Annotated in this window: 53 protein-coding genes and 1 pseudogene (2 of these 54 running past the window's edge); 31 read left to right on the top strand and 23 right to left on the bottom strand. The window is 73.7% G+C overall.

Annotated features, from left to right (window positions below):
* Both ACFY7H_RS13865 and ACFY7H_RS13870 read left to right on the top strand, forming a co-directional pair.
* Window positions 1-1,017, top strand: the 3' portion of a protein-coding gene (locus ACFY7H_RS13865) for an NAD(P)-binding domain-containing protein (RefSeq protein WP_388937677.1). It extends 360 nt beyond the left edge of the window; 1,017 of the gene's 1,377 nt are visible here — the last part of the coding sequence; the start codon falls outside the window, past its left edge; the stop codon is at window positions 1,015-1,017.
* A 6-nt stretch (window positions 1,018-1,023) separates the two neighbouring features.
* Window positions 1,024-1,534: pseudogene (locus tag ACFY7H_RS13870) on the top strand (MFS transporter); the annotation flags it as partial.
* 24 nt (window positions 1,535-1,558) lie between these two features.
* Here ACFY7H_RS13870 and ACFY7H_RS13875 read toward each other — a convergent pair.
* Window positions 1,559-2,089, bottom strand: coding sequence for a hypothetical protein (locus ACFY7H_RS13875; protein ID WP_388937679.1), 531 nt, complete (start codon window positions 2,087-2,089; stop codon window positions 1,559-1,561).
* A 202-nt stretch (window positions 2,090-2,291) separates the two neighbouring features.
* Between ACFY7H_RS13875 and ACFY7H_RS13880 the strand changes: the two genes are divergently transcribed.
* Window positions 2,292-2,708 carry a hypothetical protein gene (locus tag ACFY7H_RS13880; protein WP_388937681.1) on the top strand — a complete coding sequence of 139 codons (417 nt, stop codon included), beginning with the start codon at window positions 2,292-2,294 and terminating at the stop codon, window positions 2,706-2,708.
* Between the two features lie 290 nt (window positions 2,709-2,998).
* Here ACFY7H_RS13880 and ACFY7H_RS13885 read toward each other — a convergent pair whose 3' ends face one another.
* Window positions 2,999-3,535, bottom strand: coding sequence for a hypothetical protein (locus ACFY7H_RS13885; RefSeq protein WP_388937683.1), 537 nt, complete (start codon window positions 3,533-3,535; stop codon window positions 2,999-3,001).
* A gap of 5 nt (window positions 3,536-3,540) precedes the next feature.
* Window positions 3,541-4,053, bottom strand: coding sequence for a hypothetical protein (locus ACFY7H_RS13890; RefSeq protein WP_388937685.1), 513 nt, complete (start codon window positions 4,051-4,053; stop codon window positions 3,541-3,543).
* A gap of 1,009 nt (window positions 4,054-5,062) precedes the next feature.
* On the opposite strand from ACFY7H_RS13890, the gene ACFY7H_RS13895 reads away from it, so the two are divergent.
* The gene (locus tag ACFY7H_RS13895) at window positions 5,063-6,433 is read left to right on the top strand and encodes a DUF5685 family protein (protein WP_388937687.1); all 1,371 of its coding nucleotides are present in this window, start codon (window positions 5,063-5,065) and stop codon (window positions 6,431-6,433) included.
* Between the two features lie 211 nt (window positions 6,434-6,644).
* Complete coding sequence (locus ACFY7H_RS13900) at window positions 6,645-8,159, top strand: DHA2 family efflux MFS transporter permease subunit (protein ID WP_388937689.1); 1,515 nt, start codon at window positions 6,645-6,647, stop codon at window positions 8,157-8,159.
* Between the two features lie 121 nt (window positions 8,160-8,280).
* Here ACFY7H_RS13900 and ACFY7H_RS13905 read toward each other — a convergent pair whose 3' ends face one another.
* The gene (locus ACFY7H_RS13905) at window positions 8,281-9,726 is read right to left on the bottom strand and encodes a collagenase (protein ID WP_388937692.1); all 1,446 of its coding nucleotides are present in this window, start codon (window positions 9,724-9,726) and stop codon (window positions 8,281-8,283) included.
* Between the two features lie 270 nt (window positions 9,727-9,996).
* Between ACFY7H_RS13905 and ACFY7H_RS13910 the strand changes: the two genes are divergently transcribed.
* On the top strand, window positions 9,997-10,878 hold the full coding sequence (locus ACFY7H_RS13910; protein WP_388937694.1) for a S1 family peptidase: 882 nt from the start codon (window positions 9,997-9,999) through the stop codon (window positions 10,876-10,878).
* 144 nt (window positions 10,879-11,022) lie between these two features.
* Here ACFY7H_RS13910 and ACFY7H_RS13915 read toward each other — a convergent pair whose 3' ends face one another.
* Together ACFY7H_RS13915 and ACFY7H_RS13920 are read right to left on the bottom strand one after the other, a co-directional pair.
* Window positions 11,023-12,276: a cation:proton antiporter gene (locus ACFY7H_RS13915; protein ID WP_388938124.1), complete on the bottom strand. Its 1,254-nt coding sequence runs from the start codon at window positions 12,274-12,276 to the stop codon at window positions 11,023-11,025.
* 5 nt (window positions 12,277-12,281) lie between these two features.
* The gene (locus ACFY7H_RS13920; protein ID WP_388937696.1) at window positions 12,282-12,767 is read right to left on the bottom strand and encodes a cation:proton antiporter regulatory subunit; all 486 of its coding nucleotides are present in this window, start codon (window positions 12,765-12,767) and stop codon (window positions 12,282-12,284) included.
* 244 nt (window positions 12,768-13,011) lie between these two features.
* Here ACFY7H_RS13920 and ACFY7H_RS13925 point away from each other — a divergent pair, with 244 nt between their 5' ends.
* The 7 genes from ACFY7H_RS13925 to ACFY7H_RS13955 all read left to right on the top strand — a co-directional run bounded on the left by ACFY7H_RS13925 (window position 13,012) and on the right by ACFY7H_RS13955 (window position 22,395).
* A complete protein-coding gene (locus ACFY7H_RS13925) occupies window positions 13,012-14,514 on the top strand; it encodes an ABC transporter substrate-binding protein (RefSeq protein WP_388937698.1) in 1,503 nt (500 codons plus the stop codon).
* Between the two features lie 116 nt (window positions 14,515-14,630).
* The gene (locus tag ACFY7H_RS13930) at window positions 14,631-16,442 is read left to right on the top strand and encodes an ABC transporter permease subunit (RefSeq protein WP_388937699.1); all 1,812 of its coding nucleotides are present in this window, start codon (window positions 14,631-14,633) and stop codon (window positions 16,440-16,442) included.
* Window positions 16,443-16,452: 10 nt separating this feature from the next.
* A complete protein-coding gene (locus ACFY7H_RS13935; protein ID WP_388937701.1) occupies window positions 16,453-17,748 on the top strand; it encodes an MDR family MFS transporter in 1,296 nt (431 codons plus the stop codon).
* 100 nt (window positions 17,749-17,848) lie between these two features.
* Complete coding sequence (locus ACFY7H_RS13940) at window positions 17,849-18,736, top strand: DUF72 domain-containing protein (protein ID WP_388937703.1); 888 nt, start codon at window positions 17,849-17,851, stop codon at window positions 18,734-18,736.
* Between the two features lie 28 nt (window positions 18,737-18,764).
* Window positions 18,765-20,528, top strand: a complete 1,764-nt coding sequence (locus ACFY7H_RS13945) for a diacylglycerol kinase family protein (protein WP_388937706.1) — start codon at window positions 18,765-18,767, stop codon at window positions 20,526-20,528.
* A gap of 5 nt (window positions 20,529-20,533) precedes the next feature.
* Window positions 20,534-21,514 (top strand): YihY/virulence factor BrkB family protein, encoded by a 981-nt coding sequence (locus ACFY7H_RS13950; protein WP_388937708.1) that lies wholly within the window; start codon window positions 20,534-20,536, stop codon window positions 21,512-21,514.
* A gap of 77 nt (window positions 21,515-21,591) precedes the next feature.
* Window positions 21,592-22,395: a phosphatase PAP2 family protein gene (locus ACFY7H_RS13955; RefSeq protein WP_388937710.1), complete on the top strand. Its 804-nt coding sequence runs from the start codon at window positions 21,592-21,594 to the stop codon at window positions 22,393-22,395.
* Window positions 22,396-22,423: 28 nt separating this feature from the next.
* Here the strand turns inward: ACFY7H_RS13955 and ACFY7H_RS13960 are convergent, their stop codons facing one another.
* Together ACFY7H_RS13960 and ACFY7H_RS13965 are read right to left on the bottom strand one after the other, a co-directional pair.
* Complete coding sequence (locus tag ACFY7H_RS13960; protein WP_388937712.1) at window positions 22,424-24,151, bottom strand: thiamine pyrophosphate-dependent enzyme; 1,728 nt, start codon at window positions 24,149-24,151, stop codon at window positions 22,424-22,426.
* 464 nt (window positions 24,152-24,615) lie between these two features.
* Window positions 24,616-25,002, bottom strand: a complete 387-nt coding sequence (locus ACFY7H_RS13965) for a hypothetical protein (protein ID WP_388937714.1) — start codon at window positions 25,000-25,002, stop codon at window positions 24,616-24,618.
* A 583-nt stretch (window positions 25,003-25,585) separates the two neighbouring features.
* Here ACFY7H_RS13965 and ACFY7H_RS13970 point away from each other — a divergent pair.
* From ACFY7H_RS13970 to ACFY7H_RS13980, 3 genes are all read left to right on the top strand, one after another.
* A complete protein-coding gene (locus ACFY7H_RS13970) occupies window positions 25,586-26,641 on the top strand; it encodes an NAD-dependent epimerase/dehydratase family protein (protein ID WP_388937716.1) in 1,056 nt (351 codons plus the stop codon).
* Window positions 26,635-27,942 carry a DegT/DnrJ/EryC1/StrS family aminotransferase gene (locus tag ACFY7H_RS13975; RefSeq protein WP_388937718.1) on the top strand — a complete coding sequence of 436 codons (1,308 nt, stop codon included), beginning with the start codon at window positions 26,635-26,637 and terminating at the stop codon, window positions 27,940-27,942. The genes ACFY7H_RS13970 and ACFY7H_RS13975 overlap by 7 nt, the downstream gene beginning before the upstream one ends.
* Before the next feature lie 188 nt (window positions 27,943-28,130).
* Window positions 28,131-29,255 carry an MFS transporter gene (locus tag ACFY7H_RS13980; protein WP_388937719.1) on the top strand — a complete coding sequence of 375 codons (1,125 nt, stop codon included), beginning with the start codon at window positions 28,131-28,133 and terminating at the stop codon, window positions 29,253-29,255.
* 68 nt (window positions 29,256-29,323) lie between these two features.
* On the opposite strand, the gene ACFY7H_RS13985 is transcribed toward ACFY7H_RS13980, so the two are convergent.
* Window positions 29,324-29,458, bottom strand: coding sequence for a hypothetical protein (locus ACFY7H_RS13985; protein ID WP_388937721.1), 135 nt, complete (start codon window positions 29,456-29,458; stop codon window positions 29,324-29,326).
* A gap of 222 nt (window positions 29,459-29,680) precedes the next feature.
* On the opposite strand from ACFY7H_RS13985, the gene tsaD reads away from it, so the two are divergent.
* A complete protein-coding gene (gene tsaD / locus ACFY7H_RS13990; RefSeq protein ID WP_388938126.1) occupies window positions 29,681-30,739 on the top strand; it encodes a tRNA (adenosine(37)-N6)-threonylcarbamoyltransferase complex transferase subunit TsaD in 1,059 nt (352 codons plus the stop codon).
* 127 nt (window positions 30,740-30,866) lie between these two features.
* Here the strand turns inward: tsaD and ACFY7H_RS13995 are convergent, their stop codons facing one another.
* Together ACFY7H_RS13995 and ACFY7H_RS14000 are read right to left on the bottom strand one after the other, a co-directional pair.
* Window positions 30,867-31,097, bottom strand: a complete 231-nt coding sequence (locus ACFY7H_RS13995; protein ID WP_388937723.1) for a hypothetical protein — start codon at window positions 31,095-31,097, stop codon at window positions 30,867-30,869.
* A 434-nt stretch (window positions 31,098-31,531) separates the two neighbouring features.
* A complete protein-coding gene (locus ACFY7H_RS14000; RefSeq protein ID WP_388937725.1) occupies window positions 31,532-32,959 on the bottom strand; it encodes an amidohydrolase family protein in 1,428 nt (475 codons plus the stop codon).
* A 368-nt stretch (window positions 32,960-33,327) separates the two neighbouring features.
* Between ACFY7H_RS14000 and ACFY7H_RS14005 the strand changes: the two genes are divergently transcribed.
* The 4 genes from ACFY7H_RS14005 to xdhC all read left to right on the top strand — a co-directional run bounded on the left by ACFY7H_RS14005 (window position 33,328) and on the right by xdhC (window position 38,679).
* Entirely contained in the window at window positions 33,328-33,615 is a 288-nt protein-coding gene (locus tag ACFY7H_RS14005; protein ID WP_388937726.1) for a hypothetical protein, read from the top strand.
* Window positions 33,616-34,011: 396 nt separating this feature from the next.
* Window positions 34,012-35,487, top strand: coding sequence for a xanthine dehydrogenase small subunit (locus tag ACFY7H_RS14010; protein WP_388937727.1), 1,476 nt, complete (start codon window positions 34,012-34,014; stop codon window positions 35,485-35,487).
* Window positions 35,484-37,865: a xanthine dehydrogenase molybdopterin binding subunit gene (gene xdhB, locus ACFY7H_RS14015; protein WP_388937729.1), complete on the top strand. Its 2,382-nt coding sequence runs from the start codon at window positions 35,484-35,486 to the stop codon at window positions 37,863-37,865. Before ACFY7H_RS14010 ends, xdhB begins: the two co-directional genes overlap by 4 nt.
* 1 nt (window position 37,866) lies before the next feature.
* Window positions 37,867-38,679: a xanthine dehydrogenase accessory protein XdhC gene (gene xdhC, locus ACFY7H_RS14020; RefSeq protein WP_388938127.1), complete on the top strand. Its 813-nt coding sequence runs from the start codon at window positions 37,867-37,869 to the stop codon at window positions 38,677-38,679.
* A gap of 17 nt (window positions 38,680-38,696) precedes the next feature.
* Here xdhC and ACFY7H_RS14025 read toward each other — a convergent pair whose 3' ends face one another.
* The 3 genes from ACFY7H_RS14025 to ACFY7H_RS14035 all read right to left on the bottom strand — a co-directional run bounded on the left by ACFY7H_RS14025 (window position 38,697) and on the right by ACFY7H_RS14035 (window position 40,920).
* Window positions 38,697-38,999 (bottom strand): protealysin inhibitor emfourin, encoded by a 303-nt coding sequence (locus ACFY7H_RS14025; RefSeq protein ID WP_388937730.1) that lies wholly within the window; start codon window positions 38,997-38,999, stop codon window positions 38,697-38,699.
* A 31-nt stretch (window positions 39,000-39,030) separates the two neighbouring features.
* Entirely contained in the window at window positions 39,031-40,248 is a 1,218-nt protein-coding gene (locus ACFY7H_RS14030; RefSeq protein WP_388937732.1) for a M4 family metallopeptidase, read from the bottom strand.
* Between the two features lie 408 nt (window positions 40,249-40,656).
* Window positions 40,657-40,920: a GlsB/YeaQ/YmgE family stress response membrane protein gene (locus ACFY7H_RS14035; RefSeq protein WP_388937733.1), complete on the bottom strand. Its 264-nt coding sequence runs from the start codon at window positions 40,918-40,920 to the stop codon at window positions 40,657-40,659.
* A gap of 255 nt (window positions 40,921-41,175) precedes the next feature.
* Between ACFY7H_RS14035 and ACFY7H_RS14040 the strand changes: the two genes are divergently transcribed.
* The 4 genes from ACFY7H_RS14040 to ACFY7H_RS14055 all read left to right on the top strand — a co-directional run bounded on the left by ACFY7H_RS14040 (window position 41,176) and on the right by ACFY7H_RS14055 (window position 43,633).
* Entirely contained in the window at window positions 41,176-41,379 is a 204-nt protein-coding gene (locus tag ACFY7H_RS14040) for a hypothetical protein (protein ID WP_388937734.1), read from the top strand.
* A gap of 10 nt (window positions 41,380-41,389) precedes the next feature.
* Window positions 41,390-42,193, top strand: a complete 804-nt coding sequence (locus tag ACFY7H_RS14045) for a hypothetical protein (protein WP_388937735.1) — start codon at window positions 41,390-41,392, stop codon at window positions 42,191-42,193.
* 131 nt (window positions 42,194-42,324) lie between these two features.
* Complete coding sequence (locus tag ACFY7H_RS14050; protein ID WP_388937736.1) at window positions 42,325-42,804, top strand: hypothetical protein; 480 nt, start codon at window positions 42,325-42,327, stop codon at window positions 42,802-42,804.
* A 37-nt stretch (window positions 42,805-42,841) separates the two neighbouring features.
* Window positions 42,842-43,633, top strand: coding sequence for a DUF72 domain-containing protein (locus ACFY7H_RS14055; protein WP_388937738.1), 792 nt, complete (start codon window positions 42,842-42,844; stop codon window positions 43,631-43,633).
* 38 nt (window positions 43,634-43,671) lie between these two features.
* Here the strand turns inward: ACFY7H_RS14055 and ACFY7H_RS14060 are convergent, their stop codons facing one another.
* The 7 genes from ACFY7H_RS14060 to ACFY7H_RS14090 form a co-directional block, all read right to left on the bottom strand.
* On the bottom strand, window positions 43,672-43,974 hold the full coding sequence (locus ACFY7H_RS14060) for a hypothetical protein (protein ID WP_388937739.1): 303 nt from the start codon (window positions 43,972-43,974) through the stop codon (window positions 43,672-43,674).
* A gap of 117 nt (window positions 43,975-44,091) precedes the next feature.
* The gene (locus ACFY7H_RS14065; RefSeq protein WP_388937740.1) at window positions 44,092-44,880 is read right to left on the bottom strand and encodes a VOC family protein; all 789 of its coding nucleotides are present in this window, start codon (window positions 44,878-44,880) and stop codon (window positions 44,092-44,094) included.
* A gap of 118 nt (window positions 44,881-44,998) precedes the next feature.
* The gene (locus ACFY7H_RS14070; protein ID WP_388937741.1) at window positions 44,999-45,409 is read right to left on the bottom strand and encodes an STAS domain-containing protein; all 411 of its coding nucleotides are present in this window, start codon (window positions 45,407-45,409) and stop codon (window positions 44,999-45,001) included.
* A gap of 517 nt (window positions 45,410-45,926) precedes the next feature.
* The gene (locus tag ACFY7H_RS14075; RefSeq protein WP_388937742.1) at window positions 45,927-46,340 is read right to left on the bottom strand and encodes a CBS domain-containing protein; all 414 of its coding nucleotides are present in this window, start codon (window positions 46,338-46,340) and stop codon (window positions 45,927-45,929) included.
* Between the two features lie 84 nt (window positions 46,341-46,424).
* Complete coding sequence (locus ACFY7H_RS14080; protein WP_388937743.1) at window positions 46,425-47,381, bottom strand: TIGR03557 family F420-dependent LLM class oxidoreductase; 957 nt, start codon at window positions 47,379-47,381, stop codon at window positions 46,425-46,427.
* A gap of 212 nt (window positions 47,382-47,593) precedes the next feature.
* A complete protein-coding gene (locus ACFY7H_RS14085; RefSeq protein WP_388937745.1) occupies window positions 47,594-48,541 on the bottom strand; it encodes an NmrA/HSCARG family protein in 948 nt (315 codons plus the stop codon).
* A 236-nt stretch (window positions 48,542-48,777) separates the two neighbouring features.
* A complete protein-coding gene (locus ACFY7H_RS14090) occupies window positions 48,778-49,149 on the bottom strand; it encodes an SH3 domain-containing protein (protein ID WP_388937747.1) in 372 nt (123 codons plus the stop codon).
* 140 nt (window positions 49,150-49,289) lie between these two features.
* On the opposite strand from ACFY7H_RS14090, the gene ACFY7H_RS14095 reads away from it, so the two are divergent.
* The 4 genes from ACFY7H_RS14095 to ACFY7H_RS14110 all read left to right on the top strand — a co-directional run bounded on the left by ACFY7H_RS14095 (window position 49,290) and on the right by ACFY7H_RS14110 (window position 51,747).
* Entirely contained in the window at window positions 49,290-50,021 is a 732-nt protein-coding gene (locus ACFY7H_RS14095; protein ID WP_388937748.1) for a hypothetical protein, read from the top strand.
* Entirely contained in the window at window positions 49,993-50,313 is a 321-nt protein-coding gene (locus tag ACFY7H_RS14100) for a winged helix-turn-helix domain-containing protein (protein ID WP_388937750.1), read from the top strand. The genes ACFY7H_RS14095 and ACFY7H_RS14100 overlap by 29 nt, the downstream gene beginning before the upstream one ends.
* Window positions 50,314-50,395: 82 nt before the next feature.
* Window positions 50,396-50,743, top strand: a complete 348-nt coding sequence (locus ACFY7H_RS14105) for a GntR family transcriptional regulator (RefSeq protein ID WP_388937751.1) — start codon at window positions 50,396-50,398, stop codon at window positions 50,741-50,743.
* Window positions 50,740-51,747, top strand: coding sequence for a DUF1648 domain-containing protein (locus ACFY7H_RS14110; protein WP_388937753.1), 1,008 nt, complete (start codon window positions 50,740-50,742; stop codon window positions 51,745-51,747). Before ACFY7H_RS14105 ends, ACFY7H_RS14110 begins: the two co-directional genes overlap by 4 nt.
* A gap of 34 nt (window positions 51,748-51,781) precedes the next feature.
* Here the strand turns inward: ACFY7H_RS14110 and ACFY7H_RS14115 are convergent, their stop codons facing one another.
* A complete protein-coding gene (locus ACFY7H_RS14115; RefSeq protein ID WP_388937754.1) occupies window positions 51,782-52,351 on the bottom strand; it encodes a DUF664 domain-containing protein in 570 nt (189 codons plus the stop codon).
* Window positions 52,352-52,543: 192 nt separating this feature from the next.
* On the opposite strand from ACFY7H_RS14115, the gene ACFY7H_RS14120 reads away from it, so the two are divergent.
* Together ACFY7H_RS14120 and ACFY7H_RS14125 are read left to right on the top strand one after the other, a co-directional pair.
* Entirely contained in the window at window positions 52,544-53,110 is a 567-nt protein-coding gene (locus ACFY7H_RS14120) for a PadR family transcriptional regulator (RefSeq protein ID WP_388937756.1), read from the top strand.
* Between the two features lie 50 nt (window positions 53,111-53,160).
* Complete coding sequence (locus ACFY7H_RS14125; protein WP_388937758.1) at window positions 53,161-54,879, top strand: acyl-CoA dehydrogenase family protein; 1,719 nt, start codon at window positions 53,161-53,163, stop codon at window positions 54,877-54,879.
* A 107-nt stretch (window positions 54,880-54,986) separates the two neighbouring features.
* Here the strand turns inward: ACFY7H_RS14125 and ACFY7H_RS14130 are convergent, their stop codons facing one another.
* A protein-coding gene (locus ACFY7H_RS14130) for a hypothetical protein (protein WP_388937759.1) crosses the window boundary here: on the bottom strand, window positions 54,987-56,076 show its 3' portion. It continues 71 nt past the right edge of the window; only the last 1,090 of its 1,161 coding nucleotides appear in the window; the start codon falls outside the window, past its right edge — the gene reads right to left on this strand; its stop codon occupies window positions 54,987-54,989.

Genomic DNA, 56,076 nt, shown 5'->3' on the forward strand with positions numbered 1-56,076 from the left:
CTCGGCCGCGACCGGATCGTCGACGCCGACCGCGAGGCGCAGCCCTTCACCATCAGCGTCCTGAACGCCGGCGGCACCGAGGAGCGGATCACCGCCCGCGCCGTCATCGACGCCTCCGGCACCTGGTCCACCCCCAGCCCCATCGGCGGCGACGGCCTCCCCGCCCTCGGCGAGCACGCCGCCTCGGACCGGATCTCGTACCGGATCCCCGACCTCAAGGACCCGGCCGTCCGCGCCCGCTACGCCGGCAGGCGCACCGCCGTCATCGGCTCCGGAGCCTCGGCCTTCACCGCCCTCGCCTACCTGGCCGACCTCGCCAAGGAGGAGTCCGCCACCCGAGCGGTGTGGGTCCTCCGCCGGGGCATCAGCGGTTCCACCTTCGGCGGCGGCACAGCCGACCAGCTCCCCGCCCGTGGCGCCCTCGGCCTCGCGGCCAAGGCCGCCGTCGACGACGGCTACGCCGACGCGGTCACCGGCTTTCGCACCTCCGCCGTCCGGCGCGACGGCGACAGGCTGGTCCTCGTAGCGGAAGACGGCCGGCATCTGGATCCCGTGGACGAGGTCATCGTCCTCACCGGCCTGCGCCCCGACCTCTCCTTCCTGAACGAAGTGCGGCTCGGCCTCGACGAGCGCCTCCAGGCCCCGCTGGAGCTCGCGCCGCTGATCGACCCGAACCAGCACTCGTGCGGCACCGTCTACCCCCACGGAGTCAACGAGCTCTCCCACCCGGAGAAGGACGTCTACCTGGTCGGCATGAAGTCCTACGGCCGTGCGCCGACCTTCCTCGCCATGACCGGATACGAGCAGGTCCGCTCCATCGCCGCCGCCCTCGCGGGCGACCGGGAAGCCGCCGAACGCGTCGAGCTGACCCTCCCCGAGACCGGAGTCTGCGGCGGCGCCGGACTCTTCGACCAGCCCCAGGCCGCCGAGGAGACCGGCGGCGGGTGCTGCGCGGCCCCCACCACGCTCACTGTCGGCCTCGGCGTCGGCGCACCGGCCCAGTCCGGCGGCTGCTGACCCGCGGTGACCGATCCCCGCAGCAGCGGGGCCGCGACCGGAACAGGGGACCGGTCGCGGCCCCGCGGCGTCCTGCCCGCGCTCTGCGCCACGCAGATAACCAGCTGGGGCACGTCTACTACGCCTTCCCCAGCCCGCTCCCGCGGCTGACGGCCGACACCGGCCGGTCCGTCAACGGCGCGACGGCCGCCTTCTCCCTCGCGCTCCTCCTCTCCGCCGTGGCCGGCATCCCCATCGGCCGGATCCTCGACCGCCGAGGGCCGCGCGCCGTGATGACCGCAGGGTCCGTACTCGGCACCCTCGCGCTCCTCGTCATCGCCGCCGCCCCAACCCGGCCGTCTTCACAATGGGTTGGGTCCTCGCGGGGGTGGTCATGGCGGCAACCTCCTACCCGCCCGCCTTCGCCGCGCTCACGCGCTGGTGGGGACCCGACCGCGTCCGCGCCCTGACCATCGTCACCCTCGCGGGCGGTCTCGCCTCCACCGCCTTCGCCCCCTTGAGCGCGGCTCTCGCCGAGGAGAACGGCTCCTCTGCCGACCGCCTAACCAGCGACCCCCACCTTCTCCAATTCGGCCAATCGGGCGAGGACGCGCTGCGAGAGCTCCGCCGCCGGCATCCGGAACTGGCTCCAGCGATCCTTGGAGTCCGGCTTCATCGACGCCGAGAACGTGAGGCGCCCCTTGCTGTTCGGCTCGGTCACCATCTCGGCGAACGTGCCGCTCGGGATCAGCCACGCCATCGTGATGACCCCCCGCTCGACGTCCACGACGATGAACAGCATGTCCAGGTTGGTCCGCGGCTGGAACGTCTGCGACCGCACGAAGGCCATCAACCGGCTCTTCTGCACCTGCGTTCCCGTGGACATCCGCGCCTTCACCTGCACCGCCAGAGTCGCGGAGCTCCCGCGCCGGTGGAAGACGAGGTCCACCCCCTCGTCGTCCACGAGCGAGGTGGAGACGTTCAACTCCCCGCCCGTGGCGAGGATGCAGGAGGCCGCGACCAAGTACTCCGCGGCCTTCCCCATGCGTGCGGCGGCCGGGCTCTTGTCCACGTAGTCCTCGTCATCACTCATGGCGTGAACCTACCGAGCGCCTCCGGCGGTGAACATCCCTCCGGACGGCCCCATCGGACGACGGGCCGCCTCGAACCACCGGCACAAGCGGGTGCCGCGGGTGTGCGACGTCGGCCTGATCGCGGTGGTCGAGCCGGCGGCCGCGAGTAGGGTGGCCGAAGCTCCTGTTCGCTCCAGGTTCGTCCGACGGAGAGGAAGAGACATGCGCAAGGCCCTGATGGTGATGGCCGCGGCCGCGATGACGGCCATCGGTTTCGCCGCGCCGGCGCAAGCCACCGTGAACGCCGTGGACATGCCCTTCGGCATGGCCTACGGCAACAGCACCACGTCCGGAACGATCCACTTCACCGACGGGTACACCGCCACCGTCTCCGGCGCCGTCCACGCGGCGAGCGGCTACCGCCGGGTCTGCGCCTACGGGGCGAACGGCGACGCGAGGTCGGGTCTCATCTGCAGCCCGTTCGCCCAGGCCGGCGGGCCGGACCAGCCCCTCAGCGGATCGCTGCGGATCGCGGTCCCGGGCGGCGTCCAGCGGGTTTACATCACGATGTACGACGGCAACAACGTCCGTCTGGCCGAGGAGTTCTGCACCCGCAGCGGCTGTACGCGAGTCCTCTGAGGCGCTCCGGTCCGCCCCGGCCCGCCCGCGGGGGAACGGGGCGGGTGGGATCCCCCCCCCGCCGATCGGCGGGGGCGGGGCTCATTTCCGCGGAGGACGAGCGCCGATGCGTGCCCCGTGCAGCGGGGAAGGCGGCGGTACGTCGACGGCCAGTGGAGCCGCGAGCAGGGGACGATGCCTCGTCGTACGGGCCCGGTCCTCTCCTCCCGTTCTCGTCGGCGCGGTCCACCGAGCCGCGTCGGCCTGCCCGGGAGGGCATGAGGCGGGCCGTCGCCGGGCCCGGCAATGCGTCATGAACCACACGAGCCGCTGACCTCGGCCGACGAGGGGGCGGCGGGCCGGTGATCACTTACCGCCGCCGCCACGTCGACGAGCTGGAAGGCCCGCATGCCGTCCATGGGGGTGCCATCGGGATTCAGCCCGAAGGAGGCCGCGAGAACGACGGGCAGATCGGCCTCAGGGACAGTGGTGCGCAGTTCCGCGAGGACGTCGGGAAAGTCGGTGTCGTCGATGGCGCCCAGGTACTCCTGGCGCAGGCGGTGGATGACCTCGACCAGCTCGGGCCGCAGCCGCATCCAGGCGCGGGACGTCCGGATCTCCTCCGCAACCTGGTCCATGAACCAGCGCATGACCTCGTACGGGATGTCCAGGTGCCGTCCTCGGGGATCGAAGCGCACCATCGGTTCGCGCCCCGGGTCCTCGTCGGGGACGACCGCGGTCACGAGCGTCCGTTGTTCGCGGAGGAGTTCCAGTTCCAGATAGCAAGCGTCGTCGGGCACGGAGTACATCGCGGTGATCGCGTAATCGCGGCTGGGGTGCGTGACCATCGTTCTCAGGCCTTCGGGCCGGTCGACGGGGTAGTGCGGACCCTCGGCTCGTCGCCGTCCCGGGTGTCGACGTCCTCGCGCAGGTGGGCCTCGATGGCGCCCAGATGCTGGTCATGGGCGATGAGGAGGCTGTCCTCAAGACCGAGCAGGCGGATGCTGCCGCTGGGGAACCGGAGGGTGAGGCCGGCCGTGAAGCCGACATGGCCGTCGTCGTAGTCGATCTCCCGAACCGCGCGGATCGTCTGTCCGACGAACCGGGTCACCGGAACATCCGGCGAACCGTCGATCACGGAGACGCTTCCGCACTCCTCCATCGAGTACGGGCCGTGCGGCTGGTCGGCCCGCAGGGACAAGCCGGTCGAGGGGGTGTGGAACAGCACCGGGCCCAGACCCTCCAGGTGAAGCCACAGGTGCACCAGCGACGGTCCGTCGTCAGCGTAATGGTGCCAAGCCGTGGTCACTTTCAGCAGTCGCCTTCCGATCAGGTCGGCGGCAGGCAGCTCCTCATCGTCAATCACCTGCCGATGCTCGCACGGCCTCACCGAGAGGACACGCGCATTCCCGACCGGCAGCACACGCCTCTCGCGCCCGTCCCCTCGGCGCCCCGCGCGGGACCCGGTCGGCCGTCCTGCTCCGGGGCGTGGACACTGCCCCGACCCGTACGGCGCGAAAGGTGGGAAACGTGACGTTGTGGACAGGTGTCGGGGCGGGCAGGCTGGAGTGGCGAGGACCCGGACCGTGTACATCCCGCTGTTCGACGGCGTCGAAGCCCTGGACGTATCGGGACCGATGGCCGTCTTCGCCGGAGTCAACATGGATACTCGCCGTCCACGCACCGGGCACGACCGCCTACACCATCCGTACCGCCGGCTGCGGGGTGCTGCCCGTGCGCTCGGCCAGCGGCCTGACCCTCCTCCCCGATGAAGACCTCGACACCCTTGCCGCACCCCCCCGCCGGCCAGCGGGCCGTCGGCCCCAGCAAGGGCTCGTACGGGGACCGCCGGGGAGCCGATACCTCCTCGCGTGGCTGCCCTCGGCCAGACCCGTCCGGGCCCTCCGAGCCGGGGTCGGACATACACCCGTAGCGCTGCCCGGCCCCGGCACTTTCTGGCGCAACGTCACACTTCCCTCATCGAGACCCGGCACTGCATCCCGGGCCCGCGGAACGCGAGTGGTCGACGGCGCGGCGCGTCGGTGCGGTCTCCGACGGTGACACGTGCGGGCTCGGCTGCGCCCGCGGTTCCTCCGTACTGCACCCGTTTCGGCGGCGCGCAGCGCGGAGCTGTGGCGCGGGTCCAGCCCTCGCAGACGCACCGGGCCGGCCGTCGTCCGTCACGTAACGGCCCGGGACGCTGTCGTACGCGACTCCGCGCCCAGCGCTCCGGAGGGACCGTCTAGGATGTCGGCCGCGCGCTGGTGTCACATGTGGTTGACGTCGCGCCGGGTCGTGCTCATGTGCAGTCCTGCGTCCGTGAGCCGTCCGACCGGATGCGTCCGGGTAGCTGTTCCTACGGGGGAGAACGATCGGTGTTCGGAATCATCAGGCCATGCCGTCATCGCCTGGGCGAGGGCTTGCGTACCGAGTGGATGGCGCATCTGTGCGGGCTGTGCCTGGCTCTGCGCAGCGAGTACGGGCAGTTCGCGAGGGTGGCCACCAACTATGACGGCCTGATCGTCTCGGTGCTGACCGAAGCGCAGTCGGAGCGGACCGGGGACTGGCGGCGGGGTGCCGGGCCGTGCCCGCTGCGCGGGATGCGGTCGGCGGACGTGGCGCGGGGTGAGGGTGCGCGGCTGGCGGCGACGGTGTCGCTGGTGCTGGCCGCGGCGAAGATGCGCGACCACGCGGCCGACGGTGACGGCCTGGTGGGGCGGCGCCCGGTGGCGCTGGCGGCCCGCCGGATCGCCCACAACTGGGACCGCGCGGGCGTCGCGGGCGGTGAGCGGCTCGGCTTCGACACCGCGCTGCTGATCCGTGCGGTCGAGCGCCAGGCGGACATCGAGCGGGCGACCGGTCACGGGGGCTCGCTGCTGGCGGTCACGGAGCCCTCGGAGACGGCGACGGCAGCCGCCTTCGCGTACACCGCGGTGCTTACGGACCGCCCGGGCAACGCCGAACCGCTGGCGGAAGCGGGCCGTCTGTTCGGTCGGCTGGCGCATCTGCTGGATGCGGTGGAGGACCTGGACGCGGACGCGGCGTCCGGCGCGTGGAACCCGATCTCCGTGACCGGCGCGGACCGAGCCGAGGTGCGCCGGCTCTGCGACGATGCCGTCCGCGGGATCCGACTCGCCCTGGATGACGCCGTGTTCGTCGACGGACGGCTGGTACGGACGCTGTTGGGCGGCGAGCTGGAACGTGCCGTCGACCGTGTCTTCGACCCTCGGCACCGTCCCCACAAGCCCCGACGAGAGGTGCGGGGCGGCCTGCGTATGCTGCCCTGGCTGGGACGCCGTACCGAGACGGATACGGAAACGGCCTCGGCCTGCGGCGTGGGGGAGCTTGCGGGCGCTGCCACGATGGGCGGGGTGACGGCGTCGGGCAGGCCGCCGGAGGGACAGTGCCGGCGGTGTCGCGAGTGGGGCCGGCTGTGCGGCGATTGCAGGTTGTGCTCCAGGTGCTGCCGGTGCGACGACGGCGGCCCGGATGACGGGGAGCCCATCCAGTTCGGCGACGGCAACCGCAACGGCGGCTCGAGCCGGGACGGTTCCGGGAACGACGGCTGGTTCGGCGGCCAGGGCGGCGGCTACTCCGGCGGCAACTCCGGTGGCTACTCCGGCGGTTCGGGCGGCGGTCGTGGCTCCGGTGGCTCCGGTGGTTCCGGCGGAGGTTCGGGCGACGGCTGCGGTGGCGGTGGTGGCTGCTGCAATCCGTGCAAGTGCTGCTGCGACTGCTGCGACTGAAGATGGAGGAGCCCGGTTTCCCCGCCCGGCGGGGAAACCGGGTGCCCGCAGCGGGAGGCGCCGGTTTGCTCCGAAGCCGCCTCCTGGCGGTCCCGGGCCGGGAAAATGGGTTGAACCCGGGCGGCGGCGCCGACAGGATCGGGGAAGACCGATGAGTTCTTGCCGGCGCCGCAGTCTGTCAGGGTGACCGCCACGCGCGGAGGACACTCACATGACGGAAGGCACCATGCCCGCACCACACGAAACACCCAGCCCCTCACCCGCCCGCGTCACCGCCGTGCTGCGGATCCTCGTGCTGTCCACCTTCGTCGTCCTCCTCAACGAGACGATCATGGTCAACGCGATCCCGCGGCTCATGCGCGACTTCGAGGTCACCGCCGCCGCCGCGGGGTGGCTGTCCACGGCCTTCATGCTCACCATGGCCGTCGTCATCCCGGTGACGGGGTGGTTCCTCCAGCGCGTGACGACCAGAACCGCGTTCGGTCTCGCCATGGCGCTCTTCCTCGCCGGCACGGCACTGGCCGCGGCCGCGCCCGCGTTCCCCGTACTGCTGGCCGCCCGCGTCATCCAGGCCAGCGGCACCGCCGTCATGATGCCGCTGCTCATGACCACCCTGATGACCCTCGTGCCCCCGCACGACCGCGGGCGCGTCATGGGCAACATCACCCTCGTCATCTCCGTCGCCCCCGCGCTCGGCCCGGCCGTCTCCGGAGTGCTGCTGCAGCTGGGCTCGTGGCGCCTGCTGTTCGTGGCCGTGCTTCCGATCGCCGGAGCCATGGCCATATTCGGCCGGCGCAAACTGGTCAACATCGGCGAGCCGCAGGCCACCCCCATCGACTGGCTGTCCGTCCCCCTGGCGGCAGCGGGCTTCGGTGCCCTGGTCTACGGCCTGAGCGGGCTCGGCGCCGAGAACGCCGCCCAGGCCCCCGTGCCCGCGGAGGCCATCACCGTGGCCGGCGCCGTGCTCGTGGGCCTGTTCGTATGGCGGCAGCTGGCACTGCAGCGTTCGTCCGCACCACTGCTGGACCTGCGTGCCCTGATGTTCCGTCACTTCTCCGTGGCGCTCGGCCTGATGTGCCTGTCCTTCATGGCCCTCATGGGTGCGTTCATCCTGCTGCCCATCTACCTCCAGGAGGTGTGCGGCCTGACCTCACTGCAGACCGGCCTGCTCCTCATCCCCGGCGGCCTGACCATGGGCCTGCTCGGACCGCAGGTCGGCAAGCTCTACGACCGGCTCGGCGCTCCACGCCTGGTCGTCCCCGGCGCCGTACTCACCGCGCTGTGCCTCGCGCTGTTCGCGCTCACGGGCGAGCAGACCTCGCCGTGGGTGGTGCTCGCCCTGCACGTGGCCCTGAGCGCGGGCATGGCGTTCGTCTTCACCCCCGTCTTCACCTCCGGCCTGTCCGTACTCCCGCCGCACCTCTACCCCCACGGCTCCGCCATCCTGGGCTCGCTCCAGCAGGTCGCGGCCGCCGCCGGCACCGCCCTCGTCATCAGCGTCATGTCGGGGCGCGCCGCCACGGCGGCGGCCGAGGGCGCCGACGCCACCGGCGCCCTCGCCGCGGGCGTCCGGTGGGGATTCGGTATCGGCGCCGTGCTCGGGGCCGTGGCCGTACTGGTCGCCTTGCTGATCCGCACTCCGCCCGCTCCGGAGAAGCCTTCCGAGCCGGAGGCCCAGGACGAGGACGGCACCGCGACGAACAAGACCGCCCATACGCCCACCTGAGGCCCCGGTGCCGGCGGGGAGCGGGCGGCGGCCGGTCGCCCGCCCCGGTCGGTGGAACGCCGGCTCCGTGCTGCCGGCTCCCTCCCGGAGCCGAGCGGCGCGGAGACGGCGTTCCGTCCCGTCAGCCCCTGAGCGGGCCCTCGCAGGTGTACGCGGAGGTGCCGGCGCTTCCGGCGATGGCGGTCGGGCCGAACCAGCAGTTCATGTCCTGGAAGTTGGTGCCGCTGCCGAGGGCGCGCTCGATCAGCCGCCCGTCCGTGGCGGCCGACATGTCCTGGAAGACCAGGTCCGGGGCGGCCGTGTCGCGCAGCGTGGCCGTCAGCTGCCCCGTGCACACGAACCGCCGGTTGGCGCCGGTGGCACCCGTGTCCGCGCACTGCGCCGCCGTCCCACTGGCGGCGGAGAGGGCCGACCGCACCTGGTCCGCGGTGTCGTGGGTGAGGGTCCCGGTGGGCTGGAACACCGTACGGGGGACGTAAAGGTCGCCGACCTTGGCTATCTGCTCGTCGAGGAAGGTGTCGTACCCGCGCTGGACGGCGGCGTCGGCGCCCAGGCGGTTGCGCCAGGCGTCGAATCCGGTGACGTCATTGGACCTCAAGTACCGGTACATGGCCTGGAGTTCGGACGGCCTGTCCCGCCACAGGTACTCGAAGAAGGTGCCCGCGTAGTCGTAGAAGCGGAAGCCGTCCCCGGAGTACGTCGCGTGCAGGAGCTGGTCCACGCTCATCCGCGGGCCGCCGGCCGCGGTGTCGTCGATGACCCCCTGGACCAGGGACTTGCGCACCGCGACCCCGTCGTCGCGGGTGGCCCCGTCGAAGAACTCCGCCGTGCCCTCGTCCATCGCCGTGGTCCGGTCACCGCTGTACCAGGCGCCGGAGCCGAAGGTGCCCGGGACGGCGAACCGGCCGTTGAGGTAGTGGGCGTACTCGTGCCGGAACAGTTCCTCCAGGGTGAGGGAGGAGTCCTCGGGCACGCGCCGCTGGTAGGTGTAGAAGGTCGCCGTGGACTCGATGTACATGCCGCCGTTGTTGGTGCTCAGACCGGTGAGGATCGGCTGGTACTCCACGTAGTCGGCGCGCGAGGCGTACAGCACGACGGTGAGGGTGGCGTTGGTGTCTCCGGCGAGCGGCTGCTCGGTGCCGAGCACGCGGTGGAAGTGTGACTTGACCTGCTTGCTCGCGTAGTAGAGCTGGTCGACGGTCGCCCGGTCGAGTCCGGTGCGGACCTTGATCGCGCCCTTGTCGTAGGTGTACGTGTACGGGAAGAGCCGTGCCTCCAGCTCGGCCTTGCACTTCGGCGAATGGCAGGAGCCCCCGGCGGTGGCCTGGGTGGCGGACGCGGCCGTGGCGGCCCGTTCCACGCGGTCGCGCCGGTCGCGCCGGTCGCGAGCCGAGTCGGACGGCCCGGGGTCCGCCTTCGTGGCGATGGCGGAGGCGGGCGCGGAGGCGGGTGCCGAGCCCGGGGCGGGCGCGGGGGAGGCCTGGGCGGCGGGCAGCGCGGACAGGGCGAGCGCCGCGACTGTCACGGCGGTGAGCAGGGACGCGCGCAAGGATCTCGGAGCGGGCAAGGAAAGTCTCCTGACGGTTCGGCAGGGGTGGAGGGTACGGTGCCGCGAAGCGGTGCCGCGTAACATAGCAATGTGAAATGGCACTGTTAACCCCCCGGACCGCGCGGCTTGCCGCGGGCGGACGCTCCCGGGGCGGACGAGGCCGGTGGTCTTGTGCGTGAGGGAGTCCCTCCACATACTCACTTCAGCGCCTGTCAGGGACACGCCATTTCCTGAAGCGCCTCACAGGGCCCACACCCCACGGGCCCCGACGCTCCGAGGAGGAGAGCAGTGAGGATCACGCGCACCAGTTCCCCCACCCGTACGCCGAGACGAGCCGTGTTCGCCGCCGTCGCCGCGGGCCTGCTGGCGGCCACCGGGCTCACCCTGCCCACCGCCCAGGCCGCCGCCCCGCGGTCCTTCGGGGCGGCGGAGCTGGCCAGGGTCGACCAGGCCGTCCTGAACGCCGACGTCGGCGGGACCGCTTGGTACGTGGACCGGGCGAACGGCCGGGTCGTCGTGACCGCAGACAGCACCGTGTCCGCCGCCGGCCTGGAGAAGATCCGGAAGGCGGCGGGGGCCGAGGCGGGCGCCCTGCGCATCGAGCGCACCCCCGGCACGTTCACCACCCTGCTGGGGCCGGGTGACGCCATCTACGGCGGTGGCTACCGCTGTTCGGCCGCCTTCAACGTCGTCAGCGGCAGCACGTACTCCTTCCTGACCGCCGGCCACTGCGGCAACGTGGTCAAAACCTGGTACGCCAACTCCGCCCAGAGCACACTGATCGGGCCCACGGTCGGGTCGAGCTTCCCGGGCAACGACTACGCCCTGGTCCGCTACGACAACACCTCGCTGAGCCACCCCGGCGGCTTCACCGCCGCCGACGCCTACGTGGGCGAGCCCGTGAAGCGCAGCGGCTCCACCACCGGCACGAAGAGCGGAACGGTCACCGGTCTCGACGCCACCGTCCACTACAGCGGCGGCGGCACGGTCCGCGGCATGATCCAGACCAACGTGTGCGCGGAGCCCGGCGACTCGGGCGGGGCGCTGTACGACGGCACGAAGGCGCTCGGCATCACCTCCGGCGGCAGCGGCAACTGCACTGTCGGCGGTACGACGTTCTACCAGCCGGTGCCCGAGGCCCTCGCCAAGTACCGGGTGTCCCTCCTCTGAGCATGCCCCTCGGCCGCCCCCGGTCCCGACCGGTGACACGGGACCGGGGCGCGGTCGCCCCAGCGGGCCCGGCGGGCCGGCGAGCCCGGCGTGCCTCGGTGCGGTGGTGGCCGCCACGACGGCGGACCCGCCCGGTCGGCCGGCTCATGCGCCGCGGCGGCCGGCCGTGCTGTCGTCGACCGCTTCCAGCGCCTCCGGCATGACCTCCGCGGCCGCGGGCCGGGCCGCGCGGACGCGCGTGCGGCGTCCGGTGAGCCAGGTCGCGACGGGTTCGGTGTAGCGGGCGGTCAGCGGTCCGACGATGACCAGCACCAGGACGTAGGCGGTGGCGAGTGGCCCCAGGGCGGGCTCGATGCCCGCGGTGACCGCGAGCCCCGCGATGACGATGGAGAACTCGCCGCGCGCCACGAGCGTGCCGCCCGCCCGCCAGCGGCCCTTCACCGAGATCCCGGCGCGGCGTGCGGCCCAGTAGCCGGTGGCGATCTTCGTGCCGGCCGTGACGACCGCCAGCGCCAGGGCGGGCAGCAGCACGGGCGGGATGCTGGCGGGGTCGGTGTGCAGGCCGAAGAAGACGAAGAACACGGCCGCGAACAGGTCCCGCAGCGGGCTGAGCAGGTTGTGCGCACCTTCGGCGACCTCGCCCGACAGGGCGATCCCGACCAGGAAGGCTCCGACGGCCGCCGACACCTGGAGCTGCTGGGCGATCCCGGCGACCAGGAGGGTCAGCCCGAGGACGACGAGCAGCAGCTTCTCGGGGTCGTCGCTGGAGACGAACCGTGAGATGACCCGGCCGAAGCGGACCGCGAGGAACAGCACCAGGCCCGCCACGCCCAGCGCGATCGCGAGGGTGACGCTCCCGGCGGCGAGGCTCACCCCGGCCAGCAACGCGGTGATGATCGGGAGGTAGACCGCCATGGCGAGGTCCTCGAGGACCAGGATGCTGAGGATCACCGGGGTCTCGCGGTTGCCGAGGCGCCCGAGGTCCCCCATCACCTTGGCGATGACGCCGGAGGAAGAGATCCAGGTGACTCCGGCCAGGACGACGGCCGCGACCGGACCCCAGCCCAGCAGCAGGGCCATCGCCGCGCCGGGCAAGGCGTTCAGGGCGGCGTCGACCAGGCCCGCCGCGTACTGGGTCTTGAGGTTGGAGACCAGGTCGCTGGCCGTGTACTCCAGGCCGAGCATCAGCAGGAGCAGGATGACGCCGATCTCGGCGCCGATCGCGACGAACTCCTCGCTCGCCCCGAGCGGCAGCAGTCCGCCCTCGCCGAAGGCGAGGCCGGCGATCAGGTAGAGGGGTATCGGGGAGAAGCGGAACCGGCCGGCGAAGCGGCCCAGCAGGCCCAGTCCCAGGATGATCGCGCCGAACTCGATCAGGAAGACCGCGGAGGAGTGCACGGCGCTCACTCCCGGCCGAGGATCGAGGCGGCGGCCCCGACACCCTCGCGGGTGCCGATCACGATGAGCGTGTCCCCGCCCGCCAGACGGAAGTCCGGCGTCGGCGAGGGGACCGCTCCCGAACGGCGCAGGACGGCCACGACCGACGCCCCGGTCGCGGTCCGCATCCTGGTCTCGCCCAGCACCCGGCCGTTCCAGCGAGAGGTCGAGGACAGCTCGATCCGCTCCGCCACCAGCCCCAGATCGGTCGTGGACAGCAGGTTCGGGCTGTGGTGCGAGGGCATCAACGCGTCGATCAGTGCCTCGGCCTCACCGGCGGTCAGTTTCACCGACAGCGCGCACTCGTCCGGATCGTCCCTGCGGTAGGCGTTCACCGTCCGGGTGCCGTCGCGGTGGGCGACCACCGACAGGCGGCGGTGCTCGCGGGTGGTGAGGTCGTACCTGACCCCGATACCCGGCAGCGGTGTACTGCTCAGACGTGGAACGGGCACGGCGAGCCCCCTGGTTCGTAGTGGTGTCCTGCGGCAGACCGGACGTGCCTGGGCACACCCTTCGTTGTCACCTTATCGACATGCGGATCACCTGATCGGGTGAGCGAGGGGTCGGTCGCCATTCGTCTCTCGTGAGAAGCGGGCCCCGGAGGACCGCGCCCCGGTCGGTTAATTGGAAATGATTATCATGTAATCTTCGGTGCGTTCCCTTGATCGGCACCCCCGGAAGGCAAGAGCGCGCACCATGAGAACCCCCCGTCGTCGGCTGATGGCCGGTCTCCTCCTCACCCCGCTCCTCACCGGCTGTTTCGCCTCCGGCGGCGACCCGGTCTCCGGCTCCCCGGGCTCCGCGGAGGGCAGCCGGCTGCGGGTGGCGCTCGCCTTCCCGCCGACCCGGAACCTCTCCCCGCACAGCCAGGACGCCTTCCACCTGTCCAAGCTGGGCGTCTCCGAGGGCCTGACCAGGCTGGACGCCAACGGCAACACGGTCCCCGCGCTCGCCGAGTCGTGGACCAGCGAGCAGGGCGGCCGCAGCTGGCTGTTCACCCTGCGCGGCGCGAAGTTCCAGGACGGCACCGAGCTCACCGCGCAGGCCGTCGCCTCCGCCCTCACCCATGCCGCCGGAGCCCAGCCCGTCCCCAACGCCCTCTCCGGCGTCAAGCTGACCGCCGAGGCGGTCGGCGAGCGCCAGGTGCGGATCGGCACGGACGCCGCCGACCCGGTACTGCCCCTGCGCATGTCCAACCCGAGCCTGGCGGTGTTCTCCCCGAAGGCGTACGGGGAGAAGGGCACCGTGAACCCGGTCGGCACCGCCACCGGCCCCTTCGCGCTCACCCGGATCGCCGGCGACACGGCGGCCACCCTGGACCGCTTCGACGACTACTGGGGCGGCCGCGCCCAGGCCCCGGGCATCGACGCCACCTTCGTCGCCGACGGCACGGCCCGCGCCAACGCCCTGCGGACCGGCCGGGCCGACATCGCCGAAGCCCTCCCCATGGCCCAGATCGCGTCCCTGGACCAAGGCGCCGTCCACGAAACCAACACCGCCCGAAACACCAGCCTCTACCTCAACACCAAGTCCGGCGTCTTCGCCGACGCGGGACTGCGCGCCGCCGCGCGCGGGGCGGTCGACACCTCCGTCATCGCCAAGGACGTCTACGAGGGCAACGCCGAGGCCGCGCACGGCATCTACGGCCCCGCGCTGAACTGGGCCGCCGCCAAGCGGACCGAGCCCGCCGGGCGGGCCGCGGCCGGCGAGCCCGGCGGGAAGAGCATCACCCTCGCCACCTACACCGGCCGCCCCGAGCTCGCCGAGGCCGCCCAGGTGCTCCAGCAGCAGCTCGAAAAGGCCGGGTTCAAGGTGAAACTGGAGGTCCGCGAGTACGCACGGCTCGAAAGCGACCTCCTCGCGGGGAAGTTCGACGCCGCCGTTGCCTCCCGCAACATGGTGCTCGACACCGGCGACCCCGTCAGCGTCCTCGCCAGCGACTTCACCTGCGCGGGGACCTACAACCTCTCGCTGCTGTGCGACCCGGGCGTCGACCGGGCCGTGGCGGACGCCCGAGCCGTGGCCGACACCACCGAGCGGCAGAACGCCGCCATGAAGGCGGAAGCAGCGGTCCTCGGCACCGACGCGGTGGTCCCCCTCGTGCACCAGAAGGTCTCCACCGGCATCGGCGCCTCCGTGCGGGGCACGCTGCTCGACCCGTTCGAGCGGCAGTTCATCGGAACGGGGACCCGGCGCTGAACGGCAACCCCGACCCCACCCGGGGCGGCACCGCAGCCCTGACCACCGCGCTGCGCGCCCTCGCCCGCGGCGGCGGGCACACCCCGCTGTGGCGGGCCCTGCTCGCCGCGGCCGTGGTGTGCGGGATCGGTCTGCTGCCGTGGCTCTCGCGCACCGACCCCGCCCTGACCGTGCTCAAGGCACGCTCGGCGGAGCACGACCCCACCCCCGAGGCGCTGGCCGCCGTACGCGACGAACTCGGCCTGGCCGACGGCCCGGCCGCCCTGCTCGCGCGCTGGCTCGGCGGGCTGCAGCACGGGGACGCGGGCCGGTCCTGGATCTCCGGGACCGACGTCCTGCCGTCCGTGGCGGAGGCCCTCGGCGTCTCGCTCCTGCTGATGGCGGGCTCCCTCGCGGTCGCCGTGGGCACGGCCGCCGCGGTGTGCGCCCGCACCCTGTGGCTCGGTCCACGGCGCGGACTCGGAGAGCGCACCGCCGGCGGCACCGCGACGGCGGTACTGGCCGCGCTGCCGGAGTTCCTCGTCGCCGCCGTACTCGCCTCGCTGATCGGTGTGCGGCTGGGCTGGCTCCCCGCCCTCGGCTGGTACGGCCCGCAGTGGATGGTGCTGCCCTCGCTCGCCCTCGGGCTGCCCGCCGGAGCGGTCCTCGGGCGGATGCTGGACGATCTGCTGCCCGGCGCGTTCCACGCGCCCTGGGTGCCGGCCGCCGCCGCACGGGGCGTCCCGCCGCGCTCCGTGGCGCGGCAGGTGCTGCGGAGCTGCCTGCCGGGACTCCTGCCCAACCTGGGACTGTTCGTCGTCGGTCTGACCGGCGGCTCGGTCGCCGTCGAGCAGGTCTTCGACATCCCAGGCCTGGGCCGGCTCACCCTGCGCGCCGCCCTCGCCCAGGACCTGCCCGTCCTGCAGACCGGCACGCTCGCCCTGGTGCTGCTCGCGGCCGCCGCCGGCGCCCTGGCCCGGCTCTGCGCCCGGCTGCTGACCGGACCCGTGCCGCGTGACGGCGCCCTGCTCTCGCTGCACCGGCCCGCCCCGCCCGCACCGCGGACACCGCCCCTGCTGTACGGGACGCTGCTCACCGTCCTCATCGGCGCCGGCCTGTCCCGGGACCCGCTCGCCCTGCACCCCGGCGCACGCCTCCAAGCCCCCTCCACGACCCACCCGTTCGGAACCGACGCGCTCGGCCGGGACGTCCTGGCCCGCATCGCGCACGGCGCCCTGACCACCCTCGGCACCGCCCTCGCCGTGAGTGCCGCCGCCCTCCTGACCGGTGTGCTGCTGGGGCTGCTCCCACGGCTGTCCGGGCCCGTGGTCGAGACCGTCAACGCCGTGCCGCCCGTACTGGCGGGCCTCCTCGTCACCGGTGTCGCCGGCAGCGGCCCGTGGACCCCCGCGCTCGCCGTGGCCGCCGTCGCCTGGTCCCCGCTCGCCACCCACGCCTCGGCCCTCCTCCGACAGGAGCGCGCCGCCACCCACCTGACCGCCACCCGCGCCCTCGGCGCCGGCCGCCGGTACGTCCTCACGCGCGTCCTGCTCCCGGCCGTCCTGCCGCCCGTCGTCCGCCACGCCCTGCTCCGGCTCCCCGGCATCGCCCTGTCGCTGGCCGCCCTCGGCTTCCTCGGCCTGGGCTCACAGCCGCCGTCGCCCGAGTGGGGCCTGCTGCTCGCCGAGAATATGCCGTACGCCGAACGGGCCCCCTGGGCCGTCCTCGCCCCGGCCGCCGTCCTCGCCCTCCTGGGCGCGCTCGCGGTCACGGCGGCGAGCGCGGCGAGGCGCGGGACACCCCGGCCGAAGCCCGGGGGAGTACGCGTACCCCGGCCGGGGAGGCGGGCGGCGGTACACCCCACGGCGCCCGCGGCCACCCCCGCCGTACCGGCGCCGGGCGCGCCGGAGCCACCGCGCCCCTCCGTCCTCACCCGGTCCGCGGACTGAAGGGAACCCGATGACCGGCATCTTCTCCCTCGTCCTGCCCCGCCGTGCCGCCCGGGTTCCGAAGCCCCCGCGCGAGCGGACGTGGAAGCACCTGTCGCCGCTGCTGCGCCTGCTGATCCTGACCCAGCTGGCCTTCAACATCGGCTTCTTCGCCGTGCTGCCGTTCCTGGCCGAACACCTGGGCACCGCGATCGGCATGGCCGGCTGGACGGTCGGCTTCGTCCTCGGCCTGCGGACCTTCAGCCAGCAGGGCCTGTTCGTGGTCGGCGGATGGCTGGTGGACCGCCACGGCGTACGCCCGGTCGTCCTGACCGGCTGCGCGCTGCGGATCGCCGGATTCGCCTGGCTCGGGTACGCGGAGGCGACCTGGGCCGTGATCGGCGCGGTCCTGCTGATCGGCTTCGCCGCCGCCCTGTTCTCCCCGGCCGTGGAGTCCGAGACGGCCCGGCAGGCGGCGCTCCGCGAGCAGGAGGGCCACGGCCCGCGCACCCGGACGCTGGCCCTGTTCAGCGCGGCCGGGCAGGCGGGCGCCTTCGTCGGGCCGCTGCTCGGGGGCCTCCTGCTGACCGTCGACTTCCGTACCGTGTGCCTCGCCGGGGCCGGGGTCTTCGTCCTCGTCCTCGGCGGGCACGCGTGGCTGATGCCGCAGCACATCCCCGGCCGCGTCCGCACCCGCGGGCGGGGCGGGACCCGCGCGCTGCTGCGCAACCGCCGCTTCCTCGGCCTGTGCTGCGCGTACGGCGCCTACCTGCTCGGCTACAACCAGCTGTACCTCGCCCTGCCGGACGAGGTGGAACGGGTGACCGGCTCCCAGGCGGCCCTGTCCTGGCTGTTCGCCCTGTCCTCCCTGCTGGTGGTGTGCGCCCAGCTCCCGGTGACCCGCTGGGCGGACGGCCGCTTCGGCCCGCGCCGCTCCATGGCCGCCGGGCTGCTGCTGATCGCGGCCGGTTTCACCGTCGTGGCCGCCGCACGTCCGGCGGAGTGGACGGGACCCGCCGGGCTGCTGCCCGCCGCCGGGTACGTCGTCCTCCTCACCCTGGGCCAGATGCTGATCGTCCCGGCCGCCCGCGCCCGGGTGCCCGACCTCGCCGAGGACGGACGGCTCGGCCTGTACACCGGCGCGTTGTCCTCCGTCTCCGGCCTGATCGTCCTCGCGGGAAGCTCGGCCGCGGGCTCGCTCCTCGACCTGGGCCTTCCCCCCGCCGTCCCCTGGCTGGCCCTCGCCGCCGTGCCCGTCCTCGCCCTGGGTCTGCTGCCCCGCGACCCCGGCGCGGCCCACGGCCGCCACCACGGATCTCCACGGTGAGAGCGGGTACGAGCGACCGCGCGTCCCGGCGGAACTGACGGCCCGGCCGATCGCCGCCCGGACTTCCGGGCAGACGGGCCCTGACGAAGGGACGGACGGTATGGGCGAGATGCGGATCGGGACGTGTTCATGGACGGACAAGGCCCTCGTGGGCAGCGGATGGTACCCACCCGGGCGCCGTGACCCAGAGGGACGGCTGAGGTACTACGCCGAACGGTTCTCCGTCGTGGAGGTCGACGCCGGCTACTACGCCCTCCCCAGCGTGCGCAACAGCGTGCTGTGGACCGAACGCACACCGCCGCACTTCCGGTTCGACGTCAAGGCGTTCTCCCTCCTCACCGGCCACCCGACCCGCACGTCCGCCCTGCCCGCCGACCTGCGCGGCTACGACGCCGGGGACCCGGAGCTCCTCGACGAGGTCTGGCACCGTTTCGGCGCGGCCCTGCGGCCCCTCGCGGACACCGGCCGGCTCGGCGCCGTACTGTTCCAGTTCCCGCCGGGATTCGCCCCCGGCGCCCGGGCCGAGACCGTGCTCCACCGCACCAGGAAGCGGGCGCACCAGTGGCCGGTGGCCGTGGAGTTCCGCCATCCGGACTGGTGGCGCGAGGACCGGCGGGAGCGCACCGCCGCCCTGCTGAGGGACCTGGACGCCACCGCGGTGGCCGTGGACACGGCCCAGGGGCTGCCCACCTCGATGCCCCCCGTCACGCCCGTCACCTCCTCAGGGCTCGGAGTGGTCCGCTTCCACGGACGCAGCCCCGCCTGGGGGACCGGCAGCAAGGAGGACCGCTTCCGCCACGCCTACACCGAGGAGGAACTGTGTGCCTGGATACCACGCCTGCGCCTCCTGGCGGAGCGGGTCGACGAGCTGCACGTCCTGTTCAACAACTGCTGCGGCGACGCCGCCGTACGCGCCGCCGTGACCCTGCGCGGCCTCCTGGACCGTGACGAAAGGAACGGGCCGATCGGGCCGGCCGGCCACGCATGAGAGGCCCGCGGCGGGTTACACGCCGTCAATGAGACCTGAACGCAGCGCGGTCCCCGGACCCGGCCGCCGCCTCGCCCTCCTCTGGCTGCTGCCGGTACAGGCGGCCCTGATGGTCGCCGTGGGGCTGATGGTCACCGGCCCGCTGGCCGACCGGTGGCCGCTGGCCGCGGAGGACGGCGTCAACCGGAGCCTGGCCGCCCACCGCAGCGGCCCCCTCACCGCGTTCTCGGACTGGCTGTCCCTGCTCGCCGCCACCCAGACTGTCATCGCCCTCACCGTCCTGGCCGTCGCCGCGATCACCGGGCTCTCGCGGGGACGCCGGCTGCGGGAGGCGGTGTTCCTGGCCGTGGCCGTGGCCGCGCAGTCGGCGGTCTTCCTGCTGGTGACCCTCGCCGTCGAGCGGCCGCGCCCGGACGTCCCCCACCTCGACGCCGCGCCGCCCACCTCCAGCTTCCCCTCCGGGCACGTCGGAGCGTCGGTGGCGCTGTTCGGCGGGCTCGCCGTCCTCGTCGCGCTCCGGCCGCGCGGCGACAGGCCCTGGGTGCGGCGCGCCCTGGTCACCGCCTTGCTCCTGGTCCCGGTGCTCGTGGCCTTCTCCCGGGTCTACCGGGGCATGCACCACCTCTCAGACGGGGTGGGCGGCCTGCTCAACGGCGCCTGCACCCTGCTCGTCGTGGCGTACGCGCTCCTGCTGCCCGCCCCGCCGCGGCCGTTCGCGCGTGCCGCCTGCGGCGCGGTCCCGGCCGGCCGGCTCCCGACCGCCCGCCCCTCCGCCGGCGGCGCCGCGGGGCGCCGGGCCGTGGTGGTGCGCCACCCGCACGGCTGCGGGACGGAACTGGCCGAGCGCGTGCGGGGCGTCCTGCGCCGCCACGGCTACCGCGACCAGGCGTGGACGGAGACCTCCGCCGAGCACGCGGCGGGTGCTCTCGCCGCGCGGATCGCCGAGGAGGACACCGCCCTCGTCGTGGTCTGCGGCGGGGACGGCACCGTACGCGCCTGCGCCGACGTCCTGGCCGGCGCCGGGATCCCGCTCGCGGTGGTCCCCTGCGGCACCGGCAACCTGCTGGCCCGCAACCTGGGGCTGCCCTCCGACCCGGCCACGGCGCTGGAGGCGGCCTTGTCCGGGGAGACGGCGCGGATCGACGTGGGCCGGGTGGAGGGCAACGGGCCGGGGAGCGCCCGCTTCACCGTCATGGCGGGAGCCGGCTTCGACGCCGCCATGGTCGCCGACGCCTCGGAGCGGGCGAAGCGACGCGTGGGCTGGGCCGCGTACGTACTGTCCGCCGTCGGCCACCTCCGGGACCCGCGGATGCGCCTGTCGATCCGGCTGGACGGGGGTCCCGTACGGGAGCGCCGCGCCCGCATGGTCGTCATCGGCAACGTCGGCAGCCTCCAGGGCGGACTGCCGCTGCTGCCCGAGGCCCGGCCCGACAGCGGCCGGCTGGAGGTGGCACTGCTCGATCCGCGCGGCGTCCGCGGCTGGCTCGCGGCGGCGGGATACCTCGGGACGCGCATGCTGCCCGGCCGGGCGGCGGCCGCCCCCGGCGGCTCGTACGGCAGGGTGGCCGGCGGCGCGCTGGAGTACTTCAGCGCCGTACGCGTCGACATCCGCTTCGCCCGCCCCCAGCCGCGTGAGCTCGACGGTGACGTCATCGGAGCGGGCACCCGGCTGAGCGCGGAGGTGGAACCGGGCGCGCTGCGGATCTGGCTCCCGCCGCGCGCGCCGGCCGGGCGGACGCGCACGGCGGCGGCCGAACCGGCCGTCCGCGCACACGGCCCGGGCGGGCGGTGACGGCCGTGGGAACCGCGACGCGGGTACCGCAGCGCGAGGAAGCGGCGGACCCCACCGCCGGACTGGAGATGGAGGGCGAGGAACTCTCCGCCGAGGAGGCGCTGGCCGCCCTGCGGCGCTACGGGGGCTGGAGCCTCGTACGGGACTCCTTCGTCCGCTTCCGGTACGCCGACGGCTTCAGCCACTCCAGGGCCCTGGCCCTGCAGACGGTACTGGCCCTCGTCCCGCTGGCCATCGCCGTCATCGGGCTGTCCGGCGCGCTGCACACCGAGGACATCGGCCGGATCGCGGAACTGACGATCCGCCGGCTGGCGAGCGGGCCCAGCCAGGAAGTGGTGGACGACGCCCTGTCCCGGAGCCGCCACCGGGCCGGGGACGGGAGCCAGGTCGCGCTCTGGCTCGGTCTGGCCTTCTCCGTCGTGAACGTGACCACCGCCCTGTGCCAGGTGGAGCGGGGTGCCAACCGCATCTACGGAACGGAACGGGACCGGCCGTTCCTGTCCAAGTACGCCCGCGGGCTCGTCATGTCCGTGCTGGCCGGCCTGCCCCTCGGCCTCAGCTTCGCGGTGACCGTCCTCGGCGCCCACCTGAGCCGCGCCGTGGCCGAGGTGTACCACCTCGGACCGGGCGCCGTCCGCGCCTGGGACCTGCTGCGCTGGCCCGTGGGCGTACTGCTCGCCGTCCTCGCCACCAGCGCCGTCTTCCGCCTCTCGCCCCGCCGCACCCAGCCCGGTTACACCTGGCTGGCCTTCGGCGCGACGGTGTACCTGGCGCTGTGGTTGCTGGCGACGTGGGGGCTGAGCCTGTACGTCGGTGCCGGCGGCTCCTTCACCACCGTGTACGGGCCCCTGAGCGCGTTCGTCTCCCTGCTGCTGTGGTCCTACCTGACCTCGATGGCCCTCTTCCTCGGGCTGGCCTTCGCCGCCCAGCTGGAAGCCGTACGGGCGGGGGTGACGGAACCGGCCACGGACGATCCCGGCGTCTGAACGGGCCGCGCCCGGACAGCCCGCAAGGGCTGCCCCCGGACGCGGCGGAACACTCCCTGAAAGGAAGCACCACGCCCATGGCACGACTCTCCGCCCCCCGCCGCGCGCTCGCCCGGCTCGTCACCGGCCGCTGGGGCCCCGACGCCCGGTTCGGGGCGCGGCTGGCGGCGACGGTGGCCGCGACCGCCCTCGTGTCCGTTCCCTTCGCGCTCGCGCTGGTCCTCGTCGAGTCGCGGTGGGCGCCGCTGTGGCGGCTGGACCAGGGAGCGGCCCAGTCGCTGCACGCGGCGGCGCTCCGGCATCCGGCCTGGGTGCGGGTGCTGCGCTTCCTGAGCGACGTGGTGTGGGATCCAGTGACCATGCGGCTGCTCGTGGCGGCGCTGGTGGTGTGGCTCCTCGTACGGGGCGCCGTACGGCTGGCGCTGTGGGCGGCCGTCACCGCGACGGCCGGCGGCCTGCTCGGCCTGCTGGTGAAGATCGTGGTCGCGCGGGCCCGGCCCCACCTGCCCGAACCGGTCTCCCACGCGCACGGGTTCTCCTTCCCCTCCGGGCACGCGATGACGGCCACCACCTCCTGCGCGGTCCTGCTGCTGGTCCTGCTGCCGCTGGTCCCACGGCGCGGACGTCCGCCGGCGTGGGCGCTGGCGGTGGTCTCGGTCGTGGGCGTGGGCGTCACACGGGTTGCGCTCGGGGTGCACTGGGTGAGCGACGTGGTGGGGGGCTGGCTGCTCGGGCTGGCGGTGGTGACGGCGACGGCCGTGGCCTTCGAGGCCTGGCGGGCGGACGTCGGGCGGCGCCGCACCACTCCCGCGGAGGGTCTGGAGCCGGAGATCCGCTCCGAGCACCCCGAGCCGCCGGCGGGGGCCCCGGACCGTCCGTGACCACCCGCCGGCGGCGTGGTGAGGGCCGTCAGGCCCCGTCGCTGGTGAGGGTCTCCTTGACCTTGGCGATGGCGAAGCCCCATCCCTGGCTGACGGTGGGCTTGCCCGGTACGGCGATCTCCCGGGGGTTGGTCAGCACGTCGAGGAGGACCGGGCCGGGCGTGTCGAACGCCCGGCGCACGGCGTCGTCCAGCTCCGACGGGTCGGTGACGCGGATGCCGGTCAGGCCGAGGGCGGTGGCGACGGCCGCGAAGTCCGGATTGTCTAGTTCGGTGCCGAACTCGGGCAGGCCCGCCTGCTCCTGTTCCAGTTTGACCATGCCCAGGCGGCGGTTGTCGAAGAGGACGAGCTTGACCGGAAGCCGGTACGTCTTGATCGTCATCAGGTCGCCGAGCAGCATGCTCAGGCCACCGTCGCCGCAGAACGCGACCACCTGACGTTCCGGCGCCCACAGCTGGGCGCCCAGCGCCTGCGGCATCGCGTTCGCCATCGAGCCGAGGTTGTACGAGCCGAGCAGCCGCCGCGTCCCGCGCATGGTGACGAACCGGGAGAGCCAGACGGTCGCCATGCCCGTGTCGGAGGTGAAGACCGCGTCGTCCGCGGCGTACCGGTCCACGGCCGCGGCCAGCGCCTCGGGACGGACGTCGTGGTCCCGGTTGTCCACCAGGGCGCGCAGCCTGCCCCGCCAGCGGTGGTCGTGGCGGGGGTCGGCGAGCTGCTGCTGGTCCTCGCTCCAGGACTCGAAGCGGGAGCGCGAGGCATCGAGGTGGGAGCGGTCGGACGAGGCCTTCAGCTGGGGGAGCAGGGCGCGCAGAGTGGCGCCGACATCGCCCGCCAGCCCGGCGTCCACCGGGACCCGCCGGCCGAGGTGGTCGCCGCGGGTGTCGATCTGGACGACCTTGCAGCCGTCGGGGTACCAGTCGCGGTAGGGGAAGTCGGTGCCGAGCATGACCAGGGTGTCGCACTGGTCGAGGGCGTGGGAGGCGGCGGGGTTGCCGATCAGCCCCGTCTGGCCCACCTGGTACGGGTTGTCGTGCTCGAAGCCCTCCTTGGCCTTCAGGGTGAGCACCATGGGCGCGTTGAGCAGTCCGGCCAGGCGCAGCACCTCCTCGCGGGCCTCCCTCGCCCCCTGGCCGACCAGCAGGGTGGTCCTGGAGCCGGCGTTGACGAGCTGCGCGGCTTCGGCGAGCGCGGGATCGTCGGGCCGGGTCACCGGGCGGTCCAGGGCGAAGCGCACGGGCCGGTCGTCCTCGACCTCCTGGTCGCCGAGGTCGCCGGGGACGGTCAGGACCGCCACACCGCCCTGGCTGATCGCCGCGCGGACCGCGGATTCCAGCATCCGGGGCATCTGCCCGGGCGAGGTCACGGTCGCCCGGTACACGGCGACGTCCCGGAACAGCTGATCGTTGTCGACTTCCTGGAAGTAGTCGGTGCCCATGTCCGCGAGGGGGACCTGACCGCAGACGGCCAAGACGGGGGCGTGACTCTTGGCGGCGTCGTACAGCCCGTTGAGCAGGTGGACCGAGCCCGGCCCGACGGTGCCCATGCACACGCCGAGCCGGCCCGACAGCTGGGCCTGCGCGCCGGCCGCGAAGGCCGCCGCCTCTTCGTGGCGACAGCCCACCCAGTCCACGCCCTCGGTGGTGCGGATGGCGTCGGTCAGGGGGTTGAGGGCGTCTCCGACGACGCCGAAGACGTGGTGGACGTCGAGTTCCTTGAGGGCGTCGACGATGACGCGGGCAACGGTACGTGTCACGGGGGAGTCCTGTCGGTCGTGGAGCCGGTGTCGTAGGGGCGGGGGCGGGGGCGCGGGCCGTGACGGCCGGCGCGCGTACGGGGCCGCAGCGGCGCACCGCGACCAGGGCGGGGCGCGTCGTCGGGGAGCTGCCGCGGGCGAGCCGCCCGCCGTGTGCGGAGCCGCCGAGCCGGGCGCCCGTGTCCAGGGGCCGTGACGGCCGGTCGGCAGCGAGCCGGGGCTCATGGCGGGCACGTTGTCGAAGGGGCGGGCGCAGGGGGCCGCCGATCCTGTCCCGGTGGCGTCGCCGCCGGAGTGCGCGGCGGTGCGGACGTCAGCACCTCGAACCCCGTCATCGCACGCGCGCTCCTGCCCGCACGGCATCCGCGCGTTCGGGGCGCCCACCACCCAGCGGCGGTGGACGCCCCGAACGTCCGTGACGCGCCCGCGCCGGAGGCGGGCGCGCCCGCGGCGGGCGGCCGGATTCAGATGCGGCCACCGGTGAGCCGGGAGAGCGGCCCGCGCCGGCGCAGCCCGGCCCGGCGCCCGATCGCGTACGTGCTGGTGATCACGGCCGCCGTGCCTCCCGCCGCGGCGGCGGCGAGGGCCTTGCGGTTCCTGATCGCCGTCCATGCCCGTCCCGCGTTGCCGAGGGTGCCGCGTACCGCCTGCACGGCCGCGTGGGTCCTCTCCGCCAGGGGGGCGGGCAGGGCCGTCAGGGTGCCTGCCACGGTTTCCTTCGCTTCCGTCCCGGAACCGCTCCCCGCCCGGGCGGCGCGGGTGGCCCGGCGCCGCGTGGTGGTGCCGTTGGAGGACGAACGGGATCCGTTGCCGGTCGACTTGGTGTTGTCGGACTTCTCTGATGCCGTCATACAGCGCGTGTAGCCGGATCCGTGTTCGGTAAACGCGGTCCTCCGGGAGTTCACCCGGCGGACCCCGGGAACCGGTACGGATCCCCGCGGATCCCGGCCGGGGTCCCCTGGCTTCCGGCCGGGGCCCCTCGTGGCGTCCGGCTCGTCCGTCCCCGTGGCGTTCGAGTGGAAAGATCCTGCCGTGGGCCGAAGGTCAAGCCCGCCGAACCGGCCATCCCGGCCCTGCCGTGCGCGGCCGCCCCTCGCCCTTCCGGTTCGGGCGGACGTCTCCGCCCCCGCTCGATCTCCGGGGCGGAGCAGCAGCTCCGCTCCCCGGACCGCCGCGCGACCGGACGGGAGGCAGTCTCGGCCACTCTCCCCGGGACCCCTTGCGCCGACGGGGAGGAGGCGTGGTGAACTGGTTGAGCCGTAACCGATCAGGTGCGTGAGCGGCATTGCGAGTCCGGACCAGGGTTGAACAGCACCCCCGTTTCGAGCGCACCGCCAGGGGCGCGGCGGCAGGCGTGTGCGCCCCGGGTGACCACCGGTCAGTGTCCGCCCGTGCCTGCCTCCCCCCTCGCCCTGAATCTGGAATGGAGTGACCGTGCACCACGGCCCCGACCTGCCCGAAACCCCTTACGAGAACGTGGCCGTCACCGGCGGAGCCGGTTTCGTCGGCCGGCACCTCGTCACGGCCCTCAGCCTTCTCTCCCAGAAGGTCACCGTCGTCGACCACGCCCCCCTTCCCCGCGAGCTCGCGGCCCTGCCCGGCGTCTCCTACATCCGCGCCGACCTGCGTGATTACGGGGAGACCTTATTGGCGCTGCAGAACGCCGACGCCGTCTTCCACCTGGCCGGCAACGCCAGCGGCACCGAGTCGGTGGCCCATCCCCGTCACGACTTCCACCTGAACGCCCTCGGGACCTGCAACGTGGGCAACGCCTGCCTGGAACTGGGCGTGCGCCGCCTCGTCTACCTCTCCTCCGCCATCGTCTACGGCACCCCGCTGCAGAGCCCGATCCGTGAGGACCATCCCACCCAGCCCTTCCTGCCGTACGGTGCCTCGAAGCTCTCCGGCGAACTGACGCTGCGCAGTCTGCACGCGACGGCCGGACTGCCCGTCGTCATCGGCCGCTCCTTCGTCGTCTACGGCCCCGGAGAGGATCCGCGCCGGGCGGGCGGGGAGGTCTCGCAGTTCCTGCGCTGGCACCTCAACGAACAGCCCATCCCGGTGGTCGGCGACATCGACCTCAAGCGCCGCGACTTCATCCACGTCGAGGACCTGTGCCGGGCCATGATGACCCTGGCCGGCCGCGGTGCCGACGGCGAGATCTACAACCTGGCCACCGGCACCGCCGTCTCGATGCGCGAGCTGGCCGAGGCGGTGGGTACGGCCACCGGCCGCCCGGCGCTGCTGGACGCCGACACCTCCAGCCTCGCGGACAGCTTCACCCTCCTCGCCGACGTCACCCGTCTGCGAGGGCTGGGCTTCGCCCCGCGCGTCACCCTGGCCGAGGGGCTGACCGGTCTGGCCGACCTGCTCGGGCCCTTCCCCGAGATTCCCTCCGCCCGGGCGGTGTTCCGGCGGGAGCCCCCGGGCGGCAGGAGGATGACGCTGACCGCCGCCGTCGGGGCCGGTGAGGAGGCCAGGACGTGCTAGCCGTCGACGGGGGTACCCCGCTGCTCTCCGGGGACGAGGTGGCTCCCTGGCCGTACATCGCCGACGCCGACCGCAAGGCCGTGCTCGACGCGCTGGACCAGGCGACGCCGTGGCACTGGCCCATGCGTACGGTGAGCGATCTGGAGGCCGCCTGGGCCGAGTTCACCGGCATGCCCCACGTCCTCGCCGCCAACTCCGGTACGGCGGCCCTGCACATGGCGATCGCCGCCGCCGGGGTGGAGCCGGGCGACGAGGTGCTGGTACCGGCCGACACCTTCCTGGCCTCGGCCTCCTGCGTACTCCAGGCCAACGCGATCCCGGTGTTCGTGGACACCGACCTCGCGACGTTCAACATCGACCCGGACCGGATCGAGGAACGGATCACCGACCGTACCCGTGCCATCGTCGCCGTGGACCTCAACGGCCTGCCCGCCGACTACGACGCCCTGCGCACGATCGCGGACCGGCACGGCCTCGTCCTCATCGAGGACGCCTCCCAGGCCCATGGCGCGAGCTACCGGGGCCGCCCGGTCGGGTCCCTCGGCGCACTGAGCGGTGCCAGCCTCAACGGGTCGAAGACCCTCTCCGCCCTCGGCGAGGGCGGTCTGTTCGCGACCCGCGACGAGGAACAGCACCGGCTGGCCCGGCGGGTGCTGATGTTCGGTGAGGAACTCCCGGGCCAGAGCCGCGACTACAACGCCCGCATCATGGGCTGGAACTACCGCATCGACGTCCTCGCCGCCGCGTTCGCCCGCTCCCAGCTGACCCGCCTGGCCGAGATGTCCCTCGTCCGGCAGGCCAACGGGGCCGCGCTCACCCAGGCCCTCGCCGGCGTCCCCGGCATCCGCACGCCGGCCGTGCCCGAGGACCGCACGCACGTCTACTTCTTCTACCCGCTGCTCGTCATGCCGGAGGAACTCGGACTCGACGGCCTTCCCGTCGCCGCCTTCCGTGACGCGCTCGCCCGGGCGGTGAACGCCGAAGGCCTGCACATCATGCGCTGGCAGCCGCAGCCGGTGCCCGGGCAGACCCTCTTCCAGGAGCTGCGCGGATACGGCCGGGGCTGCCCGTGGAGCTGCGGACACGCCCGCCCTGGGCACCACTACGATCCGGCGCAGTACCCCGTGAGCGAAGAGGTCTGCCTGCGCCGCCTGGTGCTGGGGCAGAGCTTCAGCTCTTTCGGCCCGCCCAACGACGTGACGACGATGCGCCGCTACGCGGAAGTCCTGTACAAGGTCCTTGTCGAGGAACGGGAGGCGTTGATCGCCCTGACCCGGCGGACGGCCGACTCGGCGCGATGACAGGCGGAAGGCCGGTCCTCCCGCCGGGGCGCGGGGACCGGCCCGGCACGGCACGGGCACGAAGGACAAGGGGACGGACGCAGATGCACGACGAGTCCGAGACCGCGGGCGGACGTGCGGTGCCCTCCGCCCGTGAACGTGACGGTGGCCGTGGCCGTGGCCGTGACGGCGGCCCACGGCCGCGGACGATGCGGCTGGCCGTCTGCGCGGTCTTCTTCGTCACCGGAGCCGCCTTCGCCACCTGGGCGGCCCGGGTACCGGCCGTCCAGAGCGGGCTGGACCTGTCCGCCGGGGAACTGGCCGTGGCCCTCGTCGGCCTCAGCGGCGGGGCCTTCGTCGGGCTCCCGCTGGTCGGCGGCCTGGTGGCCAGGTTCGGCAGCCGTAAGGTCCTGTGCGTCGGCATGGCCGCCTACCTGGGCGCCCTGGCGAGCCTGCCCCTCGTCCCCGGCCTCGCGGTACTGACCGCCGCCCTGGCCCTGTTCGCGTGCGGCAACACGGCCGTCGACGTCGCGATGAACACCCAGGGCGTCCTCGTCGAACGGGCCTACGGCCGCCCCGTCCTCGGCGGCTTCCACGCCATGTTCAGCCTCGGCGGCATCGCCGGCGCCATGGCGGGCGGCCTGGCGGCCTCCGCCGGTATCGGCATCCGGGCGCACTTCACGGTGACGGCCCTCGTCCTGCTGGTGGTGGCGGGGGCGGCGGCCACCGCCCTGGCCCCCGAACCAACGTCGGCCGACGGTCCTTCCCCGGCGGGCCCCCTGCTGGCCCTGCCCGGCCCGGGACTGTGGATCCCCGGCCTCGTCGCGTTCTGCGCGCTGATGGGGGAGGGGGTGGTCAACGACTGGGGGGCGGTGTACCTGAAGGAGGAAACCGGCGCCTCACCGGGCGCGGCGGGCCTGGGGTACGCCGTCTTCTCCGCGGGCATGGTCATCGGCCGCCTCACCGCCGACCGGCTGCGCGCCCGCCTCGGAACGGTCCGCTTCACGCTCGTCTGCGCCGTGGTGGCGGGAGCGGGGGCCCTCATCCCGATCATCAGCGCGACGACGACGGCCGGTTTCATCGGCTACACCCTGCTGGGCCTCGGCATGGCCGCGGTCATCCCCCTCGTCTTCGCCCACGCGGCCGGACTGCGGCCGGAGCGCGCCGGTTCCTCCATCGCCGCCGTCTCGGCGGTGGGTTACGTCGGCTTCCTCGCGGGACCTCCGGTCATCGGCGGCCTCGCGGAGGCGACGAGCCTGCGGTGGGCGATGCTGGTGCTGCCGGCGCTGATGACGGCGATGGCGGTCCTGGCCCCCCGCCTGCGCCGCCCCTGACACGGCCGGAGCCCCGCCGCCCCGGGCATCCGGGGGAGCAGGGCTCCGGGGGTGGTGCGGTGCGCGGATCAGGCCGGGGCGGACGCCGGCCGAGGGGCCGTCGCCTCCGTACCGGCGCCATCGGCGCGGCGGGCCGGCAGCCGCTGGGCGAGGACTCCGGAGACGACCCCGAACACGGCCCACAGCACGAGCTGGACGGACACAGCCCGCGGGAGGTCCGGCCAAGCGGATGAGTCACTGATCACAGGTGCGTACCGGCCCGGGCGGGCGCACGGGCGTCAGCGCGCGCCGGACACCGCGGAGTTGCCGGGACGGGAGCCGTGGCAGCGGTGCGGGTTCGCGCGGTGCGGAACTGCACCGGTACCTTGTTGCATATTCCTTGCAAGAACGAAGACCCTGCGAAAGAGGCTGGCGTGGGCGCTCCGGTGGTGCTGGGCATCGAGTCCTCCTGTGACGAGACGGGAGCCGGGATCGTCTCCGGCGGCCGGCTGCTCGCCCACGTGGTGGCGTCGAGCATGGACGAACACGCCCGGTTCGGCGGCGTCGTGCCCGAGATCGCGGCCAGGGCCCACCTGCAGGCCTTCACCCCCGTCGTCCAGGAGGCACTGGACCGTGCGGGACTGCGCCTGCGGGACCTCGACGCCGTCGCCGTGACCACCGGGCCCGGGCTCTCGGGCGCCCTCCAAGTCGGCCTCGCCGGAGCGAAGACCCTCGCCTACGCCGCCGGAGTGCCGCTGTACGGGGTGCACCACCTGGCCGGACACGTCGCCGCGGACACCCTGGAACACGGGCCGCTGCCAGATCCGTGCGTGGTCCTGATCGTCTCCGGCGGGCACACCTCCCTGCTCCTCGTACGGGACCTCGTACGCGATCCGATCCTGCACCTCGGCGACACCGTCGACGACGCGGCCGGCGAGTGCTTCGACAAGGTGGCGCGGGTCTTCGGGCTGCCCTACCCCGGCGGCCCCGCGATCGACCGGGCCGCCCGCGAGGGCGATCCCCGCGCGGTGGCCTTCCCCCGCCCGCTGACCGGGCCTCGCGACGCCCCGTACGCCTTCTCCTTCTCCGGCCTGAAGACCGCCGCCGCCCGGTGGGCCGAGCGGCACCGGCGCAGCGGCGAGGAACTCCCGCTGGCCGACGGCGCGGCCTCCCTCCAGGAAGCCGTCGCGGACGTGCTGACCCGCAAGGCGCTGGCCGCCTGCCGGGAGCACGGCGTACGGACGCTGGTCGTGGTGGGCGGTGTCGCCGCCAACTCGCGCGTACGGGCCCTCGCCGAGGAACGCTGCGCGGCCGCCGGCGTCGAGCTGAGGGTGCCCGCGCTGACCCTGTGCACCGACAACGGGGCGATGATCGCGGCCGTCGGCGACCTGCTGGTCCGCGCCGGCGCCGAACCGGCCCGGCTGGACGTCTCCGTCGACCCCTCCGCACCCCTGGAGCACGCCGCCCTGCACCCCGTCGCCCGCCCGCCGCTGCGGGTCGCGTGAACGGGGCGCGGCCGAACGGGTGCGCGGCCGGCGCACCGGCGGTGGCCACGGCCAACGGCGGCCGCGGACACGGCACTGCACGGACCGTCAGCTCGGCGGTCCGCACAGCCTGCGGGATGGTCAGCCGTCAGCAGCCGCCGCCGTGCCCTCCGCCCCAGTCGTCATCGTGGTCGTACCCGCCGTGGCCGTGGCCGTAGCCGTGGTCGTCGTCCCATCCGCCACCACCGGTGACGTAGGAGACCGAGTGGGTGGGCGCCGCCGCGGAGGCCGTGCCCGCCGCGCCGAGGGCGGCGCCGCCGGCCATCAGGACTCCGATCGCGGACGCCGCGAAGAGCCGCTTCACTCTCAGTGCCTGCATGGTTCAAAACCCTTCTCGAACTGCGCCGCGCACGCGGCGCGAAACGGTTTTCGGCCTCCTTCCGGCTCCAAGTCGTGGAACTCCGGCCAGTACCCGATAGACGTGTGGAGGTGCATCCGCCGTCAACGCGGCTCTTCGGGCCGCGGACCACGGGGCTGGATGGCACGTTCTCAAGGCCGTACGCATCACCGCAGGTGAAAGGTCTGTTCCCAACGGTGGCGGCCCTCTTCTGCCCATGCTAGTCACCTCCCCGCGGGCCGTCATCTCGGGAACCGGGCGGGGGGCGGGGCCGGAGGACGCGGGGCCGGCCGCGGACGCACTGCTCCCCTCGGGTGCGCGACCGGTGGCCCCCCAACTTCCGCCGTACGAGGGGCCGTCGGGCGACGCCGGGACGCCCGCCGTGGCCGCGCGTACGCCCCGGCGCCGCGCCCGCCCTACGCGGCCGCGCGCAGGCGGGCGGCGGCCGCCTCGGCCTCCCGCACGACGCGCTCCGTGTCGATGCCGACCAGCCGGCCGCCGAGCTTCAGCGCCCGCCCGTCCACGAACACGGCGTCGACGTTCTCGGGCCGCCCGTTGAAGACGATCTGCCCGACCCAGTCGAAGCGCGGTGCGAAGTTCAGTGCCGCCGGGTCGATGACCACGAGGTCGGCCCGCTTGCCGGGGGTCAGGGACCCCACCCGGCCGGAGAGGCCGAGGACTTCGGCGCCCCCCAGCGTGGCCATCCGCAGGACCTCGTGCACCTGCGGGAAGACCGAGGCCCGGGTGGTGCGAACGCGCTGCAGGCCGACGGCCGTCTTCATCAGCGCGTGGAAGTCCGAGGTGTCGTTGGTTCCGCCGTCCAGGCCCAGCCCGACCTTGACGCCCCGTTGTCCCAGGTCGGACAGCCGCATGATGCCGGAGGCCAGCCGCATGTTGCTGAGCGGGCAGTGGGCGACCCGGACGTCGTGCTCGGCGACGGCGGCGATCTCCGCGTCCGTCAGGTGGACCGCGTGGTTGATCAGGAGCCGCGGACCCAGCGCGCCGATGCCGGCGAGCACCCCGATCGGGTCGTCGGCCCGCTGCTCGGGGCGTTCCAGGACATGGGAGTTGAGCATGACGCCCAGGTCCTGGGCGGCCTCCCAGTGGGCGCGGTTGTGGGACTCGACGGCCCGCGCCGCGTGGGTGGCGACCTGGAAGGAACCGAGGGGCGCCGGGTCGACGAGTTCCCGTTTCACCTTCGTGACCAGCGCCGCGTCGGGCGCCGGCGGGAACATGGCGTACGTGAACCGCAGGCCGGTGCCGGCCAGGGCCCGTACGTAGCTCTCGATGAGGTCGTACGAGAAGATGTCCACCCAGTCCACCAGTGTCGTCACGCCCGACTGGACGGCGTCGAGGGCGGCCAGCCGCACGATGCTGTGGACGTCCGCGGGCGTCAGACGGCCGCGCTGGGGGTCGGTACACCCCCGGAACCAGCCGAACAGGTCCCGGTCGGTGCAGCCGCCCCGGATCGCCGCCTGCCACAGGTGGTTGTGGGTGTCGACGAAGCCGGGCATGACCAGCTTGCCCGAGGCCTCCACCACCCGGGCGCCGGGCGGCGTGCGCAGTGCCGTGCCGATGGCGGCGACGGCGCCGTCGAGCACCAGGACGTCGGCGTTCTCGACGGCGCCGAGGGGGCCGCTGCCGAGGGCGGGGTCCATGGTGAGCACGAGGGACGCCCCGCGGAGCAGGACCGTCCGGCCGCCCGGGACGGCCGGACGGGAGGGCAGGTCGTGGCGGGCGGGGCCCGGGGTGGAGCCGAGGACGAGCGGGGTGGCGGCGGCCAGGCCGAGACCGGCGAGGACATCACGGCGGCTGGGGGGTGGGGGCGTGGGGGCTGACTGCATGGCGTGTTACCTCCCGAGAGCTCAGAACGGAAGGCCGCCCGGGCGGTACGCCGGGACGGGGCGTCGTACCGGGGCGGGAGAACACACGCAGCATTCCCAGCGAACGGCCATCCGATAGACGCCCGGTGGAAAACTTTTTCCGCTCCGAGCGGTGCCTCGCTCGGAGCCGAGGCGCAGACCGGTGACCCGGCCCCCACCCTTGAGGTATGCCACGGCCTCCGCGCGGTCCGCCGGCACCACCCGGCGCGCCGGTCGAGGGGCCCGCCCCCGGCAGCCGGGGGGCGCGGGCCCGGACCGGCCGGACCCCACGGCACCTTCCCCAGCCGCGCCTCTGAGCCGGCGGCGCCCCCGGTCACTAGCCTGACCCCATGACTTCCCCCGCCCACCCCGCCCCCGGCCGGTACACCGTCGTCCTGCGCCCCGGCCCGCCCGGCGCCCAGGACACCGAGGGCCACGACGCGGTCCTGCGCACCGCCCGGGTCGAAGCCACCGGCGCCATCGGCGTCTCCGGATACCCGCGCTACGCGGGGGAGGGGGTGCAGGCCGAGATCGACCCCGCGAGCCGGGCCGTGGAGGCCGTCACCGTCGACGGCGAGGAGCTCCCCTACGGCTGGATCGCCCAACTGGCCGACGACCCCGGCCCTCCGCGCAGCTGACCCACGGCCGGCCTGGAACCCCGGAAGGGCCTGCTCGTGGCGGGTGCGCGATGGCTTGACCGATGGACCCGCCGCCACGTAGCTTCTGGCGGACCGGCTCGTGAGTTGACGGAAGGAGGCGACGTCGGATGTCCACCATCTCCGCACTGCTTCGCCTCGCTCACCAGGTCGCCTGGGCCCCGGGCCGCGTCGCACACGGCTGCTGAACAGCCCCCTCTCCGGCGTGCCCGATTGCGGCCCCGGCTCCTTTTTCGATTCTCTGTCACCGCCTGAGGCACGCCGTCGCGTGCCGACGTGCGCTCTCCGGGCTTCCTCCGGCCGCGCCACCGAACAGAAGGCTCCTGAAATGGCGACTAGGACGATCACATCCACCGCGCACCGGAACGAGGACGTGCCGTGGTAGCGGCGCGGATCACGGTCAACGGGAAAGACACACCCATCGAGCCCGCTCCGCCCCACACCTCGGTGCTGGACTTCCTGCGCGAGCGCGGCCTCACCGGCACCAAGGAGGGCTGCGCCGAAGGCGAATGCGGTGCCTGCTCCGTCCTGGTGGCCCGACCCGGACTGGACAAGCCCACCGACTGGGTGGCGGTCAACGCCTGCCTCGTCCCGGTCGCGGCGCTCGACGGGCAGGAGGTCGTCACCTCCGAAGGCCTCGCCACCCCGGGCGCGCCCGGCACGCCGCCCACCCTGCACCCGGTGCAGGAGGAGATGGCGGTCCGCGGCGGTTCCCAATGCGGTTACTGCACCCCGGGGTTCGTCTGCAGCATGGCCGCCGAATACTACCGGCCCGACCGCTGCGCGCACGCGGAACCCGCCGACGGCGGCGACCCCGAGCATGACCCCGAGCACGGCCCGAACGGCTTCGACCTGCACTCGCTGAGCGGAAACCTGTGCCGCTGCACCGGATACCGCCCGATCCGCGATGCCGCGTACGCCGTCGGTACGCCCACCGAGGACGACCCCCTGGCACGGCGCCGTGAGCATTCCCCGCCCGGACCCGCCGCCACCTCGTACACCCGCGACGGCAGCGCGTTCCTGCGGCCGGGCACCCTCGCCGAGGCGCTGCGGCTGCTGCGCGAGCGGCCCGACGCGGTGGTCGTCGCGGGAAGCACCGACTGGGGCGTGGAAGTGAACCTCCGGGCCCGCCGGGCGCCTTGCGTGGTCGCCGTGGACCGGCTCCCCGAACTGAGGGGACTGGACGTCACGTCCGACTCCGTCGTCATCGGCGCGGCGCAGACGCTCACCGAGATCGAACGCCGCCTCGGCGGCACCGTCCCGCTGCTCGCGGACCTTTTCCCGCAGTTCGCGTCCCGCCTCATCCGCAACAGCGCCACCCTCGGCGGCAACCTGGGCACCGGCTCGCCCATCGGCGACAGCCCGCCGGTGCTGCTCGCGCTGGAGGCGTCGGTGGTGCTAGCCGACGCCGACGGGGACCGCGAGGTCCCCCTCCGCGACTACTTCACCGGCTACCGGCAGAGCGTACGCCGTCCCGGCGAACTGATCCGCGCGGTGCGCGTCCCGCTGCCGCTCTCCCCGGTCACCGCCTTCCACAAGATCGCCAAGCGGCGCTTCGACGACATCTCCAGCGTGGCGGTCGCCTTCGCGCTCGACATCGAGGACGGGATCGTCCGCAAAGCGCGCATCGGCCTGGGCGGCGTGGCCGCCACCCCGATCCGCGCCCTCGCCGCCGAGGCGGCGCTGGAGGGCAAACCGTGGACGGCCGGGACCGTCGAGGCCGCGGCCGGGGTGCTGCGGGCCCAGGGCACTCCCATGGACGATCACCGGGCGAGCGCCGGATACCGCTCCGCGATGCTCGGCCAGAGCCTGCTGAAGCTGTACGCACAGACCCCCGAGGCGGTGTCGTCATGAGTCACCTGTCCGAACGCCCCGAACGTCCCGCCGTCGGCGTCCCCGTGGCGCACGAGAGCGCCGCCCTGCACGTCACCGGCGCCGCGCTCTACACCGACGACCTGGTCCACCGCACCAAGGACGTCCTGCACGCCCACCCGGTCCAGGTCATGAAGGCCCGCGGCCGGATCACCGCGCTGCGCACCGCGCCCGCGCTCGCCGTGCCCGGCGTGGTCCGGGTACTGACCGGCGCCGACGTGCCCGGCGTCAACGACGCCGGAATGAAGCACGACGAACCGGTCTTCCCCGCCGAGGTCATGTTCCACGGCCACGCCGTCGCCTGGGTGCTCGGCGAGACCCTGGAGGCGGCCCGGCTCGGTGCCGCCGCCGTGGAGGTGGAACTCGACGAACAGCCCGCCCTGGTCACCCTGGACGAGGCGATCGAGGCCGGCAGCTTCCACGGCGCCCGCCCCGAGATGCGGACCGGCGACATCGACGCGGGCTTCGCGGACTCCGCACACGTGTTCACCGGCGAGCTCCGGTTCTCTGAGCAGGAACACTTCTACCTCGAGACGCACGCCGCCCTCGCCCACGTCGACGAATCCGGGCAGGTGTTCGTCCAGAGCAGCACCCAGCACCCCTCGGAGACGCAGGAGATCGTCGCGCACGTACTCGGCCTGCACAGCCACGAAGTGACCGTGCAGTGCCTGCGGATGGGCGGCGGCTTCGGCGGCAAGGAGATGCAGCCGCACGGATTCGCGGCCGTCGCCGCCCTCGGCGCCCTGCTCACCGGCCGCCCGGTGCGGCTGCGGCTCAACCGCACCCAGGACCTGACCATGTCCGGCAAGCGGCACGGGTTCCACGCCGCGTGGAAGATCGGCTTCGACGCCGAGGGCCGCATCCAGGCCCTGGACGCCGCACTGACGGCGGACGGCGGCTGGAGCCTGGACCTCTCCGAGCCGGTGGTGGCCCGCGCGCTGTGCCACATCGACAACACCTACTGGATTCCCAACGCCCGCGTCACCGGCCGCATCGCCAAGACGAACAAGGTCTCCAACACCGCCTTCCGGGGCTTCGGCGGACCGCAGGGGATGCTGGTGATCGAGGACATCATGGGCCGGTGCGCGCCGCTGCTCGGCCTCGATCCGACCGAGCTGCGGGAGCGGAACTTCTACCGGGAGGGCCAGTTCACCCCGTACGGGCAGGAGGTCGTCCAGCCCGAACGGATCTCCGCCGTCTGGCAGCAGGTCAAGGAGAACGGCCGGTTCGCCGACCGCCAGAGGGAGATCGCGGCCTTCAACGCCGCGCACCCGCACACCAAGCGGGCCCTCGCGCTCACCGGCGTCAAGTTCGGCATCTCGTTCAACCTCACCGCCTTCAACCAGGGCGGCGCGCTCGTGCTGATCTACAAGGACGGCTCCGTCCTGATCAACCACGGCGGCACCGAGATGGGCCAGGGCCTGCACACCAAGATGATCCAGGTGGCCGCCACCGCCCTGGGCATCCCGCCGCACAAGGTACGGCTGGCCCCGACGCGGACCGACAAGGTGCCCAACACCTCCGCCACCGCGGCCAGCGCCGGCGCCGACCTCAACGGCGCCGCGGTGAAGAACGCCTGCGAGCAGCTGCGCGAGCGGCTGCTGCGGGTGGCCGCCACCCGGCTCGGCGCGAACGCCTCGGACGTGCGCATCGTCGACGGCGTCGCACGCGTCCTCGGCAGTGACGGGGAACTGCCCTGGGACGACCTGGTGCGCACCGCCTACTTCCAGCGCGTCCAGCTGTCGGCGGCCGGTTTCTACCGTACGGAGGGCCTGCACTGGGACCTGAAGTCCTTCAGGGGATCGCCGTTCAAGTACTTCTCCCACGGCGCCGCCGCGGCCGAGGTGGAGGTGGACGGCTTCACCGGCGCGTACCGCATCCGGCGGGTGGACATCGTGCACGACGTCGGCGACAGCCTGTCCCCGCTGATCGACATCGGTCAGGTCGAGGGCGGTTTCGTGCAGGGCGCGGGCTGGCTGACGCTGGAGGACATGCGCTGGGACACCGGTGACGGGCCGGGCCGCGGCCGGCTGCTGACCCAGGCCGCGAGCACCTACAAGCTGCCGAGCTTCTCGGAGATGCCCGAGGAGTTCAACGTCACGCTGCTGCGGAACGCCACCGAGACGGGCGCCGTCTACGGGTCCAAGGCGGTGGGTGAGCCCCCGCTGATGCTGGCCTTCTCGGTGCGGGAGGCGCTGCGGCAGGCCGTCGCGGCCTTCGGGGCCGCCGGTGCCAGTGTGGAACTCGCCTCCCCGGCGACACCGGAGGCGGTGTACTGGGCGATCGAGGCCGTTCGCGGCGTCGGCGCGCCCGGCGGCAGCGGCGTCCCCGCCGACACGAGCGTATTGAGCAATGTCTGACATGACCTGGGTGGCCGCGGTCGCGCGGTTGCGGGCCCGCCGGGAACCCGGAGCGCTCGTGACCGTCGCGGCCGTGCGCGGCCACGCGCCCCGCCGGGCCGGTGCCAAACTCGTGGTGGGACGGACCGAGACCTGGGGTTCGATCGGCGGCGGCAACATCGAGGCCGTCGCGATCGACCGGGCCCGGGAGGTGATCGGCACGCCGGACCCGGAACCGGAGCTGATGGACTTCGCCCTCAACGACAAGGTCACCGGCCGCCACGGCGTCCAGTGCTGCGGCGGGGCCGTCAGCGTACTGCTGGAACCGCTGCCGGTGGTCCCGGCGGTGGCCGTCTTCGGCGTCGGGCACGTCGGGATGGAGCTGGCCCGCATCCTGGCCCGCCACGACCTCGATCTGCACCTGATCGACAGCCGCCCCGGCCAGCTCTCCGACGACCGGCTCGCCGTACTCGCGGACGCGGTGGCGCGGATCCACGTCCACCACACCCCGCTGCTGCCGGAGGAGGTGCTGGCGGAGCTGGCGCCCGGCACCCACGTCCTGATCATGACGCATGACCACGCCGAGGACGCCGCCCTGTGCGACGCCGCGCTGCGCACCGCCGGCCTCGGCTCGATCGGGCTGATCGGCTCCGCCGCCAAGTGGGCGCGGTTCCGGCAGCGTCTGGCCACCGAGGGGGGCCACGACGAGGCCACCATCGACCGGATCAGGACCCCGATCGGAATGCCCTGCATCACCGGCAAGGAGCCCGCCGTGATCGCGGTGGGCGTGGCGGCGGACCTGCTCCGGACCTTCGAAGGGGGCGGCGCGGCGTAGTACGGGGTCCCGCGCGCTCACCGCGGCGCGAAGTGCCTCCGGAGCCAGGTGACCAGGGCCGCGAACGCGGGGGACATGGCGGCGTCCGACTGTTCGAGGACCGTCGAGCGGCCGTCGTCCTCCACGGTGACGCGGTGGCCCATCGCGTCCCTGGCGCGGCCCGCGTCCTCGGGAGGGGGTGTCGCGGCGGCCGCCGCCACCAGCCGGCGCAGCTCGGCCTCGTCGTCCGGGGGCAGCGTGTCCGCGTCCAGCACCTGGGGCGGGCGGCGGAGGCCGGCCCCCGCCGCCAGCCCCCCGTACGACACCAGGCTGACCCTCATCTCACGCGGCCTCCCGGGTCGTTCCCCGCGCTCACCGGGAGCCCTTCAGCGCGGCCACGTCCCGGGCCAGGCTGGTGACCCGGTCGCTCAGTGCTCCGATCTGCCGGGTCAGGGCCGCCAGGTCGGCCTCCCGGCCCGTGCCGCCGTGCCCGTTCCCCGAGAAGACCCGTGCCCGGGCGAGGCCGGCCGGGACTCCCGTGATCTGGATCTCGACCTCCTGCCAGCCCGCCAGTACGGCCGTCTGCTCGGGGCTGCCGATCCCGAACAGCTGCCCGGCCTTCTGGAAGGTGGTGTCCGCGAAGTCCTGGAACGTGTCCCGGGGGCTGGACGCCTTGAGCGCCTCGTACCAGATCCGCCCGGAGGCTTCCCAGGCGAACCCGCCGATGCCCACGGCCGTCGCGAAGAACGCCTTGTTCGGGATGCCGGAGTTGAAGTGCACCCCGCCGTTGTCCGTTCGCGGAGTGTCGGGCAGGTGGACGAACTTGCTCATGCGGTCGGGCTGCGGGTCCTTCCCGACCAGCGGGTTGTTGTACGCCGTCCCCGGCGCCTTCATCGACCGCAGGGCGTCGCCCTTGATCCCCGGGGTCCATATGTCGGCCCCGATCAGCCAGTCGGCCTCCCCGGCCGTCTGCTTGAGCGACCACTGCTTGACGAGCGCGCCGAAGACGTCCGACATCGACTCGTTCAGGGCGCCGGACTGATTGTGGTACTCGAAATTCGACGTGTGCTCGGTGACTCCGTGCGACAACTCGTGCCCGATCACATCGAGGGAGCCGGTGAGGATGCCGAACTCGATCCCGTCCCCGTCGCCGAAGAGCATCTCCTGGCCGTCCCAGAACGCGTTGTTGATCTTTTCGCCGTAGTGGATGAACCCGTTCAGCCGCATCCCCCGGTCGTCGATCGAATTGCGCTGGAACACCTCCTGGTAGAAATCGCGGGTCAGGCCGAGCCCCTCGAACGCCTGGTTGACGGCCTCGTCCGGGGATTCCGGCCCGTCCTCCGACCTGGCCAGCACCGCATCGGGGAGGAATTCGCTCCGCTCGCAGTCGAAGACGGTGCGCCGGGCGTTTCCGGGGGAGGCGGCCGAGGGGCCGGTGAAGGCCGACCGGACGGCTCGTTCCCCCCGCAGCCGGGCGGTGGTCAGCAGGGTGTCCAGGGCGGCCCGGCGCACCTCGCTGTCCTCGCTCTCCATGAGCTTTTCGAGGATGTACGGCGGGATGATGCAGTTGACCGGGCGGGTCCTGCTCATGGCCCACCTCCTGGGTGAGAGGACCTACTGTTGAGGGTTCACCGATCCGGGCACGCGATGACCGCCGGGCACGGGATGCCGGAACCCGCGTTGTCGCCACCCGCCTCACCGCCCGGTCGGCCGACGGCTGAAGAGCGGGGCGGATGACGTGGCACGGCAGGCCGCGGGGACGCACCCACGGGTGCGGATGCGGCGGCGCGGACGAGCGTTGGCGCCGGCCGGGCGTGGTCCCGAGGCACGGCACGCCGCACCCCCAGTCTCCCGCCGTCCGCGGCCCCCGGCAAACGCAACCCGCGGGTGCCGGAACGCCCTTCGGCGGGCCCTGCCGCTCGAAGGGCGTTCCGGGTGCGGGGACGGGGTCGGGGCGCGCGGGCCGGACGTCGGAATCCGTCCGGCCGGGCGCACCCGTCATCGTGAGGCGCGGCTGAACAGGCGGAAGACCACCAGGAGGATGAGGGAGCCGACGATGGCGGCGATCCAGGTGGAAAGCTCGAAGAATCCGTCGACGGAGTCGACGCCGAAAATCACCTTGCCGAGCCACCCGCCGAGCAGTGCGCCCGCGATGCCGATCAGAAGGGTGACGATGATTCCTCCGGGGTCCTTCCCGGGCATCAGCATTTTGGCGATGATGCCCGCCAGGAGTCCGATGAGGATCCAAGCGATGATTCCCATGGTGCCTTCTTTGCCTCGTCGCGGGGAATAGCGGTCAATTCCGCTTTTACGCCGACAAAGCGATTCTCAAACCTCGTCCCGCCGGGGCACCGCCGTGCGGCGGAGCGCCCGGGGGTCCGGAGCGCCCGCCGGGCCGTGACCCCCTCGGGGCGGAGGCCGGGCCATGATCATCCCAAGTGGTCCCGGAGGTAGGGTGGTTCTCGTACATCAGTTCTCGACTGCGCGCGCCGCACGTCAGCCCAAGGGGGACCCCGCATGAACCAGACCACTCGTCACGCCGCCGTCGTCGCGGCCGCCGTCGCCGCCCTCGCGGGTGCGGCCACGGCCGGTGCGGCCGGCCCGGCGGGCTCGGACGGCAAGGACGGCATCAGCGTCGTCGCCCACACGGGGATGCTCTCCGCTCCCGTCGACGCCCCCGCCGAGGGCGACCTGGCCGTGGTCCAGCACGTCGCCCTCTGAACCCCGCCGCGTGAGCGAACACCGCGCCGCCCCGTCGGCCGGGCCGCCGCCCGTGGTGGAGAGGCTGGTCGAGCTCTCCACCCGGCTGCAGCGGATGTGGGACGCGGGGCCGACGGTGACGTTCCCGGGCTGGGGGCACCCGTTCCGCGCCCTCGGGGAGCTGCTGCCCGAGCAGGACGTGATCCACGCGGACCGGCACCCGCAGATGGTGCCGCTGCTGTGGTACCCCGCCCTGCGTTCGCGGGGGCCCGGGGGCCGGGTGGTCGTCGAGGTCTTCGACCACCTGCCGCGGGAGGAGGACGCGGCCCCGCTGATGCTGCGCCGCCAGGACCTCGCCGGGCTGTACAGCTGGGCGGTGCTCACCGGCTCCGTCGCGCAGTGGATCCGCGACGTCACCGGCGGCACGCCCCTGCTGGAAGCGGGGGCGGGATCCGGCTACTGGGCACGGCAGTTGTCCCGGGCCGGCCTGGACGTCCTGGCCACGGACCTGAACGAAGTCGAGGCCAACGCCTTCACCCACGGCTTCCGTTACGCCGACATCGAGACGGCGACGGCGGTAGACGCGGTACTACGCCACCCCGGCCGCACCCTGATGCTCGTATGGCCGCCGCCCGCGGACGCGATGGCCGCGGAGGCGTTGCGCGCCTATGGCGGGGACACGTTCCTGTACGTGGGGGAGGGGCCGGGCGGGATGTGCGCCGACGCGGACTTCTTCGCCGAGCTGCGCCGCCACTGGACCGCCGGGGCCACCTGCCCCCTGACCGTGCGCTGGCTCGGCCACGGCGACGGCGTCACCCTCTACCGTCGCCGCTGACCGCTCCGTCGCTGCCCGCCCGGCCGCCGCCCCGCATGGAAAACCGCCGACCGGGCAGGCGACCGGTGAAGAACGGCCGGGCGCGCCCGGGGCGCGCCCGCGGACGAGAGCATGCGAGGCGGTGCGTACGCATGGACACCCAGCCGGCCGTAGCGCGCGGCGAGACCCTCATGGAGCCGGAGGAGCTCCTGGAGATCGCCTACGACGTGGGCCGCGACTACCACCGCTGGCGGCCGAGGCTGTCGGAAGCGGACGGCGAGGGCAACTGGCTGCCGCTGTTCCGGACCGGCCTCTTCGGGGTCTGGGCCCTCGGCTGGGAGTGTCTGCCGCCGGGGGCCGCCTACCTCGACCACGAGCGCCTGCGCGGAGCGGTGTACGTGGCGCGGGGCGCCCTGACGCACGAGCGGGCCCGGCTCGGCGACGCCCCCCGTACCGAAGAGGTGGGCGCGGGCCTGGGCTTCTGCTTCGACGAGACCTTCTACCACCGCATGCACCCCGTCCGGGAAGCCGGACCGACCGTCACCGTCCACGTCTTCGCGCCCGCCGGCCCGGAGGAGACCCCCGGCGGCGAGGAGGGGCCGTGGCCCCCTCTGTGGCTCGGCCTGCCCTGACGGCATCCGCCGGTCGGCGCCGGGGTAGACGCAGCGCATGGCCGTGACCGTCGGCACCTCCGGGTGGCAGTACCGGGACTGGTCGGGTGTGTTCTATCCCCCTGACCGGCCGCAACGGCTGTGGCTGGAGGAGTACGCGAGGCACTTCCGGACGGTGGAGAACAACAACGCCTTCTACCGCCTGCCCTCTCCGGACACCTTCGCCCAGTGGCGCGACCGCACTCCGCCCGGATTCCTGATGGCCGTGAAGGCCAGCCGGTTCCTCACCCACATCAAGCGGCTGCGCGACCCGGCCGAGCCCGTCCACCGGCTGATGGACCACGCCGCCTCCCTCGGGGACCGGCTCGGCCCCGTCCTGCTCCAGCTGCCGCCGACGCTGCGCGGGGACCCGGAGCTGCTCGACCTCTGCCTCGCCTGCTTCCCGGGCGGCGTCCGGGTCGCCGTCGAGCCCAGGCACGAATCCTGGTGGACGCCGGCCGTGCGGTCGGTGCTCGCCGCGCGCGGCGCCGCCCTCTGCTGGGCGGACCGGGGATCCCGGCCGGTGACACCGCTGTGGCGCACGGCCGACTGGGGTTACGTCCGCTTCCACGCGGGCCGCGCCCGACCCTGGCCCCGCTACGGCAGGGCCGCCCTGCGTGGCTGGGCGGCGCGGGTGGCCGACACCTGGCCCCCCGAGGCGGACGTCTTCGCGTACTTCAACAACGACCCCGGCGGGGCCGCCGTGACCGACGCCCGGGCCTTCGCGCGCCTGACCGGCGGCCCGGAACCGGCCGGCGCCGCTCCGGGAGCGGGCCGCGCGGCGTCCGCGCGGCCCGGCGGGCGTTCCTGAGGCGCCGGGCCGGGAACCGGCTGCCGGCCGGCCGCTCCTCAGCCGGCCGGCGCCGTGGCACCCGACTGCGGGAGCGTCGCCGCGTCGCCGGCGCGTACGGCCAGCAGTACGGCGTCGTGCAGGGCACGGCTCGCCCCCTCGCTCGGACAGGGCGCCGGGCTCCCCGCCAGCGTGAGCCACTCCGTGGCGCCGCTGTGCTGGACGGCGACGTGGGCCAGCCCGTCGGCCTGGGTCCAGGTCGTGTGCACGTCGAGCTCGCCGGTCAGGAGAACCGATTCAGCGGTTCTCACCCCGCCCCGCCCGGCGAAGACGCCGCGCGTGGTCCACGATGCCCAGCTCATCCGGCCTCCAGGGTCCGTCCCGTAGCGGTACGGGATACGATGCGTACGGATCTGGCGTGATACCCGCCGGAAGCGTGATGTATGCCGCTTCGCCCTGGTCTTTCGGATATGCCCGGCTCAGTCGGCGGCCGGGGTGAGGACCACGAAGTCGGCGTTCCAGGGGTCGAGGCAGACGGAGAGGCGGCCGATGCCCTCCACGTCCTCCGGGCCCGTCTGCGTGTTGCCGCCGTTCCCGGTGACCGCGGCGACGGCGGCGTCGCAGTCCGGGACGGCGAACACGGGATGCCAGTACGGCCGCCCGTTCGTGAGGCCGAGGTGCTCCGGGGCCAGTTCCATGAGCCCGCCGTGCATGCGTTCGTCCGGGAGCCCGGCCGGAGTGACGAGCGAGTACGTGCCCCCGCCCCCGGGCAGCTCCATGTCGTTGAACCGCCAGCCGAGGACGCCGCCGTAGAACTCCTTCGCGGCCGCGGCGTCGCTGGTGAACAGCTCGGTCCAGCACAGCGAGCCCGGCTCGTCCACCAGCTCGACTCCCTTGTCCGTGCCCGGCTCCCAGACGGCGAACTGCCCGCCCAGGGGGTCGCTGTACTGGGCCATCCGGCCCGAGTCGTCCAGGGTCATCGGAGCCACCCGGACCGTACCGCCGGCGGCCTCCACCGCCCGGGTCGTGGCGTCCGCGTCCTCGACGCCGTAGTAGATCATCCACGCCGACCGCGCGCCCTCCTCGGTGAGCTTGCCGAGTCCGGCGACGATCTTTCCGTCCCTGCGGAACATCCCGCCTTCCATGCCCCCCATGGACTCGTACACCCACCCGAACACGGCGCCGTAGAAGGCCGCGGCGGCCGGCACGTCGGGCGTGCCGAGGTCGAGCCAGCAGGGGGAGCCCGGGACGTAATCAGTGGTGATCATGGGCGCAGTGCCTTTCGCGGAGCCGGTACGACCCAGCGTGGCACCGGACACCCGCCGCCGCCCGTCGGCCGGCAGCGGACGCGTACCGGCCGGACGCGGTTCTCCGGAAGGGGGACGGTCAACCGCCGGCGGGCAGCCGGTCCGTACGGGAGTCCGTGCGCGCGCGGGCTTCGCGGGCGCGTTCCCCGAGCAGCTCCCGGAACCCGGCCGTGGCGTACCGGTCGGCGGTGGCCGAGGCCGGACCGGGAAGGCCCGCGATCCGGGCCATCAGCTCCCGCGGCTGGATCTTCCACCCGACGACCAGGACCCGAAGGCCCCGGCGCTCCGCACGCCGGTGCAGGTCCAGGAGGTGCAGCAGGCCGTCGCCGTCCATGAAGGGGACCCCGTGCAGATCGATCATGAGGACCCGCTCGGCGGAGGTGACGTACTCCAGCGCTCGCCGGAGCTCCCCGTCCGCCTCCGCGTCGAGTTCGCCGCAGGCACTGACCAGGACGGTGGTGCCGCGGTACTGGACGTCCGTGGTGATCAACACGTTCCCCTTCCCGATTCGCCCGCGCGGGCGGCGGCCCGCGGGGCCACCATCCTGGCGTGGTGCCCCGCGGGAGGGGTAAGAGGCTCGCTGACGTTCGGCCCGGGTTGTCAGGTTTCGCTCAGGCCGGTACCGGCCTGAGTATGGCGCCTCACGCCACCAGCGCGTCATGCGCGGCGCGGGCCCCGGGCCGGAGGTCCGACAGCGTCGTGGTGCCCTCGCCGCGGACCGAGTCGAGGACGGCGTCGTGGAGGAGCCGGCTGGCGTACCCGTTGGGTCACGGTACGGGGCCGCCCGCCACGGGCCACCAGGTGGAGCCGCGCGGGGGGCGGACGGTCACCCCGGCCGGCCCGTCGGACCAGGCGGTGTGCACCTCCACTTCTCCCGTGACGACGCCGGCGTCCTGTGTCCGGACGCCGCCGCGGCCCGCAACGACCGAACGCGTCGTCCACCAGGCCCGGCCCATGGTGCTCGCCCTCTTCCGCAGTGTTGCTCGGACCCCGGCTCCTCGGCGGGGTCAGCTGGACAGCGATTCGAGGAGCTCGCCGACCTTCGTGTCGGGCAGTGCTCGTGCCACGTCGGCCTGCGCCACCATCCCGACGAGGTCGTGGCCGTCGATGACGGGCAGCCGCCGGACCTTGTGCCGGGCCATCGTGCGCAGGATCTCGCCGGCGTCGTCGTCGGCCCCGATGGTCACCGCCTCGCCCTGAGCCAGTTCGCCGGCCTTGCACTGGGCGGGATCCTTGCCCGCCGCCAGGACCTTGACCACGATGTCGCGGTCGGTGAGCATTCCCTTCAGCTTGTTGTCGGTGCCGCAGATCGGCAGGGCACCGACCCCGAGCTCCTTCATCATCTCCGCTGCCCGGATGATGGTCTCCTCGGCGCCGATGCAGTCGGCCCCCTCCGTCATGATCTCGCGGGCGGTGGTCATCAGCGGTTCCTCCCTCGTGTTCTGGCGATGGGTCTGGTTTTCGCGGCGGTCTTCTTCTCGCGGCCGGTCGGTCCCGGTGCGGCCTCATCCGGTGAGGGCGGGCAGTACCTTGTCGCGGTAGGCCTCGAAGAAGGCCTGGTCGTCCGGACCGATCTGGCCGATGTACACCTCGTCGAACCCCGCCTCCACATAGGCGCGGACGGCCTCCACGTGCTCCTCGACGTCGGGGCCGCAGGGGACGGCGTCGGACACCTGGCGGCGGGTGACGAGTTCACTCGCCTGCTCGAAGTGGGCCGGGGTCGGCAGGATCTGGTTCAGCTCGCCCGGCAGCTGCTCGGTGGGCCACAGACGGTGCGCGGTGTCGACGGCCTCGTCCCGGTCCTCGCCCCAGCACACCTTGAGGCCGCCGATCACCGGCTTCCCCTCGCCCCCCGCGTCCCGGAAGCGCTTGATGGCCTCCTCGTCGGGGCCCATGGTGACGAACCCGTCACCGATGCGTCCGGCCAGTTCCGCCGCCTTCGGCCCGAAGCCGGAGACGTGGACGGGCAGCCGGCCCCGCGGCGCGGTGTACAGGCGGGCGTTCTCCACCGTGTAGTGCCGGCCGCGATGGCTGACCTGGCGACCGGTGAAGAGCTCGCGCATCACCTCGACGGCTTCCTCCAGCATCTCCGCCCGCTCGTCGAAGGCCGGCCAGCGGTCGCCGAGGATGTGCTCGTTGAGGGCCTCGCCGGTGCCGACGCCCAGCGCGAAGCGGCCGTCGAGCAGCCGGCTCGACGTCGCCGCGGCCTGGGCCGTCACCGCGGGGTGCATCCGTGTGGTGGGGCAGGTGACCAGCGTGGTCACCGGCAGCTCCACGGTCTGCGACAGGGCCCCGATCACCGACCAGACGAACGGGCTGTTGCCCTGGGCGTCGTTCCACGGGTGGAAGTGGTCGGAGATCGCCAGCCGGCTGAAGCCGGCGTCGGCGGCCCGCCGGGCCTGCTCCAGAAGCCGGTCCGGGGGGAATTCCTCGCAGGCCAGGAAGTAGCCGAAAGCTGTCATCGGTCTCGTGCCTCCAGGTACGGGAAGTACGTGGCTCCGTGGTCGGCGCGTGCCCCGGCCGACGGGGGGCAAACCTCGCGGCCCGTGCCGCGGGGCGGGCCGCCCCTCGGGGACTCACCCGTGCGCCCCCCCGGAGCCGCCCTCGCCGTCCGGCGGCGCGTACGGGATGCCGCGCGAGCCGGACCCGCGGCGTCCACCCGGCGGGGCCGTCCTCAGGCCGGGGGGAACCGGTCGCGGTGGGCCGCCAGCCAGGTGGCGAAGTCCTGGAGGGCCGGGTGGATGCCGCGCACGGCGTCCAGATCCCGCGCGCCGGTGAAGGAGGCCTCGCAGTCGGCGTAGAACTGGAACATGTTCCCCGCCTCGTCGGCGCCGGGAAAGCCCAGGCCGCGGAACGCGTCCGGGGTCAGGGGCCGGTAACGGACCGGCCGGCCCAGGGACTCGGTGAGGGCCGCGGCCATGTCGGCGACCCGCAGGTGCTCGCCCGCGACGCTGATGGTGGCGGCGACGAAGTCGGCACCCGTCCTGAACATGGCGTGCGCGATCCTGCCGACGTCGTCGACGGCCATGCCGGACAGCCGCTTGTCGCCCATCGGGTAGACCAGCTCCAGGCCGCCGTCCTCCGTCCTGCCCGGCGCGAAGCTGCCCAGCAGGTTGTCCCAGAAGAAGGTGGTCCGCAGGAACGTGACCGGGACGCCCGCGTCCAGGAAGTACTGGTCCGCCTCCGCCTTGGCGTCGAAGTGCGGGACCTTGTACTGGCCCTGGAGCGTCGGCATCCGGTCGTCGTCCACGGGAATGCAGTGCCGCGTGTCCTCCAGGGTGGACCAGATCGCGTGCTGCACGCCGGCGTGCCCGGTCGCCCGGGCGAGGGACGCCGCCTGCCGCTTCTCGTGGGCGGCGTCCATGTCCTCCCAGAAGTCGGTGACCAGGAACGCCCCGTACGCGCCTTCGAGGGCGGGTCCGAGGCTCGCTTCGTCGTCCATGTCGGCCCGGACCACCTCCGCCCCGAGCCGCTCCAGCTCCCGCGCCCGTTCCGAGTCCGGACGGCGGGTCACGGCGCGCACCGCGAAGTCGCCGTCCCGGTCCTCCAGGATCGACCGGGCCAGGGAGCCCCCCTGCTGCCCGGTCGCTCCGAATACGGTGATCGTCCGCTTCCCGGTCATCGCCGGCCACCCACTCCCGCACCCGTTCCTCGCCCCGTGGGACGTTTCCGCCGCGAACATACGGGCGGCGGACCGGACGCGACCGGCGCCACACCCCGGGCCCGCCCGTATGGCCGCACGAGCCGGCGCCCCCTCGGTCCCCCGCGCCGAGGGGGCGCCGGGCCCGGCCCGGTCACCGGCGGGGGCCGACCCGGGCGGAACGCCCGGCCCGGCCCCCGCCGCCAGGTCGTGCCGGGTCAGCAGGAGGCGTCGTTGGAGTCGTAGACGCTGCCCAGGTTGCCCGCGTACATCCAGCCGCTGTAGCTGCGGCCGCCCGTGTACACGTCGCCGTGGTACCAGAGGTTGCCCGCGCCGTTGACGTACCGGCAGTCGATGCTGAACTCGGTGCCCGCCGGGACGTACGCGCGCACCCCGCAGTCCGCGTTCGGCCCCGACCGCAGCGGCGAGCTCTTGCCGGCGACCGTGAACGAGTAGCCGGAATCGTACGGTCCCCAGCCGGGCGACGAACACGCGGCGGCGGACGCGCTGGCGGTCGTGGGGGCCACGACGGCCAGCGGGGCCGTGAAGGCGGCCACGGCCAGGACCGCGCCCGCGAGACGCTTCTTCATGGAGCACTCCTTCGGGAAGACGCTGTCGGCTTGCCCGGCACAGCCTGCGCCCGCACCGACCCCGGATTCGACTCGTTTCGGGCTGTCCCGAAACGACGGTGGTCGGGAGCATCGCCCGCAGGGCTGCGGAGGAGGAAGGCGTGCTGCGGTTGCACTTCACGGCGCAGGACCTGGCACGGGTGAGGGTCGCCCTCCTGGGGCCGCTCGCGGAGACGGAGCTGAGCCTGTGGAACCTCCAGCGGCGTGACGCCAAGGCGCTCTTCGGCGGCTGGCGTGCGCGCACCGGCCCCCTGATCACGGGCGACGGGCCGGACACCGCGAGGTTCCTCGGCTCTCCGCGCGGGGAACTGGTGGACCTGTTCACCCTGGTGGGCGCTGCGGGCCGGATCGACGAGGGCGTCGAACGGCTGCGCGGAGCACCCGGGCGCAGGCTGCGCGCGGAGTTCGCGGTGGTCGCGGGCGCGCCCCGGCGGCACGCTCCCTGGCTGGCGGAGGTGGTGGACGCCGGCCCGCGCGGGGTGGCCAGGCTCGCCACCGCCCTCCAGGACTGCCACCGCGTGGCCGTGGCCCCGTACTGGGAGCGCATCCAGCAGCACCTCGAGGCGGAGCTGGCCCGGCGCGGGCGGCTCATGGTCCAGGGCGGGGTCGGGGCGCTACTGGACGGCCTGCGCCCGATGGCGCCCGTGGGAACCGCCCGTGCTGGAGGTCCCCGGCTATCGGCCGCTGGTCCACCGGGCGGCCGACTTCCACGTGGCGGGGCGCTCGCTCGTGCTGGCCCCGTCGGTGTTCTGCGGACCCGTACCCCAGCTGTTCGCTGGCCCCGAGGCCGACACGGTGCTGGTGGTGTACCCGGCCCTGACCAGTCCCGTTGACGCGGCCGCGCTGTGGGCCCCGGCCGCCGGCCCGCGCCGCGCCGGCACTCCGGTGCCGCCGGCGCTGTCCGCGCTCCTCGGCCGCACCAGGGCGGTGGTGATGTGCGTGATCGCCGACCACCCCGCGTGCACCACCACGCAGCTCGCCCGGCGGGCGGGCATCTCACCGGCCGGCGCCAGCGAGCACGCCACCACCCTGCGCGGCGCCGGTCTGACCGCCCTGACCCGCGAGGGGAAGACCGCCCTGCACACCCTCACCCGTCTCGGCCGCACGCTGCTGGACGGAATGTGAGCCCGCGCGGCCGGCCGTACGAGGCGGCTGGGGGCCGGAGACCTCCTCCTGGAGAGTCAATGGTGCTATGTTCATTAGCACCATGTTGTTGAGACTGAACACCGCGGACAGCCGGCCGCTGCACGAACAGGTGGCGGGCGCGATCAGGCGCGCCATCGCCGACGGCGAGTGCGGGCCGGGTGACCGCCTGCCGTCGGCGCGGGAACTCTCCCTGGCGCTGGGGGTCAACGCCAACACGGTCCTGCGCGGTCTGCGCGGTCTGCGTGACGAGGGCGTACTGGAGTTCCGGCGGGGGAGGGGCGTCACCGTCGCCGCAGGAGCCGGCCGGCGGTCCGTGGTGCTCGACCGGGCGCGCGAACTCGTCCGTGACGCGGCGCACCTGGGCTACAGCAGGGCCGATCTCATCGAAATGATCAGGGGGTTGCCGTGAAGGGTCCGCAAGATCCGCAGGGTCCGGCCGGCCCGGAGGGAGCCGCGGGGCGGCCGGCCCTCGGGCTCTGGGGCGCGGGGGTCGCCGCCGTGCTCGTCGCGCTGCCCTGGGCGGCGTCGGGACGGCTGCCGGAGCGGCTGGCGACCCACTGGAGCGCAAGCTCCGGCGCGCCCGACGGCTCCATGCCGCTGTGGGCCGCCGCGCTCCTTCCCGCGGTCGTCTGGGCGGCCCTGGTGCTGCTGACCGCCGGGGCCGCGCGGTGGTGTGGCCGTGCGGCGGCATCCGCCGTCCTGCCGGCCGGCGGCGTCTTCCTCGTCGGCGGGCAGGCGTGCGTCGTCCGGGCGAACCTCGACCGCGCCGACTGGCACCAGGCCCGCCTGGACAGTCTCGGCATCGCCCTGACGCTCGCGGTGGCGGTGGCGGTGGCGGTGGCGGTGGCCGCGGGACTGGCCGGCCGGCTGATGACCCGGCGCCGCTCCAGGGCGCGGCCGCCGGCGGCGCTGCGGGGGCCGGGCATGGAGATACCGGCCGGCGAGACGTTCGTATGGTTCTCCCGCACGGCGAACCCCTGGCTCCGGGCGACCGCGGCCGTGACCGGACTCGCTGCCGTCGCCGCCGCCCTGGCCGCCGTGGCCGGCCTCGTCCCGTCCCCGTGGGCGCTCGTCACGCCCCTCGCCGTCACGTCCGTCGTGGTCGTCGGGTGTTCGTCCGTACGGGCGAGCGTCACCGAACGCGGTCTGGAAGTGGCCCTCGGCCCGTTCGGTATGCCCGTACGCCGCTGGCGTGCCGGGGACATCGAGTCGGCGCGCGCCGAGCACCGGACGGCCGCGCAAGTGGGCGGCTGGGGGTACCGGCTCAGCGGAAGGGGGACGACGGTGATGCTCCGGGCCGGTGAATGCCTGGTCGTCCGCCCGCTGCGGGGCGGTGAGTTCGCCGTCAGCGTCGGGGACGCCGAGCGCGGCGCCGCGCTGCTGAACTCGCTGGTCGCGCGGCGCACGCCCTGAAACGGCGCACGCCCTGAAACCCGGCGGGGTCAGCTCACTGGCCGACCCTTCCGTCGACGCACTCGCGCAGCAGGTCGGCGTGGCCGCAGTGGCGGGCGTACTCGTCGATCCTGTGCACCATCAGCTCGCGGATCGCTATGGAGTCCTTCCCCACGCGCTCGCCCAGGTCCGTATGCGCGGCCAGCGCGGCGTCGGTCGCGGCCTGCTCGCGCTCCAGGTCCGCGTACGCGGCGTCGACCACGGCCTGGTCGGCGACGGCCCCGTGGAAGTCGGCGTCGCGCTCGCCGTAGAGCCTGGGCAGCGGGTCGCCGTCGGTGATCCAGTTGTGCCAGTCCCGCTCCACCTCGGCGAGGTGACGGATCAGGCCGAGCAGCGACATCGTCGACGGCGGAACCGACCGCCGGGCCAGCTGCTCGGGGTTCAGGCCCTCGCACTTCATCTTCAGGGTCAGGCGGTAGCCCGTCAGGAAGTCCAGGAGCGTGGCGAGCTCGCCGTCCACGCTCGTTCCGTCGTTGCTGCGGGGGTCGTGGTCCGGATCCGCCCACATGTCCGTGTACACGGTCGACTGGGTCCAGCGCGCGGGTTGTTCACTCATGCGGCCCATGATCGTATGCGACGTCCCGGGTCCGCCATCGAGATTCCGTCCGCCCGCCTCCGGGGGCGGGCGGCGGGCGGGAAGAGGGCCCTGCGGAGCGCTCGCGAGCGCCGCCCCGGCCGGTGGAGGCGTCCGTGAGCCGCGTCTCACCCGGGCTCCGGCACTTGTCTATGCAACGAGTTGCATAGAAAGATCGGGGGCATGGCGCTCGACCACGCGATCCTCGTCTCCCTGCTGGAGATGCCCGGCTCCGGATACGAACTGGCCCGGCGGTTCGACCGGTCCATCGGCTACTTCTGGACCGCCACCCACCAGCAGATCTACCGCGTGCTGGGCCGGATGGAACGGGACGGCCAGCTCACCGTCCGCGAGGTCCCGCAGCAGGGCCGGCCGGACAAGAAGGAGTACTCCGTCGCCGCCCCCGGCCGCGCGGCCCTCTCCCGGTGGCTGCACGAGCCGATCGAACCCGAGAGCATGCGCCACGACCTCGCCGTGAAGATCCGGGGCGCGGCCTTCGACGACCCGGCCGCGCTGATCCGCGAGGTCGAACGCCACCACCGGGTGCACGGCGAGCGGCTCGCGCACTACCTCGCCGGGGAACTGCGCGACTTCACCGGGCCCGAGGCCCCCGCCCCGCTCGACGCCGCGCAGGAGCTCCAGCACGTCGTGCTGCGCGGCGGCATCGCGTACGAGCGGATGACGATCGCCTGGCTGGACGACGTCCTCGCCACGCTCAGGCGTCTCGGCGCGGCAGCGCCGTCCGCCTGAACACCCCCACATCCCTCCCTCTCCCCTCCCTCTCCGGAAGGCGACCCCTCATGGCCGACTCCCTGCTCTTCAACCCGCGCACCTACGACCCCGCGCACTTCGACCCCGAGACCCGCAGGCTGCTGCGCGCCACCGTCGACTGGTTCGAGGAGCGCGGCAAGCGCAAGCTGATCGAGGACTACCGCTCCCGCGCCTGGCTCGGGGAGTTCCTGGCCTTCGCCGCCAAGGAGGGCCTGTTCGCCACCTTCCTCACGCCGGCCTCCGCCGCCGGACGGGAGGACCAGCGCTGGGACACCGCCCGGATCGCCGCCCTCAACGAGATCCTCGGCTTCTACGGCCTCGATTACTGGTACGCCTGGCAGGTGACGATCCTCGGCCTCGGCCCGGTCTGGCAGAGCGAGAACGCCGCCGCCCGCGCCCGTGCGGCCGAACTCCTCAATCAGGGCGAGGTGTTCGCGTTCGGTCTGTCCGAGCGCACCCACGGCGCCGACATCTACTCCACCGACATGCTGCTGGAACCCGACGGCGACGGCGGTTTCCTGGCCAGCGGCTCCAAGTACTACATCGGCAACGGCAACGCCGCCGGACTCGTCTCCGTCTTCGGCCGCCGCACCGACGTCGAGGGGCCGGACGGATACGTCTTCTTCGCCGCCGACAGCCGCCACCCGGCGTACCACGTCGTGCAGAACGTCGTCGACTCCTCCAAATACGTCAGCGAGTTCCGGCTCGACGCCTACCCGGTGTCCCCGGACGACGTCCTGCACACCGGCCGGGCCGCCTTCGACGCCGCCCTCAACACCGTCAACGTCGGCAAGTTCAACCTCTGCACCGCCTCGATCGGCATCTGCGAGCACGCGATGTACGAGGCCGTCACCCACGCGCAGAACCGCGTCCTCTACGGCCGCCCCGTCACCGCCTTCCCGCACGTGCGCCGGGAACTGGCCGACGCCTACGTCCGCCTCGTCGGCATGAAGCTCTTCAGCGACCGGGCCGTCGACTACTTCCGCTCCGCCGGCCCCGACGACCGCCGCTACCTCCTCTTCAACCCGATGACGAAGATGAAGGTGACCACGGAGGGCGAGAAGGTCATCGACCTCATGTGGGACGTCATCGCGGCCAAGGGCTTCGAGAAGGACACCTACTTCGCCGAGGCCGCCGTCGAGATCCGCAGCCTGCCCAAGCTCGAGGGCACCGTCCACGTCAACCTCGCGCTGATCCTCAAGTTCATGCGCAACCACCTGCTGGAGCCGGTCGCGTACCCGGCCGTGCCGACCCGCCTCGACGCGGCCGACGACGACTTCCTCTTCCGGCAGGGCCCGGCCCGCGGCCTGGGCTCCGTACGCTTCCACGACTGGCGTCCCGCCTTCGACGCGTACGCCGAGGTGGCGAACGTGGCCCGGTTCCGCGAGCAGGCCGACGCCCTGTGCGATTTCGTCGCCACCATCGCCCCCGACGAGGCGCAGAGCCGCGACCTGGACTTCCTGCTGTCCGTCGGCCAGCTGTTCGCCCTCGTGGTGCACGCCCAGCTGATCCTGGAGCAGGCCCGCCTGACGGACCTGGACCCGGACGTCCTCGACGAGCTGTTCTCCGTCCTCGTGCGGGACTTCTCCGGACACGCCGTCGAGCTGCACGGCAAGGATTCGGCCACCGAGGCGCAGCAGGCCTGGGCCCTGGGCGCCGTACGCCGGCCCGTCGTGGACGAGGACCGCGCGGCGCGGATCTGGCAGCGCGTCGAGGCCCTGTCCGGGGCGTACGAGATGGCGCCGTAGCCAAGAGGCGCCCCGAAGCGGACCCGCGCCCGGCCGTGCCGGCCGCGGGTCCGCCGTGGACGGCGGCCCTTCCCCCCGGCCCGGGCCCTGTCGCAGGCGCCCGGCGTTCACACCTTCCAGCGCAGCACCGCCCCCAGGCCGCCCGCCGGGCCCGCCATGTCCGCCGGGACGACCAGCACCTCGCAGCCCGCAGCCGCGGCCGACCGCAGCAGGGCGTCGTCCGCGCGCGCCCGTTCGGGCTTGCCGACCCCCATGGCCTGCGCCTGGCCGCGCTGCACCGCCACCTGGTCCACGCCGGGACCCACCCAGACCTCGCGCGCCGCGTCGGGGCCGTCCGGGGTGAGCAGCAGGGTCGCCGCCTGGTGACTGCGTACGGCGTCCACCACGGCGGGCATGCCCTCCGCGGCCTGACCCGGCCCGGTGTCCACGGTGGACTCCCGGTGCTCGCCGGGCCGGCCCCGCCCGACGCGGAACCGCTCCAGGGCGCTCTCCAGGCGCTCGCGGGCGAAAGCCTCGCGCACCCGCGCGATCTCACGGTCGAGGGCGTCCCGGGCGGCGCCGGGCGAGCGGCCGCCGGCGTCGACCTCGACGGTCACCGCCCGCATCGCCTCGGGCAGGCGCTGGTGGACGGCCCGGCGCTCGCGGACGTCACCGGCGAGCACCACCAGACCGGCGCCGCTCTCCGGCCACTGCCGGGCCAGCTCGGCGGCGATGGCGTCGGCCGTCTCGTTCCAGGCGTTCTCGACCTTGTTCCGGTAGTGCCACTCGTAGCGGTCGGCCGGCACCCCGCGGTGCCCCCGCTCCGGCCACCGGCTGCCCCGCGCCTGGCCCACGGCCTCCCGGCGCAGGCCGTCGCACAGCTCCAGATCGGCGCCGGTACGGTCGACGTGCGCCACCAGGCAGCTCGGCTCGTCCCCGCGCAGACCGGCCAGCGGGGCGACGTGCGGCAGGACCGACCAGGTCGCCGCGGTGGCGGCGGGGGCCCGGGCGAGCGGGACGTCCAGCAGGACCTCGGCGCCCGAGGCGAACAGCGCACGGCCGGGCGGCGCGCCGCCGGCGGGCTCCCCGGCGAGCCGGTTCACCACGGCCCGGACGGTGTAGGCGTCGGCGCCCGCGTCGATCAGCTGCGACGCCACCGCCCGCTCACGCAGGGCCTGGATCCGCTGCGCGTCCTCGGTGGCGCGGGTGGTCTCGACG

This window comes from Streptomyces sp. NPDC012794, assembly GCF_042901085.1.
Classification (GTDB): domain Bacteria; phylum Actinomycetota; class Actinomycetes; order Streptomycetales; family Streptomycetaceae; genus Streptomyces.

Coding starts and splice junctions, on each gene's coding strand:
- ACFY7H_RS14055 (WP_388937738.1), top strand. CDS start 42,842: ATGGCCGTGACCGTCGGCACCTCCGGGTGGCAGTACCGGGACTGGTCG.
- ACFY7H_RS13875 (WP_388937679.1), bottom strand. CDS start 2,089: ATGAGTGATGACGAGGACTACGTGGACAAGAGCCCGGCCGCCGCACGC.
- xdhB (WP_388937729.1), top strand. CDS start 35,484: ATGAGTCACCTGTCCGAACGCCCCGAACGTCCCGCCGTCGGCGTCCCC.
- ACFY7H_RS14085 (WP_388937745.1), bottom strand. CDS start 48,541: ATGACCGGGAAGCGGACGATCACCGTATTCGGAGCGACCGGGCAGCAG.
- ACFY7H_RS14025 (WP_388937730.1), bottom strand. CDS start 38,999: ATGAGGGTCAGCCTGGTGTCGTACGGGGGGCTGGCGGCGGGGGCCGGC.
- ACFY7H_RS14005 (WP_388937726.1), top strand. CDS start 33,328: ATGACTTCCCCCGCCCACCCCGCCCCCGGCCGGTACACCGTCGTCCTG.
- ACFY7H_RS13900 (WP_388937689.1), top strand. CDS start 6,645: ATGACGGAAGGCACCATGCCCGCACCACACGAAACACCCAGCCCCTCA.
- ACFY7H_RS14030 (WP_388937732.1), bottom strand. CDS start 40,248: ATGAGCAGGACCCGCCCGGTCAACTGCATCATCCCGCCGTACATCCTC.
- ACFY7H_RS14105 (WP_388937751.1), top strand. CDS start 50,396: ATGTTGTTGAGACTGAACACCGCGGACAGCCGGCCGCTGCACGAACAG.
- ACFY7H_RS13965 (WP_388937714.1), bottom strand. CDS start 25,002: ATGACGGCATCAGAGAAGTCCGACAACACCAAGTCGACCGGCAACGGA.
- ACFY7H_RS13935 (WP_388937701.1), top strand. CDS start 16,453: ATGACCGGCATCTTCTCCCTCGTCCTGCCCCGCCGTGCCGCCCGGGTT.
- ACFY7H_RS14115 (WP_388937754.1), bottom strand. CDS start 52,351: ATGGGCCGCATGAGTGAACAACCCGCGCGCTGGACCCAGTCGACCGTG.
- ACFY7H_RS14060 (WP_388937739.1), bottom strand. CDS start 43,974: ATGAGCTGGGCATCGTGGACCACGCGCGGCGTCTTCGCCGGGCGGGGC.
- ACFY7H_RS14035 (WP_388937733.1), bottom strand. CDS start 40,920: ATGGGAATCATCGCTTGGATCCTCATCGGACTCCTGGCGGGCATCATC.
- ACFY7H_RS14120 (WP_388937756.1), top strand. CDS start 52,544: ATGGCGCTCGACCACGCGATCCTCGTCTCCCTGCTGGAGATGCCCGGC.
- xdhC (WP_388938127.1), top strand. CDS start 37,867: ATGACCTGGGTGGCCGCGGTCGCGCGGTTGCGGGCCCGCCGGGAACCC.
- ACFY7H_RS13940 (WP_388937703.1), top strand. CDS start 17,849: ATGGGCGAGATGCGGATCGGGACGTGTTCATGGACGGACAAGGCCCTC.
- ACFY7H_RS13885 (WP_388937683.1), bottom strand. CDS start 3,535: ATGGTCACGCACCCCAGCCGCGATTACGCGATCACCGCGATGTACTCC.
- ACFY7H_RS14040 (WP_388937734.1), top strand. CDS start 41,176: ATGAACCAGACCACTCGTCACGCCGCCGTCGTCGCGGCCGCCGTCGCC.
- ACFY7H_RS13955 (WP_388937710.1), top strand. CDS start 21,592: ATGGCACGACTCTCCGCCCCCCGCCGCGCGCTCGCCCGGCTCGTCACC.
- ACFY7H_RS13925 (WP_388937698.1), top strand. CDS start 13,012: ATGAGAACCCCCCGTCGTCGGCTGATGGCCGGTCTCCTCCTCACCCCG.
- ACFY7H_RS14090 (WP_388937747.1), bottom strand. CDS start 49,149: ATGAAGAAGCGTCTCGCGGGCGCGGTCCTGGCCGTGGCCGCCTTCACG.
- ACFY7H_RS14080 (WP_388937743.1), bottom strand. CDS start 47,381: ATGACAGCTTTCGGCTACTTCCTGGCCTGCGAGGAATTCCCCCCGGAC.
- ACFY7H_RS14050 (WP_388937736.1), top strand. CDS start 42,325: ATGGACACCCAGCCGGCCGTAGCGCGCGGCGAGACCCTCATGGAGCCG.
- ACFY7H_RS13995 (WP_388937723.1), bottom strand. CDS start 31,097: ATGCAGGCACTGAGAGTGAAGCGGCTCTTCGCGGCGTCCGCGATCGGA.
- ACFY7H_RS14075 (WP_388937742.1), bottom strand. CDS start 46,340: ATGACCACCGCCCGCGAGATCATGACGGAGGGGGCCGACTGCATCGGC.
- ACFY7H_RS14125 (WP_388937758.1), top strand. CDS start 53,161: ATGGCCGACTCCCTGCTCTTCAACCCGCGCACCTACGACCCCGCGCAC.
- ACFY7H_RS13945 (WP_388937706.1), top strand. CDS start 18,765: ATGAGACCTGAACGCAGCGCGGTCCCCGGACCCGGCCGCCGCCTCGCC.
- ACFY7H_RS14065 (WP_388937740.1), bottom strand. CDS start 44,880: ATGATCACCACTGATTACGTCCCGGGCTCCCCCTGCTGGCTCGACCTC.
- ACFY7H_RS13980 (WP_388937719.1), top strand. CDS start 28,131: ATGCGGCTGGCCGTCTGCGCGGTCTTCTTCGTCACCGGAGCCGCCTTC.
- ACFY7H_RS13880 (WP_388937681.1), top strand. CDS start 2,292: ATGCGCAAGGCCCTGATGGTGATGGCCGCGGCCGCGATGACGGCCATC.
- ACFY7H_RS14000 (WP_388937725.1), bottom strand. CDS start 32,959: ATGCAGTCAGCCCCCACGCCCCCACCCCCCAGCCGCCGTGATGTCCTC.